Below are 57156 nucleotides of genomic sequence, written 5' to 3' on the forward strand. Positions count from 1 at the left end.
CCGCCTACTACCGCTCCGAGATCCTCATCGCCGCGATCATCCTCTGGCTCCGCCAAGATTCACAGGACACGGCCTAGTTGATCGGCTGCAGCGGGCTGTCCGCGTGGCCGGGCGTCGAGCGGTTCTTCAGGCTGCGCACGACCACCTTGGTCTCCTCGCGCGCGGTGGCGAGCCCGCGCACCATGCCCGTCCACTTCTCCGGGGGCAGGTCGTAGCCGCCCTGGGTCTTCGCGGTGATCGTGAACGGCCTGCGCAGCAGCCAGCGGAACGGGAAGAAGCCCAGTCCGACGATGACGACGAGCCAGTAGAACCAGGGGAAGACCACCCCGTCGGGCACCCAGACGATGAGCACCAGCCAGAAGAACGCCAGCGTGCCGAGGATCAGCACGACCGCGCCGTTGCCGGCGTCGACGTCGTGCTCGAACTCGTCACCGACCGCCGGCGTGGTCCACTCGATCCGCCGGCTCACCTGCCATTCACGGTAGTCCGCCGCGATGACCGTCTTCGTCGTCAAGGTGTCCGCTCCCCTGCCCCGGTACCACCGACGATGTTCCCACAGGGCACCGACAGATCCGAGCCCTCACGCGCCGCCACTCCGAGGTGGTGGGTGGGGGCGGGGTGGTGGGGTCAGCAGGCGGGCCGGACGGGCTCGCGTTCGGGGGCGCCGGGGGCGAGCAGGCCCGAGCGCAGGAGCTGGACGGTGACGCCACCGTCGTTGCGGACCTCCGACGGCTCGCCGTCCCCCAGGAAGAACGCCTCGCCGGTCCCGAAGTTCTGAGGCTCGCACCGGCCCGCCCGCACGACCGTGACCGTCCCGCCGCGGACCGCCGTCAACATCGTCCCGGGGTGGCGGATCCAGCCGGTGGACTCGCCGGGGAGCAGGCTCTCCTCGCGGACGAGCATGTCCGCGGGGCCCGGGGTCGAGATCTCCACGGGCCGTTCGATCCGCCCCTGGGGATCGGTCGCACCGGTGATCGGACGCGCCGGCCACTCGCCGTTCCCCGGTACGGCCACCGCGGTGGTCGGTGGCGGTCCCGGTTCGACGGGGACGATCTCCACCGTCGTCCCGTCGTCGGAGGGGGCGGCGTCGGACCCGTGGCCGAGCTGCCCCGGCTGGGCGCACCCCGCGAGCAGGGCGGCGGTCGCGACCAGCAGGGCCGGTCCGGCGAGGTGACGGGCGAGCGGCACGGGCGGTGTCCCTCCGGGCGCGATGCGTGAGTGCACCGCACGCTAGTGGCACGTCACCACGTCAGCGGCAGCCGGGTGGTCCCGTCCATGACGTTCGAGGGGGACGGCGCACCTCGAAAGAGGAGTGCACCACCCCTTCGTGTGGCCCAGCCGGATCCGCTGTGGAGTGATCGCGATCCGCTCCGTAGTCAGGTGGCGGACCAGGTGGCGCAGCTCACGTCCCATTACTTTGCATTGCGCAACGCATCGGCGCATGCTTGCGCGAGTCAACTAGTTGCGTGGTACACGCACTACCGAGAGGGGGTCCGCGATGAGCACCGCACAGGCTGCCGCCGCCGAACCCGCCGATGCCGACCTGGAACTCGCCGACTCGATCGTCCGGGAGCTGTTCCTGCTGGTCCGCCAGGTGAAGCGGTCCGCCGAGCGGCACCGGCCGGAGATGATCGTCGACATGGCCGGCTACCACGTGCTGACCCACCTGCACTTCGTCGGCCCGCAACGGGCCGGCGAGGTCGCCGCCACCTTCCACTCCGATCCCTCCACGATCAGCCGCCAGGTGTCGTCGTTGGTCAAGTCCGGGCTCGTCGAGCGCCGTGCCGACCCCGGCGACGGTCGCGCCTCGCTGCTCGCCGCGACCCCGGAGGGCGTCCGGGTGATCGAGACCGAGCGACGTCGTCGCGCCGAGGTCATCGCCACCGTCCTGGCCGCGTGGAGCCCCGACGACCGCCAGGCCCTCACCGTTCTGCTCGGCCGTTTCCTCGACGACTACCAGACCTTCGAAGCACAGGAGTCCTGAGAATGTCCACCGCTGCCGCCAGTGCGCAGCGCCCCGCCACCACCACCGGCGACGGCGAGCTGACGCACCGGCAGATCCTGACCGTCCTGGGTGGACTGATGCTGGGCATGTTCCTGGCCGCCCTGGACCAGACGGTCGTCTCGACCGCGATCCGCACCATCGCCGACGACCTGTCGGGTCTCAACCTGCAGGCGTGGGCGACGACGGCCTTCCTCATCACCAGCACCATCACCACCCCGCTGTACGGCAAGCTGTCCGACATCTTCGGCCGCAAGCCGCTGTTCATGACCGCGATCTCGATCTTCCTGATCGGCTCGATCGCCTGCACGTTCGCCTGGTCGATGTACTCCCTGGCCGCGTTCCGCGCGCTGCAGGGTCTCGGCGCGGGCGGCCTGATGTCGCTGGCGCTGACCATCCTGGGCGACATCGTCCCGCCGCGTGAGCGGGCCCGCTACCAGGGCTTCTTCCTCGCCGTGTTCGGCACGTCGAGCGTGATCGGCCCGGTCATCGGCGGCCTGCTGTCCGGTGTGGACTCGATCGCGGGGCTCGACGGGTGGCGCTGGATCTTCCTGGTCAACGTCCCCATCGGACTCGTCGCGCTGGTCGTCGTGCAGCGGGTGCTGAACATCCCGCACGTCCCGCGGCCGGCCCGGATCGACTGGCCCGGCGCCCTGGCGCTGACCCTGTGCCTGGTGCCGGTGCTGATCGTCGCCGAGCAGGGACGCGAGTGGGGCTGGGACTCCACCTCGTCGATCGTCTGCTACGTCATCGGTGTCGTCGGCCTGCTGCTGTTCCTGCTGGCCGAACGGGCCTACGGCGACGCCGCGCTGATCCCGCTGCGCCTGTTCCGCACCGGCATCTTCTCGCTGTCCGCGGTGCTGAACCTGCTCATCGGCATGGCGATGTTCGGCGGCATCGCACTGCTGCCGCAGTTCCTGCAGATCGTGCACGGCGCGACGCCGATCGAGGCCGGGTTCATGATGCTGCCGCTGGTCGGTGGGATCATGGTCGCGTCGATCCTCTCCGGTCAGCTGACCTCGCGAACCGGCCGCTACAAGATCTTCCCGGTGATCGGCACCGCGTTCATCACGATCGCGATGGTGCTGCTGTGGCAGACCGTCACGCCGTCGATCCCGATCTGGCAGCTCGACCTGACCATGGCGCTGCTGGGCCTCGGCCTCGGCCTGTGCATGCAGACCCTGGTGCTGGCCGTGCAGAACGCGATGCCCGCCCGCGACATGGGTGTCACGACCTCGTCGGTGACGTTCTTCCGGCAGATGGGCGGCACGCTCGGCACCGCGATCTTCCTGTCGGTGGTGTTCTCCACCGCCGGCGACAAGATCGCCGACGCCCTCCGGTCCGCGCTCGGCACGAGCTCGTTCCGGGCCGCGCTGACCGACCCCGCCGTCGCGGCCGACCCGGCCAACGCGCAGGTCGTCGGGGCGCTCCAGTCCGGCCAGGCCGGCGGCCTGTCCAGCTCGGTGCTCGCCGACTCCTCGTTCCTGCAGCGGATCGACCCGCGGCTGGCCGCGCCGTTCCAGGAAGGCTTCACCAGCGCGATGACGCTGGCGTTCCTCATCGCGGCCTGCGTGATCGCGGTGGCCTTCGTCCTGGTGCTGTTCATCAGGGAGCTGCCGCTGCGCACCATGTCCGGTGCCCAGGCCGCACTGGCCGAGGCCGCCGGTGAGGGTGGTGCCGCCGCGTCGGTCCCGACCGAGGCACTCGCGACGGTCGCCCCGGCACCCGCTCCCGCCACCCGGGGCGACGGCGGTGGGCGCGGAGCGGACATCGCGCCGCCCACCACGCCGATGCCCGTCGTCGCCCGGCAGGAGCCGCCGCACCCGGCACCCCAGGCCCGGCCGAGGCCGCACAACGGCACCGTCGGTGACGCCGCCGCGGCCGCGGGCCTGGACCACCTGCACTCCACGGGTGGCGACGGTCCGGCCGTCACCGGACGGGTCCAGGGCAGCACCGGCGCGCCGGTCCCCGGGGCGGTCGTCACCGTCACCCGGCTGTCCGGCGACCAGGTCGGTCGCACCACCACCGACGGCGACGGCCACTACCGCGTCGTCGTCGACGAGCCCGGGCGCTTCCTGGTCGTGGCGGCCTCCGCGGCGCTGCCGCCGCACGCCGCCACGGTCTCGGTCGGCACCGAGCCGGTCCGCCACGACGTGCGGCTGTCGGTCAGCAGCGGCATCCGCGGCACCGTGCTCGACGCCGCGGGCACCCCGCTGCCCGGGGTCACCGTCTCGCTGATCGACCACGGCGGCGACGTCGCCGCGGCCGGCCGGTCCGGTGAGGGCGGACGCTGGGCGCTCGACGGCGTCCCGGCCGGGCGCTACACGCTCACCGCCGCCGGCGAGGGCGTCGACCCGGTGGCGGTCGGCGTCGAGGTGCCGAGCTCCGGCACGGCGGTCCAGGACCTGCGGCTGCCGCAGCGCTCCCGGCTCACCGGCCGGGTCACCGCGGCGCCCGACGGGCACCCGGTGGCGCACGCGCTGGCCACGCTGATCGACGCCGAGGGCGCCGTCGTGGGGTCGCGGCTGTCCGGCCCGGACGGGACCTTCGCCTTCGAGGGCCTACCCGCGGGCAGCTACACCCTCGCGACCAGCGGCTACGCCCCGGTCGCGACGGTGGTCGCCCTCGAGCCGGGCCGGGTGACCCACTCCGACGTGGAGTTCCCGCTCCCGCTCGACGGGCACACGTCCACGAACGGCAACGGGTCTGCATCGGGCAACGGATCGCAGAACGGCCGGCACGTCCGTGAGGGCGAGCAGGGCGTGCGGGGCGAGGCGCACCGCTGACCCACCCGTCCGTGTTCCACGTGGAACGCCCCGTCCTTCCCGTCACGGGAGGGGCGGGGCGTTCTCCGTGTCCGGCGCGACTCCGGCGGCGAGACGGCTACAGCGCGATCGCCGCGCCCACCCCCGACCGCGGGTCGACCGCGGCGTGCAGCGTCCCGGGCCCGCCGCCCCCGGGGACGGCGGCTCCGGTCCCGACCGCGCACATCCGGCCCAGGGACCAGGCGCCCGCGTCGTCCACGGCGTGACCGCGGCGGGTCAGCCCGGCGAGGGTGTCGGGCCCCAGCCGGGACTCGACGACGAGCCCGTGCGGCTCCCAGCCGCGGGGTGCGAAGGACGCGGGGAACGCCGTCGAGTGCCAGGTCGGCGCGTCGATCGCGGCCTGCAGGTCCAGCCCGCCGTGCACGAGCGCGAGCAGGAACGCGAGCTGCCACTGGTCCTGCTGGTCCCCGCCGGGCGTCCCGAAGGCCAGCGCGGGCTCGCCGTCGCGCAGCGCCAGCGACGGTGACAGCGTCGTGCGCGGCATCCGCCCGGGCGCGAGCGTGCTGGCGAGCCCCTCCTCCAGCCAGAACATCTGGCCGCGGGTGCCGAGGCAGAACCCCAGCTCCGGGATCGTCGGCGACGACTGCAGCCAGCCCCCCGACGGCGTCACCGAGATCATGTTCCCGGCCGCGTCGACGACGTCGACGTGCACCGTGTCCCCGCGGGCGACGCCGTCCCGCGACACCGTCGGCTCCCCGGTGCCCGGACCCTCCGTCCCGGAACCACGCCCCGCGCCCGGGGTCGCCGCGTAGTCACCGATCCGGGGCGTGCGCCCACCCGGCGAGCCGGGCCGCAGCCCACCGTCCGATGCCGGTCCGATCAGGCCCCGCCGGGCGTCGGTGTAGTCGTCGGAGAGCAGGTCGGCGAGCAGGTCGGGGGGCACGCCGTCGCCGTACCAGGCCTCCCGGTCGGCGAAGGCGAGCTTCGCGGCCTCGGCGGCCGCGTGCACCGTGTCGAGGGTCGCGACACCACCGGGCAGTTCGAGGTCCAGCCCGGCGAGCAGCCGCAGCTGCTGCAGCAGGACCGGCCCCTGCGACCACGGGCCGCACTTCGCGACCGACCAGCCGGACCCGGCGTCGGCGACGAGCGCGTCCTCGTAGTGCGCCGACCAACCGGCCAGGTCGTCGGCGGTGAGCAGACCGGTGTGGTCGCGCCCGGTCTCGTCACGGACCGGGGTCGCGGCGAACCGGCCGATCTCCTCGGCGACGAACCCGCGGTACCACGCGTCACGGGCGGCGTCGATGCGTGCCTCCCGACTCGGGCCGACGGCCTCGTCGAGCAGCCGGCGCCAGGTCGCGGCCAGCACGGGCAGCCGCACCCGCTCGCCCGCGGCGGGGACCCGGCCGTCGGGCAGCCACGTCGCCGCCGACGACGGCCAGTGCCTCCTGAAGTGGTCGGCGACCGTGCCGATGGCCGCGGGCACCCGCGGGACCAGCGGGAACCCACCCGCGGCGTAGTCGAGCGCCGGGGCGAGGACGTCCGCGAGCTCCCAGGTGCCGTGGTCGCGGAGCAGGGTCAGCCAGCCGTCCCAGGCCCCGGGGACCGTCGCCGGGAGCAGGCCGGTGCCGGGGACGATCGCGCATCCCAGGTCGCGCACCCGCTGCGCGGTCGCGGCGGCCGGGGCGACGCCTTGGGCGCACAGCACCCGTGGGACCGGGTCGGTCGCGGTGACGAACACGGCGGGCAGCTCACCACCCGGCCCGCACAGGTGCGGCTCGACCACCTGCAGCACGAAACCGCAGGCGACGGCGGCGTCGAAGGCGTTCCCGCCCCGCGCCAGCACCGTGGCCGCGGCGGCCGTGCCGAGATGGTGGGTGCTGCTGACCGCGCCGTGCGGCCCGATCCGGTCGTATCCACGAGGCGCCACCCCCGCATCCTCACACGGACACGCTCACCCGGTGGCGTCGCGCAGCTCGCTCACCAGCGGGACCTCCAGCACCCGGTCCGAGGACATCCACTCCCGCAGCGCGTGGGTGGCCAGCACGTCGTCGGTGTTGTAGCCGAGCAGCCGCTCCCGCTGGACCGGGTCGGGCTCCCCGCCGTCGAGCGCGACGGCGGCGCGGTACCAGCGCATGGAGTTCTCCCCGCCCGCCTCCGGGTCCCGCCACGAGAACCCGGCGGCGGGGGCGATCTTCTTCAGCCCCTTGCCCTGCGCGCACAGGAACCAGGTGGAGACCACGCCGTAGAGGTCCACCCAGCACGGGTCCGCGACGAACGCGCGCACCTCGGCCTCGGTCGGCACCCCGGGCATCCCGGCGAACCGCTGCGCCGAGGCGAACATCCAGCGGTTCTCGGCCTGCTCGTTGTAGCAGTACGCGGCGAACGTGCGCCCGGACGCGAGCGCGGTCGCGCGCACGCCGGTGAACCAGGTCCAGAACTCGCCGAACGAGCGGCCCTCGTCGCGGGTGGGCAGCGGGTCCCAGGTCGCGAACGCCCGGTAGCCGGGCTCCGGGTCGCCGTCGCGGGCACCGCCGGGCAGCGTCAGCAGCGCACCCCACAGGTAGGCGCCGGACTCGCCGAAGCTCTCCATGTCGACGTCGACCTCGACGTCCGCGCGGGTGACCGGCACCCGCGGCACCCGGCGGGCGACGGCCAGACCCCGCCGGCGCGCGCGGGCCAGCGCGACGAGATCGGAGAACGGCGGCCCGGGCAGCGGACCGGTCAGCTCGGCAGGCGGGGCCGCCGGGTCCAGCGCGGCCAGCCCCGCGACGGTCGCGACGCCCGACTCCCGCAGCAGCCGCGCCGTCTCGCCGTGGGCGACCAGGCTGACGTCGTCGACCTGCTCCAGCTCGGCCTCGCACGTGGGCCACCAGGGGCAGCGGCGGCACTCGGTGATCCGCGACGGCGCCGCCAGCGCGGGACCGCCGGTCGCGGCGGACCGGGCGACGGCGGCGCGGTCGGCGAACCGGGCGTCGTACTCCTCCAGCGTGGACCGGCCGCCGGGCCAGTGCCCGGCCCGCAGGTCGTGCCAGACGACCACGTCAGCGTCGAGCCCGATCACACCGCCGAGCCGCGGGGCCGACTCCGGCGGCGCCCAGCCCGCGGCCTCCAGCAGCCGGGTCAGCTGGGCCAGGGCCAGGAGGTCGCGCGGCTGGGAGCGGACCTTGCGGTCCGGGTCGTGCCGGGCGCGCTGCGGCCACGGGTCGGTGACGGCGGTGGTGCGCGCCCCCTCCCCCGGATCGGTGATCCGGCGGCGCACGACGAGCAGCGGGACGTAGCCCCCGGTGGGGGTGCGCACGAGCAGCTCCGCGGTGCCGCGCCGGTCGCCGTCGACGGGCAGGACCGCGCCCCAGATCAGCGGCGCACCGGCCGCGACGAGTTCGGCCGTGCGCTCCGCGCGGGCCGCCCGCGGTCCGGCGCCTGCCCCGGCGGGCCCGGCCGCGCCGTCCGGCCAGGTGCTCGCCCAGTCCGCACCCCAGGTGCGCGCGAGCAGCTCGCCGATCCGCTCCCGGTGCGCCGCCGCGTCGGCCCGGCGCTGCTCGATCGCCGGATCCGGCAGCGCCCGGGGCCGCTCCGACGCCGACGGGTCGTGGTCCAGGTGCACCCGACGGCGGCACCCGCTCAGCGCCGCCGCGTCCAGCAGGACACGGGGCGCGGTACGGGGTCCGGTCGAAGTGCTCACGGCTCCCGAGGGTAGAGACCACCCCCGACAGGACCGGATCCGCGTGACGGCCCGTTCCCCCGGCCGGGTGGTGTCGGTCCTGCGCGGGCGGTGGGCGGGGCCCTAGGCTGCGTCGACACGGCGATCATCTGCCGAGCCGACCCGGGAGGACACGACATGGGACTGCTGCGCAGGAAGCCGAGCGCGGGCGAGCGCGCCGCGGCGGCGACCAGGGAGGCGGCGGTCGACGCGTCGGAACGGGTGCAGTCGGCCACGGTCCAGACCCTCGAGTACACCCGCGAGACCGCCGACAAGGCCGCCGAGAAGCTGCACCGGCGCGCGGTGAAGGCCCGCAAGAAGGCCGAGGCGGCGTCACGACGGGCGGAGAAGGCCGGCCGCAGGGCGGCGCGCAGCACGCGTCGCGCCGTCGGGGAGGGCACCGCCACCGCGAACAGCCTGCTGAGCTCGGCCGATCTCAAGGCCCGCTCGGCCGACCGGAAGGTCGCCAAGGCCGCCGCGAAGGCCGATGCGAGCGCCCGCAAGGCCGAGGCCAAGGCCGCGCACGCCGCTGAGAAGGGCAGGCTCAAGAGCGAGACGCTGGCCGCGAAGCAGGCCGAGCGCGAGCGCAGGGCCCGCGAGTGGAACGCCAAGAAGGTCCAGCGCTACCTGGGCATGGCCAAGATCCTCGCGCCGCTGCTGGCGCCGTACGCGATGGCCGCGGCCGGGTCGCTGCGTCACCGCCTCGACGACCACCGCTCCCGGCGCCTCGGCGTGTCCCCGGACGAGCTGGGCGGCTACTCCGGCCCCGGCGGCCGGCTGCACGCGCGGCTGTCCCGGATCGCGCGCACCATCACCGAGCTGCGCGAGGACGGGACCGTCGACCGCGACCAGGCCGCGAAGCAGTTCGCCGACGAGACCGAGCCGCGGCTGCACGACCTCGCCGCCGCCGTCCGGGCCGCGGAGAACATGCCCGCCGCCCGCCGCAAGGCCGCCTTCCGCACGGTGTCGGCCGACCTGGACCGCCTCGAGGTCCGACTGCTCGACCACCTGGGCGTCCGCTCCTGAGCCCGCTCCTGCGGGCCCGGTCGACACCGGGCCCGCAGGACGGTTCACCCACGCGGCACCACGCGCGAGGCCGCGCGTCCCCCGTGGGTCGAGCGCGCTACGCGCGGTAGTTCTCCAGCAGCCGCAGCCACACCTCGCTGATCGTGGGGAACGCGGGCACGGCGTGCCACAGCCGGGACAGCGGCACCTCGCCGACCACGGCGATCGTCGCCGCGTGCAGCAGCTCCGCGACCCCGGGCCCGACGAAGGTGACCCCGAGCAGCACCTCGCGCTGCGGGTCGACGACGGCGATCACCCGGCCGGACCAGTCGTCAGCGGTGAGCGAGGACCCGGCGACGGCGATGTCCATGTCGACCACCCGCACGTCGAGCCCCTCGGCGCGGGCGACCGCCGCCGTCCGGCCGACCCAGGCGACCTCGGGGTCGGTGAACACGACCTGGGGCACCGCGTGGTGGTCGGCGGTCGCCGAGTCCTCGCCCCAGGCCGCGTCGTCGAGCGGACGCCCCGCGGCGCGGGCGGCGATCGCGTGCGCGGCGATCCGGGCCTGGTACTTGCCCTGGTGGGTGAGCGGGGCCCGCCCGTTGACGTCGCCGACGGCGTAGAGCCAGTCCCCCGCGGCCAGCCCCGAGTCGTCGACGACGACCTCGCCGCGCCGCCCGAGGGCCACCCCGACCGAGTCCAGGTCCAGCCCGTCGGTCGCCGGACGGCGCCCGGTCGCGACGAGCAGCCGGTCCACCTCGACCTCGTCCTCGCCGCCGCGCAGCACCGTCGCGTCCCCGGCCCGGCGCACCTCGTCCAGGCCGGTGCCCAGCCGCAGGTCGACTCCTGCCTCCCGCAACCCGGCCGCGACCCGTTCGGAGGCCTGCGGCTCGGCGCTCGGCAGCACCCGGTCGCCGTGGTTGAACAACGTGACCCGTGCGCCCAGCCGGGCGTGGGCCAGCGCCATCTCGCAGCCGACGACACCGCCACCGAGCACCCCGAGCCGACGCGGGACCTCCTTCACCGAGGTCGCCTCGCGCGAGCCCCAGTACTCGACCGTGTCCAGCCCCGCGACGTCCGGGACGACCGGCACGCTGCCGGTCGCGACGACGACGGCGTGGCGCGCGGTCACCTCGGTCTCGGTGCCGTCGGCCGCGGTCACGACGACGCGCCTGGTCCCGGCCAGCCGCCCCCGGCCACGCAGCACGGTGACCCCGGCACCCTCGGCCCACTGCACCTGGCCGCTGTCGTCCCAGTCGGAGGTGAAACTCGTACGGCGTTCGAGGACCTTCGCCGGGTCGAACTCGGCCCGCACCCCGGGCAGCCGCCGGGCGTCGGCGACGGCCTGCGGGGTGCGCAGCAGCGCCTTCGACGGGATGCAGGCCCAGTAGGAGCACTCCCCGCCGACCAGCTCGGCCTCCACCAGCGCGGCGGACAGGCCGGCGTCCACCGCGTAGCCCGCGGCGTTCTCACCGACCGGGCCCGCTCCGATCACGACGACGTCGTAGCTGTGCTCGCTCATGCACCGACCTTCCCGCAGGAGGCAGGTCTCATGTCACCCCAGAGCGGTGACGGCGTCGACGAGTTCGGTGTCGCCGCCGCGCAGCTCCAGGGTGAGCCCCGCCGTCCACGGTGCGGCGAGCAGCGCGGCGACGGCCGCGGCGGAGTCGTCGCGGGTCACCTCGCCGTACTCCACCGGCGGCGGGGCGAGGGTGACCCGCCCGGTGCCCGGGTCGTTCGTGAGCCTCCCGGGGCGCAGGATCGTCGCGTCGAGGCGCCCGTCGGCGCGGATCGCGTCCTCGGCGGCCTTCTTCGCCCGGATGTAGGCGGCCCAGACCTCGCCGCGCTCGGGGTCGGGCTCGGTGTCCACCCCGGACGAGGAGATCAGCAGATAGCGGCGGACGCCCGCCCCGGCGGCCGCGTCGGCGAGCAGGGTGGCCCCGTCGCGGCCCACGGTCTCCTTGCGCTCGACACCGCTGTTCGGCCCGGCCCCCGCCGCGAAGACGACGGCGTCGGCACCGGTCAGGTGCCCCGCGAGGTCCGCGGCGGAGACCGTCTCCAGGTCCGCCACGACCGGGCTCGCCCCGGTGGCCGCCACCTCGTCGGTGTGGTCGGGGTTGCGCACGATCGAGCGCACCGTGTGCCCCTGCCCGGCGAGCAGGGTGGACAGTCGCAGCGCGATCTGTCCGTGTCCTCCGGCGATGACCACGTCCATGCGGGCCACGCTAGGCCGGACGGACGCTCACCGCCTGTTCGGCTTGAGCGTCCAGACGATCGTCATGGCACCGGTCTGCACACCCTGGGCGTCGGTGATGGTGACGTCGACGGCGAACTCCGGGCGGATCCCGGCGTCGAGCTCGGCGAGCACCTCACCGGCCGGGCGGGTCAGCACGGCCTCGGCCCGCAGATCGCCCTTGGCGAGCTTGAGGTAGCGGATCTCCGAACGCACGACCAGCGGTACCGCGCGGTCCCCGGCCGAGGCGAACGCGGCCAGGCCGACCGCGCCGGAGGCGGTCTCGCCCAGTCCGAACATCACCGCGGCGTGCGGCCCGCCGACGTGGTTGTGCTGGTCGGAGCGGTCGGGGAGGAACGCCTCGACCCGGTCGGTGGTGATCGCCCCGAAGGTGATCCCGGCGGTGGTCACCCACGGCACCGCCTGCGTCATCGCACCGGCGACCCAGCTCGCGTCATCAGCCATGAGCCGACCCTACTCGTCGGTAACCTCCAGGGAAAGCGACGTCCGTTTCCTCACGGTTCTCGCCGTGCGAGAACGAACCCCCTTGTCCGTCGTGCACAACGGGGTTGAGATCGATGTGACAGCAGGCACACCTAGTCCCACCACCACGATGCGCAACGCCGCGCGTCCGAGGCTCGGAGGTACCGCCAGTGAAGGCCGTGCGGGTGCACGCGTACAAGCAGGACCCCCAGATCGACGAGATCGAGGAACCGACGATCCAGGGTCCGCTCGACGTCATCGTCAAGATCGGCGGTGCCGGCGTGTGCCGCACCGACCTCCACATCATCGACGGGGACTGGGCCGACATCCAGAACCCCGACCTGCCCTACGTGATCGGCCACGAGAACGCGGGCTGGGTGCACGCGGTCGGCGACGGCGTCACCAACGTCAGGGTCGGCGACACCGTCATCCTGCACCCGCAGCCGTCGTGCGGACTGTGCACCATGTGCCGCTACGGGCGCGACATGCAGTGCACCGGGGACGCGTTCTTCCCCGGCCTGTCGAACAACGACGGCGGCATGGCCGAGTACCTGCGCACCACCGCGCGGTCCTGCGTGAAGCTGAACCCGGACACCAACCCGGCCGACGTCGCCGCGCTCGCCGACGCGGGCATCACCGCCTACCACGCGGTCCGCAAGGCGGTCCCGTTCCTGTACCCGGGCACCACCGCGGTCGTGCAGGGTGCGGGCGGGCTGGGCCACATCGGCATCCAGGCCCTCGCCGCGCTCACCGCCACCACGATCATCGTCGTGGACCGGAACCCGGACGCGCTGGAGCTGGCGAAGCAGATCGGCGCCGAGGAGACGGTCGTCGCCGACGGCAACCAGGTCGAGGCAGTCCAGGAGCTCACCGGTGGCGGCGCCACGGTGGTCTTCGACTTCGTCGCCGAGCAGGGTGCGGAGAACGACGCCTGGGCGATGACCGGCCCGGCCGGCTACAACTTCGTCCTCGGCTACGGCGGCACCCTGTCCGCCCCCACGCTGGACTTCGTCGCCGGCGAGAAGAACGTCATCGGCAACATCGTCGGCACCTACAACGACCTGGCCGAGCTCATGGTCCTGGCCCAGGCCGGGAAGGTCACGCTGCACACCGTCCAGTACAAGCTCGACCAGGCACTGGAGGCGCTGCACGACCTGGACGCGGGCAAGGTCCGCGGCCGGGCGATCCTCGTCCCCTGACCTGGCCAGTCATACGTACGTACAAGACGAACGTTCTTTCCCTGACCCACCACCGATCAGCAGAGCTGCTGACGCAGGAGGAACCACATGTACGAGAAGGACGGCGAGAAGTACTTCATCGTCGACTCCCACAGCCACTTCTGGGACGCCTCCCGGGAGAACTGGGTCGAGGGTCGCGAGCAGTACGCCAAGGGCTGGATCGACTGCTTCTACGGCTACCACCAGCTCGGCCCGCCCGAGACCCACTGGGACTGGGAGCACTACCTCAAGGTCTCGCAGGACGACTTCGAGCGCGACGTCTTCATCGAGGGCCACGTCGACCACTCGATCTTCCAGTCGACGTACCTCAAGGAGTGGTACAAGAACGGCTTCAACACCGCCGACCAGAACGCGGCGCTGCTGGAGAAGTGGGGCGACCGGATCATCGTCAACGGGCGCTTCGACCCGCGTGACGGCGACGAGGGCATGAAGGAGTTCGAGGCGGACTGCGCGAAGTACCAGCACAAGGGCGTGAAGCTCTACACCGCGGAGTGGAACGGCAGCTCCCGCGGCTACAAGCTCACCGACCCGGAGTGCTACCGCTTCCTGGAGCGGGCCCAGGAGCTGGGCATCAAGAACATCCACGTCCACAAGGGCCCGACGATCTGGCCGCTGGACAAGGACGCGTTCGACGTCGCCGACGTCGACCACGCGGCCACCGACTTCCAGGGTCTGAACTTCATCGTCGAGCACGTCGGCCTGCCGCGCATCGAGGACTTCTGCTTCATGGCGGTGCAGGAGCCCAACGTCTACGCCGGCCTGTCGGTCGTCGTCGGCGGCCTGATGCACGCCCGTCCGAAGTTCTTCGCCAAGGTGATGGGCGAGCTGCTGTTCTGGGTCGGCGAGGACAAGATGACCTTCGGCAGCGACTACAACATCTGGACGCCGAAGTGGCAGGTCGAGGGCCTGGTCGACTGGCAGATCCCCGACGACGACCAGTTCGCCGACTACCCGCGCCTCACCACCGCGTCGAAGAAGAAGATCCTCGGCCTCAACGCGGCGAAGCTCTACGACATCGAGGTGCCGGCCGACTGCCGGCTGCCCGACACCACCGCCGACGAGCCCATGGCACCGGGCGAGGAGCTCGTCGACAACACGGCGGGGGCGCAGGCGTGACCCCGCGGCCTGCTGAGAGCCCGCTCCGGCAGGCCGTGTGGTCCGCGCTGGGGACGGTGCTCGACCCGGAGCTGGACGAGCCGATCACCGAGCTCGACTTCGTCGAGTCGTGGACCGTCTCGCCCGCCGGTGAGGTCACCGTCGGGCTCCGGCTGCCGACGTTCTTCTGCGCTCCGAACTTCTCGTTCCTGATGGTCGCCGACGCCTACGACGCGGTGACCGCGGTACCGGGAGTGACGAGGGCGGAGGTGACGCTGGCCGACCACCACGCCTCCGACGAGATCAACGGTGGGGTCGCGGCGCACGCCGGGTTCGTCAAGTCCTTCGAGGGCTCGATCAACGGGGAGGCCGCGGCCGAGCTGGACGAGCTGCGGCACACGTTCCTGGCCAAGGCCGCGCTGGCCGGCCAGGACCGGGTGGCCCGCCCGCTCGTCGACGCCGGCCGGGGTCCCGACGAGCTGGCCGGGCTGACGCTCGGCGAGCTGGCAGGGACCGAGGCCGACACCGAGGAGCTGACCCGGATGCGGACCCGCCGGCGGACGATCGGCCTGCCCGCCGGCGACGACGCACCGCTGCTGATCCACTCCGACGGCACCGCGGTGACCGTCGAGCAGGTCCCGCTGCACCTGCGCCGCGCACGGTTGCAACGGGTCGGGATCGAGACCAACGGCGAGTACTGCAAGGGCCTGCTGAAGATCCGCTACGAGACCGGCCGGACGGCGGCGACCGCCGGCCGCTGACCACCGCACGACACCTCCGGGCCGCGCCCCTCACCGAGGGACGCGGCCCGGACGTGTGCATGCCCCGAGTCCGCGCGCTGATCCGGAGTCCGCGCGCGTTGCCCCAGTCCGCGCGCGTCACGGCACGCGCGAACCGCGGATCGGCGCGCGAGCCGTGGATCAGCGCGCGGGCGGGCCGGCGTCCAGGACGCGGACGGTGTCGGCGAGGCGGTAGCCCGCGCCGTACGTGAACGGGGCCAGGGCGTCGAGCAGGGCCGCGCGGACGGCGGCGGGGCCGGCGTGACGCGCCGCGTGCCGCCCCGGACCGGACGCGAGCACGCCTGCGACGAGGTCGTCGGCGTCGTCGTGCACCACCGGGACCCGCACGACGGCGATCTCCCGGACCGCCAGCCCGGCCAGGCCGGCCAGCCGTTCCAGCCGGGCGGGGTCGGTCAGCGGGGGCGCGCCGACGCCGATGCGGTCCGGTCCGGGGTTGTTCTGCGGCGGCGGGGGCGCGGCCCCGGTGAGCGGGGCGAGCGCAGCCCCGATGACCGCGGCGTCGCACTCGTCGGGGGTGCCCCAGACCGTGGCCCGCACCGCACCACCCGGCGCGCACACCCGGCCCGCCTCACGCAGCGCGAGCACCGGGTTCGTGAGGTGCTCCAGCACCTGCACCAGCGCGACCAGGTCGAACGCGTCCTCGGCGAAGGGCAGCTCGTGGGCGTCGGCGACCTGCAGGGTCGCCCCGGGAACGGTCCGCTCCGCGACGGCGAGCGCGCGGGGTTCGGTGTCGACGCCGGTGACGGCCAGCCCGGCCGCCGCCGCGTCGCCGAGCAGCCGTCCGGCCCCGCAGCCGACGTCGAGCAGCCGCGAGCCCGGCCCCGTTCCCGCCAGGACACGGTCGGACAGCGGGGACGCGGCAGCGGTGCTCACCCCACGGACGCTAGCCCTGCCGGCGCCCCGGTGGGGGTCTCCCCGCGGCTCTACGCTCCGGTCGGACGCGCTTCGGTCGGACGCGCTTCGGTCGGACGCGCTTCGGCGGCAGGGTCTCCACGACCGCGACCGCCTCGGCGACCCAGCCGGCGAGCTCCGGGCCGTCGAGGTCGTCGACGTCGGGCTCGCCGGTGACCCACAGCCAGCCGGCCATCTCGCGCCCGCCCATCACCATGCGTGCGGTCCGCGGGCGCTCCAGCAGCTCCGCGGAGCGGTCCGCGGCCACCCGCACGAGCAGGCCGCCCCGCCCGCTCGCGGCCACGGTCAGATGTCCGTCGAGCAGGAAGGCGTGCCCGCCGAACATCCTCTTCTCGGTCACCGACCGCCCCCCGAGCAGGGCGCGGAGGCGGGCGGCGAGACCCTCGTCGTAGGCCACCGGGCGAGTATGGCCCTCAGCGTCCCCAGACGTCCTCGGCGACCGAGACGATCAGCTCCAGCTTGCGCTTCTGGTCGTCGACGGTCAGCTCGTTGCCCTCGACGGTGGAGGAGAACCCGCACTGCGGCGACAGACACAGCTGGTCCAGCGGCACGTACCGCGCCGCCTCGTCGATCCGGCGCTTGACCGCGTCCGGGTCCTCCAACGCCCCGGACTTGGTCGTGACCAGCCCGAGCACCACCTGCTTGCCCTTCGGGACGAACCGCAGCGGGGCGAAACCACCGGAGCGCTCGTCGTCGAACTCGCAGAAGAAGCCGTCGACGCCGAGGGTGCCGAACAGCGCCTCGGCGACGTGGTCGTAGCCGCCCTCCGCGGCCCACGAGGACCGGTAGTTGCCGCGGCACATGTGGGTGGTGACGTACATGTCCGACGGCCGGTCGGCGATGGCGGCGTTGATCTGGCGGATGTAGCGCAGGTGCTGGGTGTCCGGGTCGTCGCCCTTCGCGGCGAGCTGCTCACGGTGCGCCGGGTCGTTCAGGTAGGCCAGCGCGGTGTCGTCGAGCTGCAGGTAGCGGCAGCCGCGGTCGTACATCGCCCGGAGCTGGTCGGCGTAGGCACCGGACAGGTCGGACCAGAACTCCTCGATGTCGGGGTAGACGTCGGTGGAGATGACAGCCCGGCCGCCGCGGGCGTAGACCATGCTCGGCGAGGGGATCGTCAGCTTCGGGGTCGCGGTGGTGACCTGCGTGGCGAGGTAGTCGAACGCCGAGGCGAAGACGGGTTCGTCGAGGTGCACCCGGCCGTCGACCGTCATCCCGGCGGAGGTGAAGTTGTTCTGGCCCGCCGCGTTGCGCATGGCGACCTCGACCCGGCCGGAGGTCTTCGTGACGCCGCCGAGGGCGTAGATGAAGTCCATGTGCCACGAGGTGCGGCGGAACTCGCCGTCGGTGGCCGACCGCAGGCCGACCGACTCCTGCAGCGCGACGACGTCGGTGATCGCCGCGTCCTCGGCCGCACGCAGGCCCGCGGCGTCGAGCTCACCCGCGGCGTGCCGCTCCCGGGCGGCGAGCAGGGCGGGCGGCCGCAGCAGTGAGCCGACGTGGTCGGCCCGGAAGGGCGGGACGGTGCGGACGAGCGACTCCACTGTCTTCTCCGGCATCCGGCGAACGTATCGCCGTGTCCGCATGTCCGCCGACATCACTTCCGGATGATGGAAGGTCCATCGCACCCCGCCGGCCATCGGGCCACCCTGGTCGACTCAGCCGGACGCGGCGACCCCCGGCGCGGCGGACAGGTGCCGGGTCAGCGGCACCGCGGCCTCGCGCACCGCGCGTTCGAGCTCCCAGCGGCGCCCGGTGAAGTCCGCCCGGCTGACGACGACCGACAGCGCGGCCCGGCCGCCCGGGTGCGGCACCGCCACCGCGAGCCCCGCCCGGCCGCGGGCGTGCTCCTCCACCTCCACCGCGACCCCCGCCGAACGGACCCTCAGCAGGTCGCGGTCGAGCAACCGCCGGTCGGTGAGCGTGTGCGGGGTCAGCGGCGCCAGCGGACCGTGCCCGACACCGAGGACGTCGGCCAGCCGGCCGCCGTCGAGCCCGGCGAGCAGGACCTTGCCCGGTGCCGTCGCGTGCGCGGGCAGCCGCTCCCCGGTCACCGCGCCCGGTCCGGGGTGCGCCGCGCAGGTCTCGGTGTGGGCGACGACGACGTCGTCGGACCGCAGCACGGCCAGCACCACCGCCGCGCGGGCCGTTGTGTGCAGCTCGGCGAGCACCTCACGGGCCGGGGCGGGCGGCACGATCGGGTCGGTCATCCCCCGGTAGAGCCCGACGACGCGATAGCCCAGCCCGTACCCGCGCTCGGCGTGCAGGCGGACCAGGTAGCCCTCCTCGACCAGCGTCCCGAGCAGCCGGTAGGTCGTCGGCAACGGCAGCTCCAGCCGGCGGGCGAGGGCCTTGGCGCTGACCCCGTCCCCCGCCTCGGCGACCGCCTCGAGGACCCGCAGCGCTCGGCGCAGCACCGCTCCCGCGCCGTCGCCGACCATCCGCCTAGTGTCGCTGCGGGACCGAGGGCACGCCAGGACCAGGAGGACGACATGGCAGGGGCGTTCCGGCCCGTCGACCGGGCGGGACTCGCGGCGCACCTGGCCGGGCGCGCCGCGGAGCTGCCCGGACGGGTGCGCGTGCTCGTCGACGGCGCCCCGCCCGCGGCCCCGCTGGAGCTGGCCGGGGCGGTGGCGGAGCGGTTGCGCGCCGGCGGCCGCCCCGCCCTGGCGGTGGACGCCGACGACTTCCTGCGCCCGGCCTCGGTCCGCCTGGAGCTCGGCCGCACCGACCCGGACATGTTCCTCGACGGCTGGCTCGACGAGCCCGCGCTGCGCCGCGAGGTCCTCGCCCCGATGGAACCCGAGGGCAGCGGCCTGGTGCTGCCCCGGCTGCGCGACACGGTGCGCGACCGTGCCTACCGCGACGAGCCGGTGCCGCTCGGGCCGGACGGGGTGGTGCTGCTCGCCGGCGGGCGGCTGCTGGGCCGGGGCCTGGCGGCCGAGCTGACCGTGCACCTGCGCGTCGGCGGGGCGGCGCTGCGGCGCCTGCTGGCCCCCGAGGACGCGTGGACGGCCGTCGCGTACACCCGCTACGAGAGCGAGGGCGACCCCGGTTCGTCCGCCGATGTCCTCGTGATGGCCGACCATCCCGACCGCCCGGCGCTGCGGGACGCCTGATCGGCGCACAGCGTCCGGGCACGGAGCGTGGCCGGAACCCGGAAAGGAGAAAAGCGAGACCGGAACGGGTGACACCCGGAACCGATCTCGCGATGGCGATGGTGACCGCCGGAGAGGGAGAATCCCCGATGAGGGGAGGTGGTGGGCGAGGAGGGAGTTGAACCCTCACGTCCTTTCGGACACACGGACCTGAACCGTGCGCGTCTGCCATTCCGCCACTCGCCCGAGCGACACGAGAAAGTTAGCACCCTGCTCGGCGGTCGTTCGCAGGGGGGTCCCCTGCACGTCGATCACCGGCCGCAGGGGGTCGCGACGGGCGGGACACGGGATGCGCGGCGGCGCCGGGCCGGGTACATCGGAGGAGAGCACGCCGGTGGCACGGCGGGGCCGATCACCCGCTCGTGCCGGGCCCCGCCGGGCCCGGCGGATAACACAGATACGATCGGTCGCACATCACCGACACGCCGATGCGGATGGAGGAGATCTTTTGGGCCGCGTGGACCGCTTCGAGCGCCGACTTCAGGGGTTCGTGGGCGACGCCTTCGCGCGGGTCTTCGGAGGCAGTGTCGTCCCACAGGAAGTCGCGCAGGCACTGCTGAGGGAAGCCGAGGACAACGTCGAGCAGCTCGCCGGAGGTCGCCAGCTGGCGCCCAACCGGTACACCGTTCTGCTCAGCCCCAGCGATCTCGACCGGATGGCGGGCGACGAGGACGGGGTCGTCCGATCCCTCTCGTCGCACGTGGCGAAAGAACTCACCGACCAGGGCTGGGACACCTACGGTGAGGTCGTAGTCTTTCTGGAGCGCTCCGAGGCGCTGCACACGGGACAATTCCGCACCCGCTCCGCTGTCGACCCCGACGCTTCCCGTCGGGCCGCCAACCGAGCACGCACCGCAGGAGAAGCACCCATGAGCCAGCAACCGGGCCACCCCGAGGAGAACGGGCAGTACGGATACGACCGGGGCGCACCCGGCGGGTACGGCCAGCAGACCTACGCTCCTCAGCGGTACGACCAGGAGCAGCAGGGCGGCTACGGCCAGCAGCAGCAGGGCGGGTACGACCAGTACGGGCAGCCCCAGCAGGGCTACGGCCAGCAGCCCGGGTACGACCAGCAGCAGCCCGGCTACGACCAGTACGGGCAGCAGCAGGGGGGCTACCCCCAGCAGGGCTACGGCCAGCCCCAGCAGGGCGGGTACGACCAGTACGGCCAGCAGGGCTACGGCCAGCCCCAGCAGGGCGGCTACCCCCAGCAGGGCTACGAGCAGGGTTACGACGGCTACGGCCAGCCCCAGCAGGGTGGCTACGGTCAGCCGCAGGGCTACGCGCAGCCCGGCTATCCGCAGCAGGGTGGCTACGACCAGGGCTACGACGGCGGCTACGGCCAGCAGCAGGGCTACGCCCAGCCCGGCTACCCGCAGCAGGGCTACGACCAGGGCTACGACGGCCAGGGTTACGGCGGCCAGGGCGGCTGGGGCGCTCCCGCGCAGCTGACCGCGATGCTGATCCTGGACGACGGCTCGAACCGCAACTACCAGCTGGCCGAGGGCACCCACGTCATCGGCCGCGGTCAGGACTCCCAGTTCCGGCTCCCGGACACCGGCGTGTCCCGCCGGCACCTGGAGGTCACCTGGGACGGCCAGGTCGCGACCCTGAACGACCTGGGCTCGACCAACGGCACCACGGTGAACAACTCTCCTGTGCAGTCCTGCCAGCTGACCGACGGCGACGTGATCCGCGTGGGTCACTCCAGCCTGGTGTTCCGCACCCAGGGCTGAGCCACCCGCGGAGCGGAACCCGCGCAGCGACAGCGGTGCGTTCCGCCCGCCCGGTGATCCACCGGGCGGGCGGAACGCGCAGAAACACGAGAAGGGCGAGTAGGACGACGTGCCGGAACTGGTACTGCAACTGACCCGGGGCGGCTTCCTGGCCCTCCTGTGGCTGTTCGTCCTACTCGCGCTCCAGGTCGTCCGCTCCGACCTCTACGCGGCGTCCGGTCTCCGGGCGGCCGCACCCGGCCGCGCCGGCGGGGGCCGGGCCACCCGGGTCCGCGGCGGTGGCCGCGGCAAGGTGGCCCGCCAGCTGCTCGTCACCCAGGGTCCGCTGGCCGGCAGCCGCATCACGCTCGACTCCCGGCCGATCCTGATCGGCCGCGCCGACGACTCGACCCTCAAGCTCGACGACGACTACGCCTCCACCCGGCACGCGCGCATCTCGCAGCAGGGTGACGACTGGTACGTCGAGGATCTCGGGTCGACGAACGGCACCTATCTGGAACGTAATAAGGTCACCGGGCCCACCCGGGTCCCGCTGGGGACACCGGTCCGCATCGGCAAGACGGTGATCGAGCTGCGATCGTGACGGACACGGACCGACCATGAGGTACCGACCGTGAGCCCGACGCGACCGACCGCTCCCCCGGTGCCGCGGCCGTCCGACCGGTCCCGCGGCGCGGGATCCGACCGACGTGCCCCGACCGAAGCCGGAGCCGCCCCGTGACACTGGTGCTGCGCTACTCGGCCCGCAGTGACCGCGGACTGGTCCGGCAGAACAACCAGGACGCCGTCTACGCGGGCCCCCGCCTGCTCGCCCTCGCCGACGGCATGGGCGGCCACGCTGCGGGCGAGGTCGCCTCGTCCCTGGTGATCTCCGCACTGGCCCCGCTCGACGACGACGTGCCCGGCGACGACCTGCTCGCCGAGCTGCGGGACGCGACCCACGACGGCAACGAGGCGATCTCCCGCCACGTCGCCGAGGCCCCCGACCTCGAGGGCATGGGCACCACGCTGACCGCGATCCTGTTCGCGGGCTCGCGCCTGGGCATGGTCCACGTCGGCGACTCACGCTGCTACCTCCTGCGTGACGGCGAGTTCTCCCAGATCACCAAGGACGACACGTTCGTCCAGTCGCTGATCGACGAGGGCCGGATCACCGAGGAGGAGGCGCACACGCACCCGCAGCGGTCGCTGCTGCTGCGCGCCATCACCGGGCAGGACGTCGATCCGTCGCTGTCCATCCGCGAGGCCCGCGCCGGTGACCGCTTCCTGCTGTGCTCCGACGGCCTGTCCGGCCCGGTCAGCGACGAGACGCTGCACGACACGCTGACCGACTACGCCGACCCGCGCGAGTGCGCCGACCGCCTGATCGAGCTGGCGCTGCGCGGCGGTGGACCGGACAACATCACCTGCATCGTCGCCGACGTGGTGGACGTCGACTACGCCGACGACGCCCCGATCATCGGGGGCTCCGCCGGCCGCAACCCGCGCGCAGGCGACGGCGACTACCGCCACGACGAGCGGACCCCGCACTCCTCGGCGCAACGCGCCGCCGCCACCACGCTGCCCCGCACCGAGCCGGTGCGCCTGGAGCCCGCCGCCGCGGAGCAGCCGCGACGCCGGCGCGGCCTGCGTCCGGCGCTCGCCCTGCTGGGCGTGCTCGTGGTACTGGTGGCGGGCGTGTTCGTCGCCCGGGCCCTGGTGCTGCAGCAGTACTACGTCGCCGTCGACCAGAACCAGGTCGCGATCTACCAGGGCGTGCGCGGCAACGTGCTCGGGGTCCCGTTGCAGCGGGTGGTCGAGTCCACCGACATCGGCCTCGACGACCTGCCGCAGGCGGTCCGCAGCCAGGTCACCGACGGCATCGTCTCCGACGACGGCGAGACCGGTGCCCGGCAGACCGTCGACCGGCTCCGGGATCGCATGCTCCCGCTCTGCTCGACGCTGAACCCGCCGCAGCCGCCCCCGGTCGTCCAGGTGCCCGGCGCCCCGCCGGTGACCACGACCCCGCTGCCGACCGCGACCCCGGAACCGGGCCGGAACTGCCGGCTCGACGGCTGATGGCCACGGGCAGCTCCGCCACGGAGCCGACCACGCCCACCGGCCGCGGCATCGAGCTGTTGATGCTGGGGCTGGCCGCCGTCCTCACCACCGGCGCACTGGTCCTGGTCGAGGCGAACCAGGAGCAGTCGCTCACGACCGACCTGCTGTGGGTGGGCCTGGCGTACCTCGTGCTGTTCGCGGGGGCGCACGTGGCGGTGCGTTTCCTGGCGCCCTACGCCGATCCGCTGATCCTGCCGTCGGTCGCGCTGCTCAACGGCATCGGCCTGGTGATGATCCACCGGCTCGACCTGGCGAAGGCCGCCCGCGCCGAGGCCACCGGGAGCCCGGTGCCGAGTGGGCTGATCAGCGCCCAGATCACCTGGACCGTCGCCGGCCTGGCGTTGTTCGCGCTGGTGCTGTTCTTCGTCCGGGACCACCGCACCCTGGCCCGCTACGGCTACACCGCGGGCTTCGTCGGACTGGTCTTCCTGGCGATCCCGGCACTCCTGCCGTCGTCGATCTCCGAGGTCAACGGCGCCAAGCTGTGGATCCGCATCCCGGGCGGCCCCGGCATCCAGCCCGGCGAGTTCTCCAAGATCCTGCTGATCATCTTCTTCGCGGCCTACCTGGTCCAGAAGCGCAACCTGCTCTCCACTGCGGGCCGTCGCTTCCTGGGCATGGAGCTGCCCCGTGCCCGTGACCTGGCGCCGCTGCTCGTCGCCTGGGGGCTGTCGGTCGGCGTGCTCGTGCTGCAGCGCGACCTCGGCAGCTCGCTGCTGATCTTCGGCCTGGTGCTGGTGCTGCTCTACACCGCGACCGAACGCGTGTCGTGGATGGTGATCGGACTGCTGGCGTTCTCCGGCGGTGCCGTCGTCGCCTACAACCTGTTCGGCCACGTCCAGACCCGCGTGCGGATCTGGCTGGACCCGTTCGCCGACTTCAGCGGCGGTGGCTACCAGCTCGCGCAGGCGCTGTTCGGGCTCGGCACCGGCGGCGTCGGCGGGACCGGGCTGGGTGCCGGCCGGCCGGACATCGTGCCCTTCGCCGAGTCCGACTTCATCTTCTCCTCGCTCGGCGAGGAGCTCGGGCTGATCGGGCTGGCCGCGATCATGCTGGTCTACCTGGTGCTCATCACCCGTGGGCTGCGCTCGGCACTGGCCGTGCGCGACTCCTACGGGAAGCTGCTCGCGACCGGGCTGTCGTTCTCGGTCGCGCTGCAGATCTTCGTCGTCATCGGCGGAGTGACGAAGCTGATCCCGCTGACCGGTCTGACGCTGCCGTTCCTGTCCTACGGTGGCTCGTCGCTGCTGGCGAACTACGTGCTGGTGGCGATCCTGCTGCGGATCTCGCACGTGGCCAGGGCACCGCTGCCCGTCCGGCCCGCGAAGCCGCGGGCGCCGATCGCCGAGGCCAGCACCGAGCTCGTCCAGCGTCCCGGTGCGGGCCGGTCCGACACCCGTGACGACAACCGCGCCGACGGTGCCGCCAACGCCGCCAACGCCGCCCAGAGGAGCGAGACGTGAACCGCCCGGTCCGCCGCGTGGCCCTCGCCGTGATGGTGATGATCGTGGTCCTGCTCGGCAACATCACCTACGTGCAGGTCGTCATGGCCGGCCAGTACCGGGACGACCCCCGCAACCAGCGCTCGCAGATCGACGAGTACTCGCGTCAGCGCGGGCAGATCGTCGCGGGCGGGCAGGTCCTCGCGCAGAGCGTCGAGGGGAACGGCCGGCTGCGCTTCGCGCGCCAGTACCCGCAGGGCGAGATGTTCGCGCCGGTCACCGGGTTCCTGTCGACCGTGTACGGCAAGACCGCGCTCGAGCGGTCCGCCGACGAGGTGCTCAACGGCACCGACGACCGGCTGTTCGTGCGCAGGCTGTCGGACCTCATCACCGGCCGGGACCCGGCGGGCGGCAACGTGGTGACCACCATCGACCCCGAGGTGCAGCGCGCCGCCTACGACGGGCTGGCCTCCCGCGGGTACACCGGCGCCGTCGTCGCGCTGGTGCCGCAGACCGGCGAGATCCTGGCGATGGCCTCGACGCCGTCGTTCGACCCGAACACGCTGGCCTCGCCCGACCCCGCCGAGCAGCAGCGGGCCTGGCAGCGCTACGGCGCCGAGGACCCGGACCCGAGAACCAACCGGGCGATCAACGAGATCGAGCCGCCCGGCTCGACGTTCAAGCTCGTCACCACCGCGGCCGCCCTGCAGAACGGCTACACCCCGGACAGCCAGCTCACGGCCGCCCGCAGCATCCAGCTGGCCGACTCCACGACGACCCTGGAGAACTACAACGGCTCGGCCTGCGGCAGCGGGGCGACGGCGTCGCTGCGCGAGGCGCTGGCGCGCTCCTGCAACACCGCGTTCGCCCAGCTCGGAGGCGAGCTCGGCGCGGACAAGCTCCGTGCCCAGGCCGAGGCGTTCGGCATCGGCCGCACCGACCTGCAGATCCCGATGCCCGTCACCGCGTCGCAGGTCGGCCCGATGTCCGACACCCCCTCCACCCAGCAGTCCGCGATCGGGCAGCGCGACGTCAGGCTGACCCCGATGCAGCTGGCGATGATCGGCGCCTCGATCGCCAACGGTGGCCAGACGATGGCCCCGCACCTGGTCAAGGAGATCCAGAGCCAGACCCTGGACGTCGTCGACACCACCGAGCCGGACCGGATGTCGCGGTCGATGCCGGCCGACGTGGCCCGCACCATGACCGACCTGATGATCGGCTCGGAGGACCGGACATCGGGCGGCGGCAAGATCACCGGCGTCCAGATCGCGTCGAAGACCGGTACCGCCGAGCACGGCACCGACCCGAAGAACACCCCGCCGCACGCCTGGTACGTGGCGTTCGCCCCGGCGGACAACCCCAAGGTCGCGGTGGCGGTGCTCGTCGAGAACGGCGGCGACCGGGCGCTGGAGGCGACCGGTGGCTCGGTCGCGGCCCCGATCGGGCGGGCCGTGATCGCCGAGGCGCTGCGGGACGCCCAGTGAGCCCGCGGGACCCGGCCCGGCGCAGGTCCCCGGCGGTCCCGTGAGCGCCCTGTCGGCCGGGCAGCTGATCTCCGAGCGCTACCAGCTGGACCGGCGGATCGCGGTCGGCGGGATGGGTGAGGTCTGGGAGGCCTCCGACACCCGACTCGGGCGCAGCGTCGCGGTGAAGGTCCTCAAGGCGGAGCTCTCCGACGACCCCGAGTTCCTGCACCGGTTCCGCATCGAGGCCCGTACCGTCGCCTCGCTGGACCACGCCGGGATCGCCGCCGTGCACGACTACGGCGAGGACGACAGCCCCACCGGCGGCGGGCGCACCGCCTACCTGGTGATGGAGCTCGTCCGGGGCGAACCGCTGTCGTCGCGGATCGGGCGCGGGCCCATCCCCGCCGACGAGGCGCTCGACATCCTCGAGCAGGCGGGCCGAGCACTGTTCGCCGCGCACGAGCGCGGGTTCGTCCACCGCGACGTCAAGCCCGGCAACATCCTGCTGCGCACCGACGGCGTCGTGAAGCTGACCGACTTCGGCATCGCCAAGGCCGCCGACGCCGTCCCGGTGACCCGCTCCGGGATGGTGATGGGCACCGCCCACTACATCGCACCGGAGCAGGCCTCCGGCGAGGAGGCCGGGCCGTCCGGCGACGTGTACTCCCTGGGCATCGTCGGCTACGAGTGCCTGGCCGGCGTCCGGCCGTTCCGCGCCGAGAGTGCCGTCGCGGTGGCGATGATGCAGGTCCGCGACGACCCGCCGCCGCTCCCGGACGAGATCCCCGAGCGGGTCCGCGAGCTGATCTCCTCGGTGCTGGTCAAGGATCCCGAACAGCGCTACACCGACGGCGCCGAGTTCGCCGACGCCGTCGCCGCGGTCCGGCGTGGGCACCGGCCGCCGCCGCCCGGCATCCCCGCCCCCGGCGGGTACGCGCCCGACTTCCGCGGCGACGACGGCAGCGGCGGCTCGCGCCACTCCCTGCAGGAGAGCGGACCGGGGACCGGCGACGGCCCGTCCGCCGGCGGTCCCGACACCGCCGACCGCGGCCCGCGCACCGGCGACCCCGGCGCCGACGGCGCCCGTCGCAGCGGGCCGGACCAGGGCGTGTCCCGCCCGGTCACCGGCCCCTACCCCGGCGCCGGGCCGGGCCGGCCGCAGGGACCGCGCACCCCGGGCGGCACACCGGCGGGGTCCGGGCCGGTCCCGGTACCCCCCGGCTCGCCGCCCTACGGCGCCCCGCTGCGTCCGCCGCACACCGGGCCGCACGCCGGCGGTCCGGCCGCCGGCCGTCGTCCGGGCGGGCCGCCCACCGGGCCCGGGTTCCCGGGGCAGCAGCGCTCGGCGCCGACGCGTCCGCCGGTGCGCCGCAGCGCCTCCGCCGATCGGATGCCCGAGCTGCACCCGTCCGGCCCGCTCGATCTGGGCCCGCAACGGTCCGGCCGGGCGAAGGCGTGGCTGGCCGTGCTGTTCGTGGTCCTGACGCTCGCCGCCGTGCTGCTGGCAGTGATGATCTTGAGGGGTGTCTCTCCCGACGACATGCGGCCCGGGTCACTGGGGGTCGCGCCCGGTACCGTGGCGACCGCGGCCGGCCCCCCGGCCGGGTCCACGGGACCGGCGGTCCCGGCAGAGCCGTTCGCCGTCCCCCGTGCCCAAGATCGACCGGAGGTGCCCGGTGATGTCCCGGTGATCCCACCGAACGGTCGCTCCGGCGCAGATGCCGCCCGTACGGGACCGGCAGTGGGCGCCGACCGGCATGATGAGCACGCCTCCGACGGACTCGATGAGTACGGGAATCTGAACCGATGACGACACCACGACTGCTCTCCGAGCGCTACGAGCTGGGCGACCCGCTCGGCTACGGCGGCATGTCCGAGGTCCACCGCGGCCTCGACACCCGGCTCGGCCGGGACGTGGCGGTCAAGGTACTGCGGGCCGACCTGGCCCGCGACCCCCAGTTCCAGCTCCGCTTCCGCCGCGAGGCGCAGAACTCGGCGTCGCTGAACCACCCGGCGATCGTCGCGGTGTACGACACCGGCGAGGTCGAGTCCGAGTTCGGGACGCTGCCCTACATCGTCATGGAGTTCGTCGACGGGCAGACGCTGCGCGAGATCGTCAAGACGACCGGCCCGATGACCCAGCAGCGGGTCGTCGAGGTGATGGCCGACGTCTGCGCCGCGCTCGACTTCTCGCACCGGCACAACATCATCCACCGCGACGTGAAGCCCGCGAACGTGATGATCAACGGCGTCGGCGCGGTCAAGGTCATGGACTTCGGCATCGCCCGTGCACTGGGCGAGGGCCAGAACGTCACCCAGACCGCGGCCGTCATCGGCACGGCGCAGTACCTGTCCCCCGAGCAGGCCCGCGGCGAGGCCGTGGACGCCCGGTCGGACGTCTACGCCGCCGGCTGTGTGCTGTTCGAGCTCCTGACCGGCGAGCCGCCGTTCACCGGGGACACCCCGGTCGCGGTGGCCTACCAGCACGTGCGGGAGGACCCCCGGGCCCCGTCCCAGCTGAACCCGTCGGTGCCCCCGGCACTCGACGCGGTGGTGCTCAAGGCGCTCAGCAAGAACCCGGCCAACCGCTACCAGTCGGCCGCCGAGATGCGGGCGGACCTGATCCGCGTGCGCAACGGCGAGCCGGTGCACGCGCCGCTGGTCATGAGCGAGCACGAGCGCACGCACATGATGGCCCACGACGGTGCGACCCAGGCCATGGCGACGCGTCGGCTCGACGCGGGCGGCCCGGCCACCGGCCGGCACACGATGCCGCCGCACCACCCCGACTACGGCGACGACGAGCGTCGCGGAGGGGGCCGCAAGGCCCTCCTGTGGGTCGCCGCACTCGCGGTGATCGGGCTGCTCGGCTTCGTCGGCTTCCAGTTGTTCTCCTCCTCGGGCCCGGACCAGGTCTCGGTGCCCGACGTCCTCGGCCAGTCCCCGGACCAGGCCCGGCAGACCATCACCCAGGCCGGACTGCTGTTCTCCCAGCAGGACCAGCCGTCGGACGTCGCGCAGGTCGGCAAGGTCGTCCGGACCGACCCCGGCGGCGGCAACCAGGTCCCCGAGAACAGCCGGGTGACGGTCTACGTCGGCAGCGGGCCCGCGCAGGTCACGGTGCCGAGCGTCGAGGGCCTGTCGCCGGACGAGGCCGAGGCCAAGCTCCGGGCGGCCGGTCTGCAGGTCGGCGGTCGCACCGAGCGCGACACCAGCGACTCCAGCCAGGTCGGCAAGGTGATCACCTCCGACCCGGGGCCGGGCCAGCAGGTCTCGGGCAACACCGCGGTGTCGCTGGTGGTGGGTCGCAGGCAGCAGACCGTCGCCGTGCCCGACGTGGCGGGCCAGTCGGCCGACGCCGCCCGGACGACACTGCAGAACGCCGGTTTCCAGTCGATCTCCACGACCGAGGTCGACAGCAGCAGTTCGGCCGGCCAGGCGGTCGGCACGAACCCGTCGGCCGGGACCCGGGTCGCACCCGACCAGACCATCACCATCCAGATCAGCCGTGGGAACCAGAACCAGGTGCCCAACGTCGTCGGCCAGCGTGTCGACAGCGCGATCAGCACGCTGCAGGAGGCGGGGCTGAGTCCGTCGATCCGTCAGGTCGACGTCTCGGACTCCTCCCAGAACGGCGTCGTGCTGCAGCAGAGCCCGTCCGGTGGGTCCGAGGCCTCCAGCGGCCAGACCGTTACCCTCACCGTGGGCCGCTACTCCGGTGGCAGCAGCAGCGACGGGGACAACAGCGGCAACAGCGGGTTCCCGTTCAACTGACCATCCTCCCGGGAGGAACCGTGCGCGTCCTCGTCGTCGACAACTACGACAGCTTCGTCTACAACCTGGTCCATTACCTGGCCCAGCTCGGCGCCGACCCGGTGGTCCGGCGCAACGACGAGGTCGAGCTCGACGAGCTCGACGACGTCGGCGCCGTCCTGCTCAGCCCCGGTCCGGGCACCCCGGAACGGGCCGGTCGCAGCGTCGAGGTCATCCACCGCGCCGCGGAGCTCGGCACCCCGCTGCTGGGGGTGTGCCTCGGCCACCAGGCGCTGGCCATCGCCTGGGGCGGGGTCGTGGAGCGGGCGCCCGAGCTGTTGCACGGCAAGACCTCGGAGGTCTTCCACGACGGCACCGGTGTGCTCGCCGGACTGCCCTCGCCGTTCACCGCCACCCGCTACCACTCGCTGACGATCCGGCCCGACGGTCTGCCGTCGGAGCTGGAGGCGACCGGGCACACCGAGACCGGCCTGATCATGGCCGTCCGGCACCGGGAGCTCCCGATCTCCGGCGTGCAGTTCCACCCGGAGTCCGTGCTGACCGAGGGTGGACACCGGATGTTGGCGAACTGGCTGCGCCAGGCCGGCCACGACGTACCGGAGGACCTGGTCGTTCGGCTGTCCGCCGAGATGGCCGGGCTGGTCGCCGGGGTCTGACGCCCGCTCCGCACCGCCCGACGTCCCCGTGACGTGTGACGCCTGTGTCCCCGGGATGCCCCGGACGGCGACGCGGTCGCGCTACCGTGGTGGCGGATCTGTCCGGGTCGCCCCGTCCCCGACCACGGCGCCCCGTCGCAGGTCCCGCCCCCGGCCGGCGCACCGGCCGGACCCGTGTCCGACTCCGACAGGCGATGAGGTCAGATGCCGAAGTCGAAGGTCCGCAAGAAGGCGGCCTACACCCCTCCCCCGGTCAGCCGCACCCCGCAGAAGGTCGCGGGGCCGACGCACCCCGCCTACATCGCCGTCATGGTCGCGATGTGGATCCTCGGTCTCGCCTGGCTGGTGATCAACTATCTGGCGGGTCCGTCCATCCCGTTCATGCTGGCGCTGGGGAACTGGAACTTCATCATCGGGTTCTCACTCATCGTGATCGGCCTTCTCATGACCATGCGGTGGCGTTGACCAGCGGAAATACACGGATGTGAGTTGTCCACCATGTGGATGGCGCCTGTGGACAACGTCGCATGACCACGCAGGGTGATCGACTTCGGTGGTCGACGCCGGTGGGCACGGTCGTCGCACTCTGGGTGCTGGCGGTCGCCGCGACCGGCTGGTCGGTCGCGGTGCTCGTCTCCGGGGCGGAGGCGGCCGGCGCGCTCGTCGCGGGTGTCGCGGCGCTCGGTCTCGCCCTGGCCGCGGCCTCGGGGACCCGTGCCCGGCCCCGGCTGGAAGCCGGTCCCGAAGGGCTGACGGTCCGCAGGCTGACCTGGACCCGGCACGTGCCCTGGAGCCGGGTGGACGACCTGCGCCTGCTGCGGACCCGCAGGCTGGGCCGCGAGTCGGTGCTGCTGGAGCTGGAGCTGCGCGACGTCGAGGACCACGAGCGGCTCGTCATCCTCGGCCGGGCCGAGCTGGGCGCGGACCCGGTCGACGTGTTCGACGACCTGTCCGCCCTGCGCCCGGGACACCGCCCCGGCGACGCCGGCCCGACCGGTCCCTGACCCGCGGCCCGTCGCCTCCACCGACACCGCGGCGCCGACAGCTCGGGAACCCACCCCGGGCGACGGCGGGCCGGGGTCAGACGCCCGCGGCCGCGAGCAGCCCCGCGGAGCGCACCACGATCAGCACCACCGCGAGTGCGGTCAGCCCGGAGACCGCCAGCACCTGGGTCCGCCTGCGCTGCGGGGATCCCGTCCCGAGGTGGACCAGCGCCGCGGTGACCGCGGCGCCGAAGACCAGCCCGCCGAGGTGCCCCTGCCACGAGATGCCCTGGATGCTGAGGCTGATCACGGCGTTGATCGCGATGAGGGCGACGACCTGTCCGGTCGGCAGCTTCAGCCGCCGCAGCAGGACGAACAGTGCCCCCATCAGCCCGAAGACCGCACCGGAGGCACCCGCGGTCGCCCCGTTCGGGGCGCTGAACAGCATGACCGCGGCCGCGCCGCCGAACATGGACACGCCGTAGACGGCGACGAACCGGGCCCGCCCCAGGACCGTCTCGACCTCACGGCCGATGATCCACAGGGCGTACATGTTGAACGCCAGGTGCAGCGGGCCGATGTGCAGGAAGCCCGAGGTGATGACCCGCCAGTACTCGCCGTCGGCGACCAGGAGCGGGACGAGCCCGCCGGCCTGGAACAGCGGCGACAGGAAGTTGGACATCACGCTGCCCGCCGTGACCGCGGTGATCACGTAGACCACCACGTTCGCGACGATCAGCCCGGGGACGACCACCGGCTTCCCGGTGCGGCTCGCCCCGGCGACGGTGCGTCGTCGCGGGGTCGTCCGTGCGGCCTCGGCGAGGCAGTCCACACAGTGCTGACCGACCGGGGCCGGCTGCAGGCAGGCGGGGCAGGCGGGCCGGTCGCAGCGCGAGCAGGCCAGCCCGGTGGGGCGGTCGGGGTGCCGGACGCACACCGTTGCGCCGCCGGTGCCGGGCGGGGCGCCGGGCCCACCGCCCGGGCCGGTCTCCCCGGATCCGTACGGCGAGGATCCGTAGGGCGTCTGCCCGTACGGCGTCGCCGGCCCGGGACCCCCCGACGGCGGACCGCCCGGCGCGCCCGGCGGCGGCCACTGGGGCTGCGGATAGCCGGGCGGCGTCGGGTAGTACGGCGTGCCCGCGGGGCCGGGGGAACCCGGCCCGCCCTCGGGCTCGCCGGATGCCCCGGATCCGCTGCTGTCGGGTCGTCCGTTCACCACGGCCGGTCCACTCGGTGGTCGGAGACCTGCGGGGTCAGGACCGCTCGATCTCGATCTTCTCGATGACCACGTCGGTCAGCGGCCGGTCGGCCTGGCCGGTGGTGGTCTGGGCGATGGCGTCCACGACGGCCCGCGACTCGGCGTCGGCGACCTCACCGAAGATGGTGTGGCGCCGGTTCAGGTGCGGGGTGTTGCCCACCGTGATGAAGAACTGCGAGCCGTTGGTGCCCGGCCCGGCGTTGGCCATGGCCAGCAGGTAGGGCCGGTCGAACTTGAGGTCCGGGTGGAACTCGTCGCCGAACTGGTAGCCCGGGCCACCGCGACCGGTACCGGTCGGGTCGCCGCCCTGGATCATGAAGCCGCTGATCACCCGGTGGAAGATCGAACCGTCGTAGAACGGCCCGGAGTCTCCGCCGCTGGCGTTCGGGCCCGTGTAGTCCTTGCTGCCCTCCGCGAGGCCGACGAAGTTCGCGACCGTCTTCGGCGCGTGGTCGCCGAACAGCACGACGCGGATGTCGCCCTCGGAGGTGTGCAGGACGGCCGTCGTCTTGGCGTTCTCTGGTTCCGTCACGACTACCATCGTGCCAGTAAGCAGCCGCATCCGTGGGAAGCAGGTCCGGAACATGAGTGCCGAGAGGAAGCGGGCCCGTGCCCGCAAGGACGCGACCGAGGCCGTACGCACCTTCGCCGACGCCGGCCGGATCGCCGGTGGCGCGGTCACCGACGCCGTGGCCGGAGGGGTCTCGACGCGTCTGTCCGACCTGTCCGACGTGGTGTCCGGCTCGGTGCACGACGCCCGCCACGCGCTGGCCGAGATCGTCGAGCCGACCCCGGTGCGGGTGCGCCGGGCTCCGTGGATCGTCGCCGTCCTGCTGCTGACCGCGGCCGCGGTGTGGGGCTGGGCGACGGTCCTGAAGCGCGAGCGCGAGGTGGACCCCGGGACCCCGGTCCCGACGACCCCGCCGTCCGAGGACCAGATCCACGGCAAGCCGATCGGTCAGGGCAGGTCGCAGACGAACGGCCACTGACCGCAGGGCCCGTCCGGAACGGGCGGGTCAGGACGGGCGCAGCGTCCGCAGGAAGCCGGTCACGGCGGCCTCGTAGCCGTCGGGATCGGCGTTCCAGCTGCCGGTGTGCTCGGTACCGGAGAACTCCCGGTAGGTGACCGGCCAGCCGTGCTCCGGGGCGGTCGCGGAGAGGTCCCGACTCAGCGAGACCGGGACGGCGGTGTCGGCGTCGCTGTGCAGGACGAGCGTCGGGGGGCGGATCGCGGGCGGACGCCGGACCAGGTCGAACCGGTCGAGGTCGATCCCGATCCGGCGTGCGGTGAACCGGGCCGCGACCCCGGCCAGGGTCGGGGGGAGACCGCGGTTGCGGGCCTGCCGGCGCAGCGTGCGACGCCAGTCGAGCAGCGGCGCGTCCCAGACCACGGCGTCGACGAGGTCTGCGTGCGGGGACCGGTCGAGGAACGCCCCGCCCACCGCGGCCCCCATCGACCAGCCGACCAGCACCAGCCGGCGCGCGCCGTGGACCAGGGCGTAGGCCGCGGCGGCGTCGACGTCGCGCCACTCGGTGTCGCCGAGGTGCGAGCGCCCGTCCGGTGACTCCGGAGCGGTCCCGTCCCCGCGGTAGCTGACGACGAGCTGGGTGAGCCCGGCCGCGTGCAGCGCGGGCAGGATCCGCAGTGCCTCGCGTCGGGTCCCGCCACGGCCGTGCACGCACAGCGCCCAGACGTCCGGGTCACCGCCGTCCGGAGCGGGGATCCGCCACGCCGGGGCGGGGCCGAGGTCGGTGGGCACCTCGACCTCGTCGAAGGGCAGCCCTCGTGCGGACGGGTCCGGGTCGAACGGGCCGGCGTCGAGCACGGCGGGGCCGATCGCAGGGACCGGGCCCGCGCGCAGCTCCCGGACGACCGTGCGCCGCCCGCGGTCCAGGACCGGACCGACGACGGCCAGCCCGGCCGGGCCGCGCAGTCCCCACACGCCCGGCTGCGCGGACAGCCGGGTGCGCGCCAGCTCGACGGTGCCGTCCCCGGCGGCGACGACCCGCTCGGGCAGCCCCGGGTGCGGCGACGGGTGCAGCAGGATCGTCGAGTAGTGCCAGCCGATCGCGGCCGCGGCGGCGCCTCCCGCCCCGCCCAGGACCCCGGCCAGCGCACCCGCGACGGGCACCGAAGGACGAACGGAGTGGCGGACGGAGGAGCTCGGCGCGCGCACGCGCTCATCCTGCCCCCCCGCGTGCGAGCACCGCGAGTGGACCACCGGAAGCATTCCGGAGCGACGAGCACTCGCCCTTACGTGCGAGACCCCTCTCAGGTTGCCACTCGTACGAGTGAAGATCACTTGTCGATCGACTGCGCACCGCAACCGCTTGATGTGGATCTCGTTGTCCCCCGGCGAGGGTCGTCCATCAACCCTCCGCTCCCCCGTTCCCCCTTGGAAGGACGTGCGCATGAACTCGCTCGCCCGTACCGCCCTGCGGCTGTCCCTCACCGGCGCCGGCATCGCCGCGCTCGGCGCCGGTCTCGTCGGCCAGGCCTCGGCCGCCGAACTCCCCGAGCTGCCCGAGCTCCCGGCCGCCCCGGACACCTCCGCCCTGACCGACACCGCGGACAGCGTCCCCTTCGGCGAGCTGCAGATCCCGGACACCGAGGCCCTCGGTCTGCCGGAGCTGCCCTCGACCGACTCGCTGCCGAGCGCGCCGTCACTGCCCGGCACCGACGGCCTCCCCACCGCCTCGCCGCAGGCCGCGGACGTCGCGTCGGAGCTGCCCTCGGCCGAGGACGCCCCCGAGCTGCCGTCCACGGACGACCTGCCCGAGCTCCCCTCGGTGGACGACGCCGGCCTCCCGTCGGTCGACGACGCGGGCGCGCTGCCCGTGTTCGAGGTCCCGGCCGTCATGCACATCGAGGCGCCGACCGGCTCCTGACGTCGGTCCGGCGGTGCCGGATCCCCGAACCGGCATCCGCGACCACGCCCGTCCGGTGTCCCCGACGACCGGGCACCGGGCGGGCGGTCGTGTGCGGGCTCAGGGACGGCCGTGCCGCGGGCGCGGCGGCGGCGCCGGGACCACCGGCGCGCGGACGAGGAGCTCGTAGCGGTCGAAGGACCCCTCGTCGTCGACGACGTGGCGCAGGAACCGGAACCCGGCCCGCCGCGCGACCCCGACCGATGCGGTGTTCTGCGGGTCGACGTCGATCGAGATCCACCGCACGTCACCACGTTCGCCCAGGTAGCGGGCCGCGAGCCGGACCGCGCGGGTCGCGAGGCCGCGACGGCGGTACGCCGCGTAGACGCCGTAGGACAGACCGGCCCGGCCCCCCGCGGGGTCGAGGTCGACGTCGATGGTCCCGGCGAGGACGGCACCGCCGTCCACCCGGATCCCGAAGCTCAGCTTCGGGCCGTCGTCGGCCCAGCGTTCGATCGCACGACGGATGTGGGCGCGGGCGGTCGCCGGGGTCGCGGGTGCACCACCGAGCCAGCGGACGATCTCGGCGTCCTCACCCGCGAGGTGGGCCGTCACGTCGTCCCAGCCGAGCGGGCTGAGGACGACGACGCCGTCCGCCAGCATGTTGGAGGGACGCGACACGGGACCATCCTGCCCCAGACGTCGCCGTGCGTGATCGGGTACTCCCCTCCGGGGTTCCCCGTCAGGACGACGGCGCCTCGCGCACCCGGTAGCGCATGAGGAGTGTGTCGTCCCCGGTGACGACGCTGACCAGCTCCAGCCGCGCCGGATCCATGCCGGCGCCGCGGGCGATCCGCCCGGCCTCCCCGGAGACGAGGAACGGAGCGAGGGTCAGCCGCAGCTCGTCGACCAGGCCCGCCTCGGCCAGGCTGCCGAACAGCGCGGGGCCGCCCATGCAGTTGATCCGGCGCAGCCCGCGCTCCCCCAGCGCGGAGACCGCGACGTCGAGGTCGACCGACTCGTCGCCGGTGAGCACGACCTCGGCGCCGGCGTCGGTCCACCGGCCGCGCAGGTCCGCGGGGACCGACTCGCAGGTGAGCACGATCGTGGGGACCACGGTGTCGGTCAGCACCGGCGCCGACGGATCGAGGGACTTCCCCGACGAGGTGACGACCGCCGTCGACGGCAGCTCCGACAGCCCGAAGCGGCGGCGCCGGTCGTCCATCCGGTCGTTGTGCTTGACGCCCGTGAACCCCTCGGCGGTGGCGGTCCCGGCCGCGACGAGTACGACGTCGGCCAGGTCGGTCCCCAGGTCGAGCACCGCGCGGTCGGGCGGGGTGGACAGCCCGGCCGAGCTGCCCTCGACCTCGACGGCCCCGTCCGCGCTGGACACGAAGTTGACCGACAGCCGGAGCCGGTCGTCCGGGTAGGCGTAGAGCCGTTCGAGCTGCTCGGTCGACAGCGGCCCGGCGTCGGCCACCGGGAAGATCTGGTGGATCGTGCTCACGCGAGCAGTCTCACCGCCCGCGAGGGATTCCGCTCGCCACGGACGGTCGCGACCATCTCGCACGTCTCCCGGGTGGCCCGGGCCTGGTGGGCGCGCACCATGGCGACGCCGCGGTCGGCGGCCAGCGCCGTCGCGGCGAGGGTACCGGTCAGCCGCTCCTCGAGCGGCACGGCCAGGGACTCGCCGACGACGGTCTTGTTCGACATCGCCAGCAGCACCGGCCAGCCGGTCGCGACCATCTCGTCGATGCCGCGCAGGACCTGCAGGCTGTGCAGGGTGTTCTTGGAGAAGTCGATCGCCGGGTCGATGAGGATCCCGCCGGCGGGCACGCCCGCGGCGACGGCCTTCTCCGCGAGCGCGACGGTCTGGTCGATGACCGTGCGCAGGACGTCGGTGTAGCGCGGCCGGTGCGGCTCGGTGCGCGGGTCGACGTGGTCGGTGTGCGCGCTGACGTAGCCCGCGCCGTACCGGGCGGCAACGTCGAGGATCCCGACGTCGGCGGCCGCCCAGTTGTCATTGACCAGGTCGGCGCCGGCCGCGCAGACCGCATCGGCGGGTCCGGCGCGGAAGGTGTCGACCGAGATCGCGACGTCGGGGAACGTGTGGCGTGCCCACTCCACGGTCGGCACGACCCGATCGATCTCCTCCTGCTCGGTCACCTCGGCACCCGGGCTGGCCGGCACGCCGCCGATGTCGATGACGTCGGCACCCTCCCGGACCACCGCCGTGATGCGGTCCCGGGCGGCCTGCTCGGCGAAGGTGACCCCGTGGTCGTAGAACGAGTCGGGGGTCCGGTTGACGATCGCCATGACCATCGCCCGGTCCCGGTTCCAGGTACGTCCACGGAACGTCACGCTCGGCACGTGGTCTCCTCACAGCACGGACGGGCCCGCTGCAGGACCCGGTTGGATCTCCATCCTGCCCCGGGGCCCGGCGTGCGTGCCCACCCCGACGGTCATCGGTCGCGCGTGTGCTCCCGCAGCGGCGGCTCGGCGGCCACCCGCGGCCCGGTCGCGACCTCTCCCAGCAACCGTGCCTCGCGCACGTCATCTTCTCGTCGATCCGCCGAAAAGTCCGATGCGCGCGACGGAGCCACGTACCGCACAGCCGTCCGGTCCGGTCCGCCGATCGTCGCGGCGGACCGGACCGCCGAGGTCACGACAGGTGCCGCCCGGAGATCGCCCGGGCGATGACGAGCTGCTGGATCTGCTCGGTGCCCTCGAAGATGTCGTAGATCTTGGCGTCGCGGTGCATCCGCTCCACCGGGTGCTCGCGCGAGTAGCCCGCGCCGCCGAGGATCTGGATGGCCCGCTCGGTGGCCCACACCGCGACCCGGCCGGCCTTGAGCTTGGACATCGACCCCTCGCCCGCCGTGAACGGGACGTTGTTGCGCCCCATCCAGGCGGCCCGGTGCACGAGCAGCCGGGCGGCGTCGATCTCGGTCTTCATGTCCGCGAGGGTGAAGGAGATCGCCTGGTTCTCGATGATCGGGCGGCCGAAGGCGACCCGGTCCTTGGCGTACTCCAGGGCGTACTCGTAGGCGGCGCGGGCGATGCCGATCGCCTGCGAGCCGACCGTCGGACGGGACAGCTCGAAGGTCTGCATCGCGGCGGAGCCCGTCGACTTCTCCCCCGACCTGGCACGGGCGAGCCGCTCGTCCAGCTTCTCCTTGCCGCCGAGCAGGCACGAGCCGGGGAGCTTCACGTCGTCGAGGAAGACGTCCGCGGTGTGCGACGCGCGCAGACCCATCTTCTTGATCTTGCGGGTGGACTCCAGGCCGGGGGTCTTCGGCGGGACGACGAACGCGGCCTGCCCCTTGCTCCCCAGCGCCGGGTCGACGACCGCCTGCACCACGTGGATGTTCGCGATGCCGCCGTTGGTGGCCCAGGCCTTCTGGCCGGTGAGGGTCCACTCGTCCTTCGCCTCGTCGTAGACGGCACGGGTGCGCATCGCCGAGACGTCGGAACCGGCTTCGGGCTCGGACGAGCAGAACGCTCCGACCTGCGGCTCGGAGGCGTCGCCGTAGCACTGCGGGATGAACTCGACCATCTGCTCGGGGGTGCCCGAGGCGAAGATGCCGGCCACCGCGAGAGTGGTGCCGAAGATCGCCATGCCGATGCCGCCGTCGCCCCAGAAGAGCTCCTCGTTGACCAGCGGCATGGACAGGCCGGTCTCGTCACCCCAGAAGGAGGCGAGGGTCTCGAAGTTGTAGAGTTCGATCTTCGCGGCCTCCTGCAGGATCGGCCACGGGGTCTCCTCGCGCTCGTCCCACTCGGCGGCGGCCGGGCGCACGACGTCGGCGGCGAAGCCGTGCACCCACTCCTGCAGCTCGCGGTGCTCCTCGGACAGTTCGAAGGAAGTCATCTCAGCTCTCCGCTGGTCGGTCGCGGTTCTCGTCAGGCAGACGGAATCTGGAACATCTTATGCAGAGCGGTCGCGAAGCCAACGTCGCCGGAGACCTTGAGCTTGCGCGTCATGAACAGGGTCACCGGGTTGGCGTTGTTCGTCGCGACTTTGAGGAACTCGGTGCCGGGCATGGTCAGCGCGGTGCGGGGGTCCTCGTCGGTGCCCTCGGTGACCGTGCAGGTGCCGTTCTGCATCACGGTCTGGAAGCTGTCGACCGTCGAGCCGTCCTTGATGTGCCAGTGCACGACCTGCCGGTTCCCGGTCGCGCCCTTGGACGAGTAGAACTCGCTCATCCGGCCGAAGATCGCCTCGAGCACCGGTCGGCGGACCTCGGACGACATCACGGTCGCCAGCTGCTGCTTCGACGCGGTCTTGACCAGGCGGGCGAACAGCGACGGGTCGACGTTCTTCGCGTTCCCGTCGCGCAGAGCCGTCCCGAGCGTGGCGATCAGCTGCTCGTCGGACAGGGACTTCGGGTCGACGCTGCGACCCAGCTCGTTGATGTCGACCGTGTCGGCCATCGCTCGTTCCACCTCGCCGTGGTTCACACAAGTGTCCGGTACTCGCCGTACCGGCTCGGGACGAGCCGTACTTTACGCAGCAGTAGCTAAGCTGTCGAGATGGCATCTGCACCCCGTCGCAGGCTCCCGCCCGCGCAGCGCGAGAAGCAGGTCCTCGACGCGGCGGTGCGCGTGTTCTCCCGGGACGGGTTCCACGACGCGTCGATGGACGGCGTCGCCGACGAGGCGGGGCTGTCGAAGCCGATGGTCTACACGCACGGCGGGGGCTCGAAGGAGGAGTTGCTGCGGCGGTGCATCCGCCGCGAGGCCGACCGACTGCTGGAGTCGGTCTCCGGCGCCGCGGCCGGGGCGCCGGTCGACGCCGAGGTGCGACTGCACCGCGGTCTCCGGGCGTTCTTCGCCAGTGTGACCACCCATCGCGACGGCTGGTCCGTGCTCTACCGCCAGGCCCGCACCGGTGCGCTCGCGGACGAGGTGCACGCGGCGCGCACCCGGATCGTCGACCGGGTGGCGCGGCTGCTGGCGGCCGAGCTGGCCGTCCCCGCGGGCGTGGACCCGGCGACGGTCACCGCCCCGCTCGCGGCGGCGCTGGCGGGAGCGGCCGAGGGACTGGCCGACTGGGCGGGCGACGGCGCGGACCCCGACGACCTCACCTCGACGGTGATGACACTGGTCTGGCCGGGCCTGGAGCGCCTGCGCGAGTGAGTCGCCGATGCCGCCCCCGCCGTGCGCTCAGCCCTCCGTCGCCGGCCGCGTCACGAGGCGCCGGGTGCGGTCCGGCAGCCGGTCGACGATCCGGCCGATCCGCTCGGTGGTGCCCTGCAGCGGCGCGAGCGCGTCGGCCAGCACGCCGATCTGCCGGTCGAGCGCGTCGATCCGGGCCGCGACCGACCGCAGGTCCGGGGCGACGGCGGTCAGCTGGCTCGCGGCCTGCGCGAGGTTGACGTCCAGGGCGGCCAGCCGCGGGGTCCCGTCGGCATCGGCGTCGGCGACGGCCGCCGCGATCCGCCGGACGGCGCCCTGGTCTCCGGTGGCCGCGGCCAGTGTCGCGAGGTCCTCGCGCACCGTCGCCAGCGCCCGCAGCGGCTCGACCGCCCCGGCGAGGGCCGCGAGGTCACCGGGGGTGCGGGCGAGCTCCTGCAACGGTCCGACCGCCTCGGCCAGACGTGCGAGGTCGGCCCGGGTCGCCGCCAGCTCGTGCACCGCGGGGACGGCGCCGGTGAGGCTCTCCAGGTGCTCGCGCGCCGCGGCCAGCTCCCGCAGCGGCTCCACCGCCCCGGCCAGCTGCGCCAGGTCGGCGCGGGTGGCGGCGAGCTCCTGGAGCGGGGCGACGGCGTCGGCGAGGCGCTGCAGCGACGTGACGGCCCCGGCGAGTGCGGCGAGGTCACCCGCGGCCGGTGCCAGCTCCCGCAGCGGTGCCGCGGCGCCGGCCAGCTCGTGCAGGTCCTCGCGCACCGCGGCCAGCTCGGCCAGCGGTCCGACCGCCGCGCTCAGCTCGCGCAGCGACTCCACCGCCGTGCCCAGCTCGGCCAGCGGCCCGACGGCGGTGGCGAGCTCACGCAGCGCGTCGACCGCGCCCGCCAGCTCCGACAGCGGCCCCACGGCACCCGCCAGCTCCCGCAGCGGGGCCACCGCCGTGCCGAGCTCGCGCAGCGGCCCGACCGCGGCGGCCAGCTCGTGCAGGTCGCTGCGGACGGCGGCGAGCTCCCGCAGGTCCTCCCGCATCCCCGCCAGCTCGTGCAGGTCCCCGCGCACCGCGGCCAGCTCGTGCAGGTCGTCGCGCACGCTCGCCAGGTGGTGCAGGTCCTCCCGCAGCCCGGCGAGCTGGTGCAGGTCGTCGCGGGCGCCGGCCAGCTCGCGCAGCGGTCCGGCGGCTCCGGCCAGCTCGACCACGGCCGCGGTCAGCCGATCGATCCGCTCGACGGTCACCGGGTCGTCCCACAGCGTCACGACCCGGCCGAGCACGTCGTCGAGCACCGGGGCGAGACCGGTCAGCGCGGCGTCGACACCGGCGATGCGCCGCGGGAGCGCGGCGACCTCGGCCGCCACCGACGGCATGGCCTCGACCGCCCGCGGGGCCTCGGCCAGCCAGCCGGGCAGCCGTCGACCGATCTCGACGGCGGCGCCGACCGTGCCGAGTGCGGCACCGATCAGCGTCCCGGTGACGCCCGCGGGCGACCAGGAGCTCGGGAGGGGCTGCTTCGCCATGGGACTCCTCCGGCTCACGGGAACGTGCTCGGACCAGCTTCGCAGATCCGGCGGGCCGGGGTGCCGCGCGGCAGCCCTCTCAGTAGGACGCGTCGTCCACCCGGGCCACCGCGTCGCCGCCGGCGTCGCGGGCCGCGGCGTCGTCGAGGATCGTGGCGGTGCCGCTGGTACCGAAGCGGGTGACGCCCGCGGCGTGGAAGGCCAGCACGGTGTCGAGGTCGCGGACCCCGCCGGAGGCCTTGACCTGCACCTGCGGTCCGACGGTGGCGCGCATGAGCGCGAGGTGCTCGGACGTGGCGCCGCCGCCGGCGAAACCGGTGGAGGTCTTCACGAAGGCGGCGCCCGCCGACTCGGCGGCCCGGCAGCCGGCGACCACCTCGTCGTCGGACAGGAGCGCGGTCTCCAGGATCACCTTCACGACGCGACCGTCGGCGGCCTCGACGACGGCCCGGATGTCGGCCTCGACGTCATCGGTCAGGCCGCTGCGCAGCCGGCCGATGTTCAGCACCATGTCGAGCTCGACGGCACCGTCGGCGATCGCCTGCCGCGCCTCGGCGACCTTGGCCGCGGTGCTGGTCGTGCCGTGCGGGAACCCGATCACGGTGCCGACGGCGACGCCGGTCCCCGCGAGCCGGGCGACGGCGTGCGCGACGTCGGACGGGCGCACGCAGACGCTGAAGATGCGGTAGCGGGCGGCGACGTCGAGCTGGGCGTCGACCTCGGTGCGGGTCAGCTCGGGCTTGAGGATCGCGTGGTCGATCATCCCGGCGATCGCGGCGGCGGAGAGGGTCGTAGCGCTCACGGTGGTCCTTCGGGTCCCGGCGGGAGGATCGCCCCCGCGGGTGGTCGGCGGTCGGATGCGAAGGCTACGCGCCCGGGCCGCCCCCGATCAGCACATGCGGCGGCGGCCACCCGCTGCGATGCTGGTCGGACGCCCCGGAGATCCCGGGGGCGGAAAGGGGCCGACCATGGCGGACGACGACCGCTCCGCTCCGGATGCCGCGCACGCCGCCGCTCCCGGGCCGACGTTGCGGTTCGAGCAGTCCAGCCACCCGGCGGGCGCCACGGTGCTGCACGCGATCGGCGCCATCGACGACGACACCTCGCCCGATCTCTGGGTCGAGATGGGCATCTGGTCCGAGGCGGGCCCCGAACTGATCCTCGACCTGTCCCGCGTGGACTTCCTGGGGACGGCGGGGCTGAACTCGCTGCTCCAGTCCCGCGACATGATGGGTGCCGAGGGCAAGCGGCTGCGGGTGCACTGCGGATCGAGCCGGCCCGCGCGGCGCGCGCTCCAGGTGACCGGCGCGATGGACCTGTTCGACGTCGTCGACCGGATCCCCGATGAGCCGGTCTCGTCCCGGAACATGCTGTTCGGCGTACCGGACCCGGACGTCCGGCTGAACGGTCAGCGCCGCTCGAACGAGGGGTAGCCCGCGACGGCTTCGTCGTCGCAGGCCCGCAGCACGCCCGCGACCCCGCCGGGCACCGCGTACGGCGCGACCGGCTCCGCCGGGCACGACAGCGCCTCGATCGTCGACAGGCCGCCGGCGTCGAGGTCGCCGATCGCCCGGTCCACCCACTCGACCTGTCCCTGCAGGCAGGCCGCGTCGTTGCCGTACCCGAAGGTCGGCGCCAGCGGCGCGAACAGGTTCGGGAAGCCGGGGTGCGCGAGACCGAGCAGGCCCGGCCCGGTGCCGAGCAGCCGCCCGTCGCGTCCGACGACGTCGATCCCGGCGCGGGTCGCGGTCGGGTCGAACCCGGTGGCCAGCACGATCGCGTCCAGCCCGACGACGGTCCCGTCGGCCAGCTCGACCCCCTCCGGCCGGATCCGGACGACCGGGTTCCGCCCGACGGGGACCACCTCGACGTCGTCGCGGTGGAAGGTCTCCAGCCAGCCCTGGTCGGTGGCGACGGGGCGCAGGCCGTAGTCGTCGCCGGCCGGGACCAGCGCCGCCGCGAGACGGTCGTCGCCCAGTCGCGCCCGCATCCGGTCGCGGACGACGGCGGCCGCCGCGGCCCGCAGCGCCGGGTCCGACGCGAACCCGGCGAGCCGCGTCGGGTGCAGCGACAGCGGGTCCTCGTCGTAGGCGGTCCCCAGGCTGTGGAGTCCTCTGTGGACAGACGGGTGCGCGGTGCCCGACGCCGTGGACCGGACCGCCTCGCGCATCGCGGGAAGGCGGTCGCGGTAGGCCGCACGCTCCGGCCAGCCGTACATCGGGTTGGCCGCGGGCAGCACGAAACGCGATGTCCGGGCCAGGACGGTGACCCGGCCGACCCGACCGGCCAACGCCGGGACCAGCTGGACCGCGCTCGGCCCACAGCCGACGACACCCACCCGCAGCCCGTCGAACCCGGGCCCTCGGGCGGGCCACGCTCCGGTGTGGACGACCGGCCCGGCGAAGTCCGACCGGCCGGGGACGGCGTCGGTGCGGGGCGCGGTGAACGCGCCCGTGCAGCGGACCAGGAACCGTGCCGACAGCTCGCCGTCGCCGGTGCGCACCCGCCAGCGCGCGCCGTCCCAGCGGGCAGCGGTGACCGGTGTGGACAGTCGCAGGTCGCGGTGCAGATCGAGCCGGTCGGCGACGAACCGCAGCCAGCGCAGCACCTCGTACCCGGCCGGGAAGCGCTCGCTCCAGCCCCAGTCGCGGTACAGGTCGTCGGAGAACAGGTACTGGTACGCCGCACCCTCGGTGTCGATGCGGGCACCCGGGAACCGCTGGTGGTGCCAGACGCCGCCGAGCTCGGGTGCGGCGTCGACACAGGTGACCCGCAGACCGCGCCGTCGCAGCAGGTGCAGCGCGTACAGCCCCGCGACCCCGGCGCCGACGACCACGACGTCGTGCTCGTCCTCCACCGGCCCAGCGTGGCCGATCCCCGACGCCGCCGGACCGACCTGTCTCAGATCGACACGCGATGCCCGAGGAGAGAACGCCTCCGGGGACGGGTCAGCGCGTGGGGAGCTCGGCCCACACCCGCTTGCCGCCGCCGCGGGTGTCACAACCCCACGACTGCGCGACGGCGTCCACGAGCTGCAGGCCGCGCCCGCGCGCCGCCCGCACGTCGAGCGGCTGGAGCAGCGGGCTGCCGGAGTCCTCGTCCTCGACCTCGATCCGCAGGGCATCCACGGTCCGGACCAGGGCCAGGCGGAACGGGGTGCGGGCGTGGTCGACGACGTTCGCGACGAGCTCCTCGATGACCAGCATCGCGTCGGCGAGGCTGCCCGGGTCGAGGTCCCAGCCGGTCAGGACGCGTTCCGCGGAACGCCGCGTCTCCCGGCCGACCCCGGCGTGCGGGACGTGCTCGGTGACGACCCGGTCGGCGTCGACAGCGCCGGGCTCCTCGACCTGCACGACGACCACCCCGGCGTCGTCGCTGAGGTGGCCGTCGCAGTGTGCAAGGGCGGCGCCGGTGAGGGCGCGCGCGATCGTGTCGGCGTCGGCGCCCGGGACGAGCGAGGCCAGGGTGCGCCGGGCACCCTCCTCCTCCAGCTGTTCCCAGTGCCCGCGCACGTGCGCCTCGGTGATGCCGTCGGTGTAGAGCACGAGACTGTCGCCCGGGGCGAGGGTGACCGCCTCGTGGGCCACCGTCGGGGTGGTGCCGATACCGAGCACCAGCCCGCCGCCGCCGTGGAACTCGACGGTGCCGTCGGCCCGTCGGACGAGGACGGGTGGGTGGCCGGCCGAGGCCAGATCGGCGTGCCAGGTGCCGGAGGGGCCGCGGCGCAGCGACGCGAGCGCGGCGGTGACGAAGCTGATGCGGCCGTCGAACCAGACGTGCAGGACGTCGTTGACGGTGCGGAGCACGGCGACCGGGTCGTCCTCGACGTGTGCGGCGGTGCGCGTGGCCGAGCGGGCCAGCGCGGTCGTCCGGGCGGCGGCGGAGCCCTTGCCCTGGACGTCGCCGATCACCACGGCGACGCCGTCCGGGGTGGGGACCGCGTCGTAGAAGTCGCCCATGACCTCCACACCGGAACCGGCCGGCAGGAAACGGGCCGCGATGTCGATCCCGGGCAGCCGCGGGGGCCGTGCGGGCAGCAGCGACTCCTGCAGCGTCCGGGCCAGCGTCTCGGCCTCGGCGGCGTGGCGGGCGGCGGCGAGCGCCTGCCGCTCGGTCTCGCGCAGGGCCAGGCGCAGCGCGATCTCGCCCTCGACGGCGTCGGCCAGGGTCCGGATGGTCTCGCGGTGCAGCGGGGTCCACTCCCGGGCGACCACGTCCATCGCACAGAGATTGCCCACGACCTGGCCCGCGGGGTCGCGCACCGGCACCCCGAGCCAGGCGGCCGCTCCGAACTCGGTGATCAGGCTCAGGTCGCGCAGCCGCGGCTCGGCCTGCACGTCACCGGCGCAGATCTCGCCGTCGGACTCGACGACGACCTTGCACCCACTGTCCTCGACGGGCGCCGACCAGACTCCCTCCGGGCCGACGATCTGTGCCGGTTCGGGCGTGCCCTTGAGGAAGGTCCGGACCTCGTCGACGACGGTCAGCATGACCGCCGGGGTCCCGAGGACCACCGAGACCAGCCTGGTCAGGCGGTTGAACGCCTCCTCCGGCCCGGTGTCGAGCAGCCGGGTGGCGCGGACCGCGGCCAGCCGCGCAGGCGATTCCAGCGGCGACGGTGCCGCGACCGTGACCGCGACGGGATCCGACACCAGGCTCATTCACGTGATCCTCGCACCGCATCGCGTCGGCGTCCCGTCGGTGTGCCGAGGAATCCAGGCGATCATCAATCGTGACGATGCGGTTCAGCTTTCCGATCCGGAGTGGAGCCGGGCTGCGCACCGGGTCAGGTGGTCCCGTTCGGCGGTGGAGGACGCCAGCGCCGCGGCCTCGGCGTAGAGACGCGCGGCCGTGGCCCGCTCCGCCCGTTCGTGGAGGTGGGCGCTGACCGCGGTCCAGCGGGGCAGTGTCGGGTCGAGGTCGGCGAGTGCCGCCAGGCCGGCCCGTGGACCGTCGGCCTCCCCGACCGCGACGGCGCGGTTCAGCCGGGCGACCGGGCTGCCGGTGAGCCGGACCAGCTCGTCGTACCACTCGACGATCTGGGGCCAGTCGGTCTCCTCGGCCGCAGGCGCGTCGGCGTGCAGGGCGGCGACGGCCGCCTGGGCCTGGAACTCCCCCAGCCGGTCACGGGCCAGCGCGGCCTGCAGCACCGCCACGCCCTCGGTGATCATCGCGGTGTCCCAGCGCCCGCGGTCCTGCTCGGCCAGCGGCACCAGCTCGCCGGCCGGACCGGTCCGGGCGGCGCGGCGGGCGTGGTGCAGCAGCATCAGCGCGAGCAGACCGGCGACCTCTGGATGGTCGACCGACGCCGCGAGGCGCCGGGTCAGCCGGATCGCCTCCGCGGCGAGGTCGACGTCGCCGGAGTAGCCCTCGTTGAACACCAGGTAGAGCGTCCTCAGGACGGTCGCGACGTCGCCGGGTCGGTCGAGCCGCTCCCCCGCGACGGTGCGCTTGGCGCGGCTGATCCGCTGCGCCATCGTCGCCTCGGGCACCAGGTAGGCCGCAGCGATCTGGCGGGTGGTGAGCCCGCCGACGGCGCGCAGGGTGAGTGCGACCGCCGACGACGGCGACAGCGACGGGTGCGCGCACAGGAAGTACAGCTCGAGCGCGTCGTCGTGGTCCGACGCCGGACCCGGCACCGGCTCGGCCTCGGCCCGTTCCTCCCGGACACGACGCGCGGTCTCCGACCGGGTGGCGTCGAGGAAGCGGCGCCAGGCCACCGCCACCAGCCAGCCCTTCGGGTCCCGCGGCGGGTCGGCCGGCCAGGTCCGCAAGGCCTCGACCAGCGCGTCCTGCACGGCGTCCTCGGCCGCCGCGAAGCCCACCCCGCGACGGCCGAGGATCCCGAGGACCTCCGGTACGAGACCACGCAGCAGCGCGGCGTCGGCACCGACCGCCTCGCTGCTCACTCCGTGACGGTCGGCGGGGCCTCGAGGAACGGGCGCAGCTCGATCCACTCGTGGATCGGCTCCCCGCCGGCACCAGGCGCCGCCGACAGCACACCGGTCACCTCGACGGCCCGCTCGTAGCTGTCGACGTCGATGATCATCCAGCCGGCGACGAGGTCCTTGGTCTCGGCGAACGGACCGTCGGTGACGGGCGGGCGGCCCTCGCCGTCGTAGCGGACGAAGGTGCCCTCGGGAGCGAGTGCCTGGGCGTCGACGAACTCCCCGGAGCGCTTCAGGTCCTCCGCGAGGTCCTGCATGAAGCGGATGTGCGCGGTGACCTCCTCGGGAGCCCAGCGGTCCATCGGCACGTCGTTCTTCGGGGCCGGGGCTCCGCGGTAGTGCTTGAGCAGCAGGTACTTGGCCATGGTGGATCTCCTCGGTGCTCGTCGCGGCCCATCCTGGCCGCGTTCACCCCGGGGACGGAACCGGACGCACGTTCTCGACACCGCCGCTCGATTTTTCTTCTACCCGTCAGTAGGTTCCGCACATGATCAGAGCGACGTCCGTCCGCACCGTGTCCGCGACGACCGAGGCGGTGTGGTCGGTGCTGTCCGACCACGAGGGCATGTCGACCTGGGCGCCGGGCCTGAAGGTGGAGATCACCCGCGCGGGCACGCCGGAGCCGAACGGGGTCGGGACGGTGCGCAAGGTCGGGATCGGGTCGCCGGGGCCGATCGTCGAGGAGGTCACCGCGTTCGAGCCGGGGCGACGGCTGGGCTGCCGCGCGATCGCCGGGGTGCCGCTGAAGAACTACCGGGGCGAGGTCACGCTGCGCCCGGTCGGCGCCGGCACGGAGATCACCTACGCCGTGGAGGCCGACAAGCGGCTGCCCGTCGGGGAGGCGTTGCTGGCCAAGGGGCTGTCGGCGGTGTTGCTGTCCGGGCTGGTGCGCGGGATCGGCGCCGGGCCGCGCTGACCGCCCCGATGACCGAGAGGAGCTGCAGCTTCTCGTGTGTCTCGCTGCCCGGGACGGCGGTGTAGACGAGCAGCAGGTGGGACTGCTCGGGGTCGAGCAACGTCTGACAGTGCAGTTCCAGCGCGCCGACCTCGGGGTGGACGAGCCGTTTGAGGTCGTCGGACCGGGCGCCGATCTCGTGGGCGTCCCACAGCGTGCGGAACTCCTCGTTGTGCGGGTGGAGGAGGGTGGCGAGCCGGGCCGCGCGGGAGTCCGGTCCACGCCGGGCCGCGACCGCGCGCAGGCCCGAGACGTAACGCCGCGACAGCAGCGCGTGGTCCTCCGGTGGGTAGCGCCTGCGGGCTGCGGGCTCGGTGAACCAGCGGTAGCCGACGCTCCGCCTCGGCCCGGTGAACCCGGTCGTGTCGCCGGTGAGCGCGACCCCCAGTGACGTCTGGCGCAGCGTCTCCCCGAGCTCGGTGACGATCTCGGCGGGGGTGTCGACGAGCCGGTCGAAGATGCGCAGCAGCCCGGGTCCGATGTGGTCGCTGCCCGCTCCGCGGGCGGGTGGGTGCTGGCCGGCGAGCCGGAACAGGTGGTCACGCTCGTCGAGCGACAGGTGCAGGCCCTGGGCGATCGCGGCGATCATCTGCTCCGACGGCCGCGGGCCGCGCTCCCGTTCGAGGCGCGCGTAGTAGTCGGTCGACATGTGGCACAGGGCCGCGGCTTCCTCCCGGCGCAGCCCGCTGGTGCGGCGGCGCTGCCCCCGCGGCAGTCCGACGTCCTCCGGTTGGAGCACCTCACGACGCCGGCGCAGGAACTGCGCCAGGCCAGTCCGGTCGATCATCCGCGCCGCCTCTCGGTCGCTCACCGATTCGTTCCTACCGCGACGCGCGGGGCGTAACCACGGACTGCCGATCCTCCCCACCAGCTCCGGGTCGGACCGCTCAGCCACGGATCGTCAGGCCGTGGCTACCGACCGGCACAGCGACGAACGTGGTCGGCACACCCCCACCGAGCCGAGGAGCCCACCGTGCCGAACGAACTCGTGTCGCTCGACCCGACCGCGACCGTCCCATCGGATCGCCCGGAGGACCGTCGCTCGGACGGGCAGGCCCCGGCCGCGACGCTCGGCGCCGCGATGCGCACCAGCCTGGAGCGATCCGGTGGCGGGCTCGGCATCCTCCTCGCCGCCGTACCGACCGTCGCCTTCGTGGTCGCCGACGCGGTGGGTGGTCTGACCTGGGCCTTCGTCGCGCTCGCCGTGGCGGCGCCAGTGACGTTCGGGGTGCGCCTGGCCCGCCGGGAGTCACTGCGGGCGGCCGTCGTCGGTCTGGCGGTCGCCGCGGTGTGCGCAGCGGTCGCCGGGTTCTCCGGGGAGGCGCGGGCGTTCTTCCTGCTGCCCACCCTGATCCCCGCCGCGCTCGGCGTGCTGTTCCTCGGCTCGGTCCTCGTCCGCCGCCCGGTGACCGGGACGTTGTTCAACCGCCTGGTCGGCGGCCCCGACGACTGGCGCGACCACTCCCGGCTGATGCGCATCTACACCGTCACCACGCTGGTCGGCGTCGTGCTCCACGCGCTCAACCTCACCCTGCGCGCCCTGGCCTACCTGGCGGACCAGCCCGCCGTCCTCGCCGCCCTCAGCGTCGGGGCCGCTCCGGTCTTCGCCGCGCTCGCCGCGGCCACGCTCGTCGCCGCACGCCGTGCGGTCAGCTCCAGCGGCGCCAGTGACGGGGGCATCGAACCCCTGGCCCCGGCCTTGCGAACGCGCACCTGACTCGCCGCCCGCCCGCGGCCGGCGCTCGGCGCCTGTGATCACCAGCCCACCCGCTGCCACATCGTGTCAGCGGGTACCGGGCTGCCCCGGCACTCATGTGCCCCGGATGTGCCCTGAGGAGTCGACCGTCGGTCAGGTCGACTCCACGGAGGCGGCGGACCGACGCCCCTGCTTCAGGACGAGCGCCACGACCGTCCCGACGGCGAGACCACCCACGATGGGAGCGAAAACGTCACCGTCCTCGACGCTGACCCACGCGATCACCCAGTGCACCACGATCGCAGCGCCCCCGACGCCGCCGGCTACCGCCGACAGTCCGATGGACGACCGGCGGTAGCGAACTACCAGGAAGACGGCTTCGACAGCTGTCGCATACAACACCGAGTAGACCAACGCAGGCCAGTACGGTGCGGGCCAGACGAACCCGACGACCGCACCGCCGACCAGGCCAGCCACCACACCTGCTCCGGGAAGGGGCACACGGTCGAGAGCCCACAGCGACGGCACCAACCACAACGCAAGCAAGCCGAACCACGGGCCGCCGGGAAGAATCCCCACGCTGACGCTCAAGACCCCTACAGCAGCGATCACGCCCCCGAGGAGCCCGATCCATAGCAACCTTCGCAGGATCCGAGCCTCAAAGATCCGCATGCTGGGAGGCTGACCGCTGGCTCAGGACTCAGTGGAGGTCCGTCGGACGCTCTCATGTGAAGGCCGTCGTCAAGTAGTTGGTCAGGCGAGCCGCCCCCCACCACGCCGGAGCCCGTCGGCGAGTACGTGCATGGCGAGCTGGTCAGGATGGCTCGTCATCCCACGATCGACGACGCCATGTGGGAGCTCAGAGAGATCCAGGCAGCAGATCCAAGCCTGGCGATCGACTTCGCCAACCGCACGGACTCTGCCGCATGTCCCCGGATGTGCCCCACGACGGGGACGAGAAGCGCTGGAACGGCGTGTTTCTGCTGGTGGAGACAAGGGGAATCGAACCCCTAACCCCCGCCTTGCAAAGGCGGTGCTCTGCCAATTGAGCTATGTCCCCTGGTGGGTCCCGACCACGGTACCCCGGGAGGCGGAGTCAGCGGGTGGTGGCCTCGTGCCACAGGTCGTCGGACCCGACACCGCGGAGGCGGGACCAGCCGAAGTACGCGGCACCGGCGGCGACGGCCAGCACGAACAGCTTCTTCATCGCAGGTCTCCTCGCGAGTGACTGTCGGAGGGGGAAGGTGTGGGCCTAGCTGGATTTGAACCAGCGACCTCATCGTTATCAGCGATGCGCTCTAACCAACTGAGCTATAGGCCCGTGCAACAGGAGAAACACTACCGCACGGGGTCGAGCGGGTTACGAGGGGGTCCCCCGACGCTCGGCCCCGTGCGGTGTGCGCGACGACGCTCCGGTCAGTCCCGTTCGGAGAGCGTGACCTCGATGCCGCCGACCAGGTCGGCGGCCACGTTGTAGACGAACGCGACCACGGTGATGGCCACCGCGAACAGCAGGCTGTTGACCGCACCGACGACGGCCGCGAGCCCGAAGACCCGGCCCACACTGATCAGCGAGCCCCCGGTCTCCTGCTGCGAGGTGACGAGGTCGGCGTAGGTGCCGTTGAGCCGGTCCCAGACGCCCATCCCGCCGAGCACGCCGTACAGGACGCCCGCGGCGACCATCCAGACCAGCCACAGCACGACGGCCAGCGCCAGGGCCATCTTGAGCACCGACCACGGGTCGAGCCGCTTGAGCTGCAGCAGCGCCTGGCGCGGGGGCCGGTTGCGGACCGACGCGCGCGGCGGGTCCGCCGGGCCCGTGCCGTTCTCGTGCAGCTCCGGATCGCGGACGGCGGTCGTCGCACCGGTGGCCGCACTCGGTCCGGGTGCGGTCATGAAGGCAGTCGGGGCCTCGCTGAGCAGCGAGTCCGCGACGGTGCCGCCGTCGTGGTCGTCATGGGTGTCGGGTACCCGGCGCCACGGGGGCGGCGAGGCCGCGGCCGGCTCGGCCGCGGCGTCGTCGCGCGGGCCGGGGACGTGGTCGGCCGCCGCCGTCGACGGGTCGTGGTCGGCGTCGGTGGCGACGGTGCGGGCCTCGTCCTGCGACGGGGTGCGGTCGTCGGTGCTCACGAGTGGGAGCTCTCCTCGCTGGTCGTCGCTCGGTACTACCCCGGCCCCACGGCGTGTGCCGGGTGGCCGGCCCTCACGGGCCGGCCACCCGACGTGGCACTACGCCTGCTGGCCCGGGTCCTCCTCGGTCTCCTCCGCGTTGCGGGCGACGGCCAGCAGCGTGGAGGTCTCGCCCAGGTTCATCAGGCGGACTCCCTTCGTCTGCCGGCCGGCCTTCCGCACCTCGCGGGCAGAGGTCCGGATGACCCCGCCGGTGGAGGTGATCGCGTACAGCTCGTCGTCGATGCCGACGATGAGCGCACCGACCAGCGTGCCACGCCGACGGTCGTACTGGAGGGTCAACACTCCCTTCCCGCCACGGCCCTGAACGGGGTAGTCCTCGATCGGGGTGCGCTTCGCGTAGCCACCGGTGGTGGCGACGAGCAGGTAGGTGTCGGGGCGGATCACACCGAGGGCCAGCAGCTTGTCGCCCTCGTTGAACCGCATCCCCAGCACGCCGGAGGTCGCGCGACCCATCGGGCGCAGCGCGTCGTCGGACGCGGTGAACCGGATGGACTGGCCTTCGGCGGACACGAGGAGCAGATCGTCATCACCCGAACAGAGGACGGCGCCGACCAGCTCGTCGTCGTCGCGCAGGTTGATGCCGATGAGGCCGCCGGCGCGGTTGGAGTCGAAGTCGGTCAGGCGCGACTTCTTCACCAGGCCGTTGCGGGTGGCCAGCACCAGGTACGGCCGCGCCGAGTAGTCCTTGATCTGCATGACCTGGGCGATCTCCTCCTCCGGCTGCAGGGCCAGGAGGTTCGCCAGGTGCTGGCCGCGCGCGGTGCGGTTCGCCTCGGGCAGCTCGTAGGCCTTGAGCCGGTAGACCCGCCCGCGGTTGGTGAAGAACAGCATCCAGTCGTGCGTGGAGCAGACGAAGAAGTGGTTGACGATGTCGTCCTGCTTCAGCTGCGCCCCCTGCACGCCCTTCCCGCCGCGCTTCTGGGCGCGGTACAGGTCGGTCTTCGTGCGCTTGGCGTAGCCGGTGCGGGTGATCGTGACGACGACGTCCTCGACCGCGATCAGGTCCTCGTCGGTGACGTCGCCGTCGAAGCCGACGATCCGGGTGCGGCGGTCGTCGCCGTGGGCCTCGACCAGCTCGGCGAGCTCGTCGCGGACGATCTGCCGCTGCCGCTCGGGCCGGGCCAGGATGTCCTGGTAGTCGGCGATCTCGCGCTCGATCTCGGCCAGCTCGTCGACGATCTTCTGGCGCTCCAGCGCGGCGAGCCGTCGCAGCTGCATGTCCAGGATCGCCTGGGCCTGGATGTCGTCGACGTCGAGCAGGTCGATCAGGCCGGCCTTGGCGACGTCGACCGTGGCCGACGCCCGGATCAGCGCGATGACCTCGTCGAGCGCATCGAGCGCCTTGACCAGACCACGCAGGATGTGGGCCCGCTCCTCGGCCTTGCGCAGCCGGTAGCGGGTCCGCCGGACGATGACCTCGATCTGGTGCCGGACGTAGTGCCGGATCATCTGGTCGAGGCGCAGGGTGCGCGGCACGCCGTCGACGATCGACAGCATGTTCACACCGAAGCTGTGCTGCAGCTGGGTGTGCTTGTACAGGTTGTTCAGCACGACCTTGGCCACGGCGTCGCGCTTGAGCGTGACGACGATCCGCATGCCGATGCGGTCGGAGGACTCGTCGACGATCTCGGAGATCCCGGCGATCTTGCCGTCGCGCACCATGGCCGCGATCGACTCGATGAGGTTGTCCGGGTTCACCAGGTAGGGCAGCTCGGTGACCACCAGGGTGGTGCGGCCCTTGGTGTCCTCCTCGACCTCGACGACGGCGCGCATCCGCACCGAGCCGCGCCCGGTCCGGTAGGCCGACTCGATGCCGTCGCGACCGACGATGAGGCCGTGGGTCGGGAAGTCCGGCCCCTTGATCCGCTCCATCGCCGCTTCGAGGAGCTCGTCGTCGGTGGCGTCCGGGTTCTCCAGGCACCAGGCGACGCCGGCGCCGACCTCGCGCAGGTTGTGCGGCGGGATGTTGGTCGCCATGCCGACCGCGATGCCGGAGCTGCCGTTGATGAGCAGGTTCGGCACCCGCGACGGCAGGACGACCGGCTCCTGGGTCTTGCCGTCGTAGTTGTCCAGGAAGTCGACGGTCTCCTCGTCGATGTCCTGGAGCATCGCCATCGCCAGCGGCGAGAGCCGGCACTCGGTGTACCGCATGGCCGCGGCCGGGTCGTTGCCGCGCGAGCCGAAGTTGCCCTGCCCCTGGATCAGCGGGTAGCGCATCGACCAGGGCTGGGCCAGCCGCACGAGGGCGTCGTAGATCGCCGAGTCGCCGTGCGGGTGGTAGTTGCCCATCACGTCCCCGACGACGCGGGCGCACTTGACCGGGGCACGGTCGGGCCGGAAGCCGTTCTCCCCCATCGAGTAGAGGACGCGGCGGTGGACCGGCTTGAGCCCGTCCTCCACCAGCGGCAGCGCCCGCCCGACGATCACGCTCATCGCGTAGTCGATGTACGAGCGCTGCATCTCCTGCTGGATGTCGACCGGTTCGACCCGGCCCCCACCCTCTCCGCCGCCGCCCGTGGGCGCGGCGGGGTCGATCGTGTCCGTCACGAAGTCTCCTCGTGCGTGTTCATACGTTCGTCTGGATCAGGTGTGTGGATCAGACGTCCAGGAAGCGCACGTCCTTGGCGTTGCGGGTGATGAAGGAGCGGCGGGACTCGACGTCCTCACCCATCAGCACCGAGAACAGCTCGTCGGCGGTGGCGGCGTCGTCCAGGCTCACCTGGAGCAGCAGCCGGTTCGTCGGGTCCATGGTGGTCTCCCACAGCTCCTTGGCGTCCATCTCGCCGAGACCCTTGTAGCGCTGCACGCCCTGGTCCTTGGGGAGCTTCTTGCCCGCGGCACGGCCGGCCTCGATCAGGCCGTCCCGCTCGCGGTCGGTGTAGGCGTACTCCGGCTCGGCCCCGCGACCGGCCCACTTGAGCTTGTACAGCGGCGGCTGCGCCAGGAACACGTGCCCGTTCTCGATCAGCGGGCGCATGAAGCGGAACAGCAGCGTGAGCAGCAGCGTGCGGATGTGCTGGCCGTCGACGTCGGCGTCGGCCATCAGCACGAGCTTGTGGTAGCGCAGCTTCGACAGGTCGAAATCGTCGTGGATGCCGGTGCCCATCGCGGTGATGATCGACTGGACCTCGGTGTTCTTGAGGACGCGGTCGATCCGGGCCTTCTCGACGTTGATGATCTTGCCGCGGATCGGCAGGATCGCCTGGTGCATCGAGTCGCGGCCGGCCTTCGCCGAGCCGCCGGCGGAGTCACCCTCCACGATGTAGAGCTCGCAGCTCTCCGGGTCGCGGGAGCGGCAGTCCGACAGCTTGCCGGGCAGGCCGCCGATGTCGCCGGCGCTCTTGCGGCGCACGAGCTCGCGGGCACGACGCGCGGCCAGGCGGGCCTGGGCCGAGGAGACCGCCTTGGTGACGATCGTCTTGGCCTCGGTGGGGTTGCGCTCGAACCAGTCGGCGAGCCACTCGTTCGACACGCGCTGGACGAACGACTTGACCTCGGTGTTGCCGAGCTTGGTCTTGGTCTGGCCCTCGAACTGCGGCTCGGAGACCTTGACCGAGACGATCGCGGCGAGGCCCTCGCGGATGTCGTCGCCGGACAGCGCCGGGTCCTTCTCCTTGATGAGCTTCTTGTCGCGCGCGTACTTGTTGACCGTGGCGGTCAGCGCGTGGCGGAAGCCCTCCTCGTGGGTGCCGCCCTCGTGCGTGTTGATCGTGTTCGCGAAGGTGTAGACCGACTCGGAGTAGCCCGAGTTCCACTGCATCGCGACCTCGACCTGGTGGCCGGGGCCCTCGCCGGTGTAGCTGACGATCTTGCGGTGGATCGGGTCCTTGGACTTGTTCAGGTGCGCGACGAAGTCCTCCAGCCCGTTCGGGTAGTGGAAGACGTACTCCTTGGGCTTGGCGACGTAGCCCTCGGCGTCGGGCTCGGAGTCCGTGTCGATCTCCGTGACCGGTGCCTCGACCGGGTTCCCGTCCTCGTCGACCGCGTCCGACGACGGCACGCCCGCCGGCTTCTCCGGCCTGCGCTCGTCGCGCAGGACCATGGTGAGG

The 57156-nt window shown here is 73.3% G+C and carries 54 protein-coding genes and 3 tRNA genes (1 of these 57 only partly in view); 23 read left to right on the plus strand and 34 right to left on the minus strand.

The features are described 5' to 3' along the window. Positions 1–73: 73 nt before the first annotated feature. Both FVA95_RS01760 and FVA95_RS01765 read right to left on the minus strand, forming a co-directional pair. A complete protein-coding gene (locus FVA95_RS01760; protein ID WP_020627063.1) occupies positions 74–514 on the minus strand; it encodes a hypothetical protein in 441 nt (146 codons plus the stop codon). A gap of 113 nt (positions 515–627) precedes the next feature. After that, positions 628–1188, minus strand: a complete 561-nt coding sequence (locus tag FVA95_RS01765; protein WP_149662646.1) for a cupin domain-containing protein — start codon at positions 1186–1188, stop codon at positions 628–630. 310 nt (positions 1189–1498) lie between these two features. Between FVA95_RS01765 and FVA95_RS01770 the strand changes: the two genes are divergently transcribed. After that, positions 1499–1984, plus strand: coding sequence for a MarR family winged helix-turn-helix transcriptional regulator (locus tag FVA95_RS01770; protein WP_149662647.1), 486 nt, complete (start codon positions 1499–1501; stop codon positions 1982–1984). A gap of 2 nt (positions 1985–1986) precedes the next feature. Continuing rightward, positions 1987–4788, plus strand: a complete 2802-nt coding sequence (locus tag FVA95_RS01775; protein WP_149662648.1) for a DHA2 family efflux MFS transporter permease subunit — start codon at positions 1987–1989, stop codon at positions 4786–4788. A gap of 97 nt (positions 4789–4885) precedes the next feature. Here FVA95_RS01775 and FVA95_RS01780 read toward each other — a convergent pair whose 3' ends face one another. Continuing rightward, positions 4886–6694 (minus strand): gamma-glutamyltransferase family protein, encoded by a 1809-nt coding sequence (locus FVA95_RS01780; RefSeq protein WP_149662649.1) that lies wholly within the window; start codon positions 6692–6694, stop codon positions 4886–4888. Positions 6695–6718: 24 nt separating this feature from the next. After that, on the minus strand, positions 6719–8449 hold the full coding sequence (locus FVA95_RS01785) for a TM0106 family RecB-like putative nuclease (protein ID WP_149662650.1): 1731 nt from the start codon (positions 8447–8449) through the stop codon (positions 6719–6721). 156 nt (positions 8450–8605) lie between these two features. Here FVA95_RS01785 and FVA95_RS32545 point away from each other — a divergent pair, with 156 nt between their 5' ends. Then, positions 8606–9493, plus strand: coding sequence for a DUF6474 family protein (locus FVA95_RS32545; protein WP_149662651.1), 888 nt, complete (start codon positions 8606–8608; stop codon positions 9491–9493). A 97-nt stretch (positions 9494–9590) separates the two neighbouring features. Here the strand turns inward: FVA95_RS32545 and FVA95_RS01795 are convergent, their stop codons facing one another. Genes FVA95_RS01795 through FVA95_RS01805 form a run of 3 tightly spaced genes read right to left on the minus strand, consistent with a single transcriptional unit; the run spans position 9591 to position 12170 of the window. Then, positions 9591–10994, minus strand: a complete 1404-nt coding sequence (locus FVA95_RS01795) for an NAD(P)/FAD-dependent oxidoreductase (RefSeq protein ID WP_149662652.1) — start codon at positions 10992–10994, stop codon at positions 9591–9593. 33 nt (positions 10995–11027) lie between these two features. After that, entirely contained in the window at positions 11028–11687 is a 660-nt protein-coding gene (locus FVA95_RS01800; protein WP_149662653.1) for an NAD(P)-binding oxidoreductase, read from the minus strand. Between the two features lie 27 nt (positions 11688–11714). After that, positions 11715–12170 (minus strand): DUF4442 domain-containing protein, encoded by a 456-nt coding sequence (locus FVA95_RS01805; protein WP_149662654.1) that lies wholly within the window; start codon positions 12168–12170, stop codon positions 11715–11717. 188 nt (positions 12171–12358) lie between these two features. Here FVA95_RS01805 and FVA95_RS01810 point away from each other — a divergent pair, with 188 nt between their 5' ends. The 3 genes from FVA95_RS01810 to FVA95_RS01820 all read left to right on the plus strand — a co-directional run bounded on the left by FVA95_RS01810 (position 12359) and on the right by FVA95_RS01820 (position 15282). Next, entirely contained in the window at positions 12359–13387 is a 1029-nt protein-coding gene (locus tag FVA95_RS01810) for an NAD(P)-dependent alcohol dehydrogenase (protein ID WP_149662655.1), read from the plus strand. 87 nt (positions 13388–13474) lie between these two features. Next, on the plus strand, positions 13475–14542 hold the full coding sequence (locus FVA95_RS01815) for an amidohydrolase family protein (protein WP_149662656.1): 1068 nt from the start codon (positions 13475–13477) through the stop codon (positions 14540–14542). Beyond that, on the plus strand, positions 14539–15282 hold the full coding sequence (locus FVA95_RS01820; protein ID WP_020625499.1) for an iron-sulfur cluster assembly protein: 744 nt from the start codon (positions 14539–14541) through the stop codon (positions 15280–15282). Before FVA95_RS01815 ends, FVA95_RS01820 begins: the two co-directional genes overlap by 4 nt. Positions 15283–15441: 159 nt before the next feature. On the opposite strand, the gene FVA95_RS01825 is transcribed toward FVA95_RS01820, so the two are convergent. The 4 genes from FVA95_RS01825 to FVA95_RS01840 form a co-directional block, all read right to left on the minus strand. After that, complete coding sequence (locus tag FVA95_RS01825) at positions 15442–16194, minus strand: class I SAM-dependent methyltransferase (RefSeq protein WP_149662657.1); 753 nt, start codon at positions 16192–16194, stop codon at positions 15442–15444. Between the two features lie 10 nt (positions 16195–16204). After that, positions 16205–16630 carry a TfoX/Sxy family protein gene (locus FVA95_RS01830; RefSeq protein ID WP_149662658.1) on the minus strand — a complete coding sequence of 142 codons (426 nt, stop codon included), beginning with the start codon at positions 16628–16630 and terminating at the stop codon, positions 16205–16207. 16 nt (positions 16631–16646) lie between these two features. Next, positions 16647–17789, minus strand: coding sequence for a 5-methyltetrahydropteroyltriglutamate--homocysteine S-methyltransferase (locus tag FVA95_RS01835; protein WP_149662659.1), 1143 nt, complete (start codon positions 17787–17789; stop codon positions 16647–16649). A gap of 99 nt (positions 17790–17888) precedes the next feature. After that, complete coding sequence (locus FVA95_RS01840) at positions 17889–18671, minus strand: IclR family transcriptional regulator (protein ID WP_149662660.1); 783 nt, start codon at positions 18669–18671, stop codon at positions 17889–17891. A 51-nt stretch (positions 18672–18722) separates the two neighbouring features. Here FVA95_RS01840 and FVA95_RS01845 point away from each other — a divergent pair, with 51 nt between their 5' ends. Next, on the plus strand, positions 18723–19349 hold the full coding sequence (locus FVA95_RS01845; protein ID WP_149662661.1) for a uridine kinase: 627 nt from the start codon (positions 18723–18725) through the stop codon (positions 19347–19349). Positions 19350–19488: 139 nt separating this feature from the next. On the opposite strand, the gene FVA95_RS01850 is transcribed toward FVA95_RS01845, so the two are convergent. Then, positions 19489–19574 (minus strand) — tRNA-Leu (locus tag FVA95_RS01850). Positions 19575–19836: 262 nt separating this feature from the next. Here FVA95_RS01850 and FVA95_RS01855 point away from each other — a divergent pair. From FVA95_RS01855 to FVA95_RS01900, 10 genes are all read left to right on the plus strand, one after another. Beyond that, positions 19837–21123 (plus strand): DUF3662 and FHA domain-containing protein, encoded by a 1287-nt coding sequence (locus FVA95_RS01855; RefSeq protein ID WP_149662662.1) that lies wholly within the window; start codon positions 19837–19839, stop codon positions 21121–21123. Positions 21124–21232: 109 nt separating this feature from the next. Continuing rightward, positions 21233–21706 (plus strand): FHA domain-containing protein, encoded by a 474-nt coding sequence (locus FVA95_RS01860; protein WP_075309237.1) that lies wholly within the window; start codon positions 21233–21235, stop codon positions 21704–21706. 134 nt (positions 21707–21840) lie between these two features. Further along, the gene (locus FVA95_RS01865; RefSeq protein ID WP_149662663.1) at positions 21841–23181 is read left to right on the plus strand and encodes a PP2C family serine/threonine-protein phosphatase; all 1341 of its coding nucleotides are present in this window, start codon (positions 21841–21843) and stop codon (positions 23179–23181) included. Then, positions 23181–24686 carry an FtsW/RodA/SpoVE family cell cycle protein gene (locus tag FVA95_RS01870; protein ID WP_084786225.1) on the plus strand — a complete coding sequence of 502 codons (1506 nt, stop codon included), beginning with the start codon at positions 23181–23183 and terminating at the stop codon, positions 24684–24686. The genes FVA95_RS01865 and FVA95_RS01870 overlap by 1 nt, the downstream gene beginning before the upstream one ends. Then, positions 24683–26152: a penicillin-binding protein 2 gene (locus tag FVA95_RS01875; RefSeq protein WP_149662664.1), complete on the plus strand. Its 1470-nt coding sequence runs from the start codon at positions 24683–24685 to the stop codon at positions 26150–26152. Before FVA95_RS01870 ends, FVA95_RS01875 begins: the two co-directional genes overlap by 4 nt. Positions 26153–26192: 40 nt before the next feature. Beyond that, positions 26193–27944, plus strand: coding sequence for a protein kinase (locus tag FVA95_RS34310; protein ID WP_370460815.1), 1752 nt, complete (start codon positions 26193–26195; stop codon positions 27942–27944). Beyond that, entirely contained in the window at positions 27941–29908 is a 1968-nt protein-coding gene (gene pknB, locus FVA95_RS01885) for a Stk1 family PASTA domain-containing Ser/Thr kinase (RefSeq protein ID WP_149662665.1), read from the plus strand. The genes FVA95_RS34310 and pknB overlap by 4 nt, the downstream gene beginning before the upstream one ends. A gap of 20 nt (positions 29909–29928) precedes the next feature. After that, positions 29929–30564: an aminodeoxychorismate/anthranilate synthase component II gene (locus FVA95_RS01890; RefSeq protein WP_149662666.1), complete on the plus strand. Its 636-nt coding sequence runs from the start codon at positions 29929–29931 to the stop codon at positions 30562–30564. Between the two features lie 204 nt (positions 30565–30768). Next, a complete protein-coding gene (gene crgA, locus FVA95_RS01895) occupies positions 30769–31029 on the plus strand; it encodes a cell division protein CrgA (RefSeq protein ID WP_020626195.1) in 261 nt (86 codons plus the stop codon). A gap of 101 nt (positions 31030–31130) precedes the next feature. After that, a complete protein-coding gene (locus tag FVA95_RS01900; protein WP_240051206.1) occupies positions 31131–31568 on the plus strand; it encodes a PH domain-containing protein in 438 nt (145 codons plus the stop codon). Positions 31569–31644: 76 nt separating this feature from the next. Here the strand turns inward: FVA95_RS01900 and FVA95_RS01905 are convergent, their stop codons facing one another. Further along, the gene (locus FVA95_RS01905) at positions 31645–32763 is read right to left on the minus strand and encodes a rhomboid family intramembrane serine protease (protein WP_240051207.1); all 1119 of its coding nucleotides are present in this window, start codon (positions 32761–32763) and stop codon (positions 31645–31647) included. Positions 32764–32800: 37 nt separating this feature from the next. Continuing rightward, complete coding sequence (locus FVA95_RS01910) at positions 32801–33346, minus strand: peptidylprolyl isomerase (protein WP_043280629.1); 546 nt, start codon at positions 33344–33346, stop codon at positions 32801–32803. A gap of 43 nt (positions 33347–33389) precedes the next feature. Between FVA95_RS01910 and FVA95_RS01915 the strand changes: the two genes are divergently transcribed. Then, positions 33390–33794 carry a hypothetical protein gene (locus FVA95_RS01915; RefSeq protein ID WP_149662668.1) on the plus strand — a complete coding sequence of 135 codons (405 nt, stop codon included), beginning with the start codon at positions 33390–33392 and terminating at the stop codon, positions 33792–33794. Between the two features lie 27 nt (positions 33795–33821). Here the strand turns inward: FVA95_RS01915 and FVA95_RS01920 are convergent, their stop codons facing one another. Further along, positions 33822–34982: a S9 family peptidase gene (locus FVA95_RS01920; protein WP_240051208.1), complete on the minus strand. Its 1161-nt coding sequence runs from the start codon at positions 34980–34982 to the stop codon at positions 33822–33824. Positions 34983–35217: 235 nt separating this feature from the next. On the opposite strand from FVA95_RS01920, the gene FVA95_RS01925 reads away from it, so the two are divergent. Further along, positions 35218–35694, plus strand: a complete 477-nt coding sequence (locus FVA95_RS01925; protein WP_149662670.1) for a hypothetical protein — start codon at positions 35218–35220, stop codon at positions 35692–35694. Between the two features lie 99 nt (positions 35695–35793). On the opposite strand, the gene FVA95_RS01930 is transcribed toward FVA95_RS01925, so the two are convergent. From FVA95_RS01930 to FVA95_RS01950, 5 genes are all read right to left on the minus strand, one after another. Beyond that, positions 35794–36354 carry a GNAT family N-acetyltransferase gene (locus FVA95_RS01930; RefSeq protein WP_149662671.1) on the minus strand — a complete coding sequence of 187 codons (561 nt, stop codon included), beginning with the start codon at positions 36352–36354 and terminating at the stop codon, positions 35794–35796. Between the two features lie 61 nt (positions 36355–36415). Then, complete coding sequence (locus FVA95_RS01935) at positions 36416–37180, minus strand: dihydrofolate reductase family protein (RefSeq protein ID WP_149662672.1); 765 nt, start codon at positions 37178–37180, stop codon at positions 36416–36418. Continuing rightward, on the minus strand, positions 37177–38043 hold the full coding sequence (folP, locus tag FVA95_RS01940) for a dihydropteroate synthase (protein ID WP_149662673.1): 867 nt from the start codon (positions 38041–38043) through the stop codon (positions 37177–37179). The genes FVA95_RS01935 and folP overlap by 4 nt, the downstream gene beginning before the upstream one ends. A 292-nt stretch (positions 38044–38335) precedes the next feature. After that, complete coding sequence (locus FVA95_RS01945; protein WP_149662674.1) at positions 38336–39544, minus strand: acyl-CoA dehydrogenase family protein; 1209 nt, start codon at positions 39542–39544, stop codon at positions 38336–38338. A gap of 32 nt (positions 39545–39576) precedes the next feature. After that, complete coding sequence (locus FVA95_RS01950) at positions 39577–40107, minus strand: SCP2 sterol-binding domain-containing protein (RefSeq protein WP_149662675.1); 531 nt, start codon at positions 40105–40107, stop codon at positions 39577–39579. Between the two features lie 99 nt (positions 40108–40206). On the opposite strand from FVA95_RS01950, the gene FVA95_RS01955 reads away from it, so the two are divergent. Beyond that, positions 40207–40812 carry a TetR/AcrR family transcriptional regulator gene (locus tag FVA95_RS01955; protein WP_149662676.1) on the plus strand — a complete coding sequence of 202 codons (606 nt, stop codon included), beginning with the start codon at positions 40207–40209 and terminating at the stop codon, positions 40810–40812. 27 nt (positions 40813–40839) lie between these two features. On the opposite strand, the gene FVA95_RS01960 is transcribed toward FVA95_RS01955, so the two are convergent. Both FVA95_RS01960 and deoC read right to left on the minus strand, forming a co-directional pair. Beyond that, positions 40840–42315, minus strand: coding sequence for a hypothetical protein (locus FVA95_RS01960; RefSeq protein ID WP_149662677.1), 1476 nt, complete (start codon positions 42313–42315; stop codon positions 40840–40842). A gap of 79 nt (positions 42316–42394) precedes the next feature. Further along, the gene (deoC, locus tag FVA95_RS01965; RefSeq protein WP_149662678.1) at positions 42395–43117 is read right to left on the minus strand and encodes a deoxyribose-phosphate aldolase; all 723 of its coding nucleotides are present in this window, start codon (positions 43115–43117) and stop codon (positions 42395–42397) included. A 166-nt stretch (positions 43118–43283) separates the two neighbouring features. Here deoC and FVA95_RS01970 point away from each other — a divergent pair, with 166 nt between their 5' ends. Continuing rightward, a complete protein-coding gene (locus tag FVA95_RS01970) occupies positions 43284–43748 on the plus strand; it encodes an STAS domain-containing protein (RefSeq protein WP_149662679.1) in 465 nt (154 codons plus the stop codon). Here FVA95_RS01970 and FVA95_RS01975 read toward each other — a convergent pair. From FVA95_RS01975 to FVA95_RS01990, 4 genes are all read right to left on the minus strand, one after another. Next, on the minus strand, positions 43724–45172 hold the full coding sequence (locus FVA95_RS01975; protein WP_161992162.1) for an NAD(P)/FAD-dependent oxidoreductase: 1449 nt from the start codon (positions 45170–45172) through the stop codon (positions 43724–43726). The genes FVA95_RS01970 and FVA95_RS01975 overlap by 25 nt on opposite strands. Positions 45173–45263: 91 nt before the next feature. Next, positions 45264–46976 carry a SpoIIE family protein phosphatase gene (locus tag FVA95_RS01980; protein ID WP_149662681.1) on the minus strand — a complete coding sequence of 571 codons (1713 nt, stop codon included), beginning with the start codon at positions 46974–46976 and terminating at the stop codon, positions 45264–45266. 84 nt (positions 46977–47060) lie between these two features. Beyond that, positions 47061–48224: an RNA polymerase sigma factor gene (locus FVA95_RS01985; RefSeq protein WP_149662682.1), complete on the minus strand. Its 1164-nt coding sequence runs from the start codon at positions 48222–48224 to the stop codon at positions 47061–47063. Further along, positions 48221–48628 carry a YciI family protein gene (locus FVA95_RS01990; RefSeq protein WP_075309265.1) on the minus strand — a complete coding sequence of 136 codons (408 nt, stop codon included), beginning with the start codon at positions 48626–48628 and terminating at the stop codon, positions 48221–48223. The genes FVA95_RS01985 and FVA95_RS01990 overlap by 4 nt, the downstream gene beginning before the upstream one ends. A gap of 122 nt (positions 48629–48750) precedes the next feature. Between FVA95_RS01990 and FVA95_RS01995 the strand changes: the two genes are divergently transcribed. After that, entirely contained in the window at positions 48751–49179 is a 429-nt protein-coding gene (locus FVA95_RS01995; protein ID WP_205015740.1) for an SRPBCC family protein, read from the plus strand. Here the strand turns inward: FVA95_RS01995 and FVA95_RS02000 are convergent. Continuing rightward, positions 49061–50005, minus strand: coding sequence for a helix-turn-helix transcriptional regulator (locus FVA95_RS02000; RefSeq protein WP_149662714.1), 945 nt, complete (start codon positions 50003–50005; stop codon positions 49061–49063). The genes FVA95_RS01995 and FVA95_RS02000 overlap by 119 nt on opposite strands. A gap of 186 nt (positions 50006–50191) precedes the next feature. Between FVA95_RS02000 and FVA95_RS02005 the strand changes: the two genes are divergently transcribed. Beyond that, a complete protein-coding gene (locus FVA95_RS02005; protein ID WP_149662683.1) occupies positions 50192–50935 on the plus strand; it encodes a DUF3159 domain-containing protein in 744 nt (247 codons plus the stop codon). Between the two features lie 132 nt (positions 50936–51067). On the opposite strand, the gene FVA95_RS02010 is transcribed toward FVA95_RS02005, so the two are convergent. From FVA95_RS02010 to gyrB, 7 genes are all read right to left on the minus strand, one after another. After that, positions 51068–51586, minus strand: coding sequence for a hypothetical protein (locus tag FVA95_RS02010; protein WP_149662684.1), 519 nt, complete (start codon positions 51584–51586; stop codon positions 51068–51070). A gap of 312 nt (positions 51587–51898) precedes the next feature. Beyond that, a tRNA-Ala gene (locus FVA95_RS02015) sits at positions 51899–51974 on the minus strand. A 36-nt stretch (positions 51975–52010) separates the two neighbouring features. Beyond that, positions 52011–52121 (minus strand): DLW-39 family protein, encoded by a 111-nt coding sequence (locus FVA95_RS32560; RefSeq protein WP_020628481.1) that lies wholly within the window; start codon positions 52119–52121, stop codon positions 52011–52013. Between the two features lie 40 nt (positions 52122–52161). Continuing rightward, positions 52162–52235: transfer RNA gene (locus FVA95_RS02020), tRNA-Ile, on the minus strand. Between the two features lie 95 nt (positions 52236–52330). Further along, the gene (locus FVA95_RS02025; protein WP_240051209.1) at positions 52331–53044 is read right to left on the minus strand and encodes a DUF3566 domain-containing protein; all 714 of its coding nucleotides are present in this window, start codon (positions 53042–53044) and stop codon (positions 52331–52333) included. 99 nt (positions 53045–53143) lie between these two features. Next, a complete protein-coding gene (gene gyrA / locus FVA95_RS02030) occupies positions 53144–55654 on the minus strand; it encodes a DNA gyrase subunit A (RefSeq protein ID WP_149662685.1) in 2511 nt (836 codons plus the stop codon). A gap of 49 nt (positions 55655–55703) precedes the next feature. Then, a protein-coding gene (gene gyrB / locus FVA95_RS02035) for a DNA topoisomerase (ATP-hydrolyzing) subunit B (RefSeq protein ID WP_149662686.1) crosses the window boundary here: on the minus strand, positions 55704–57156 show its 3' portion. Its footprint extends 614 nt past the window's final position; the window shows 1453 of its 2067 coding nt (coding positions 615–2067); its start codon lies off the right edge, out of view; it ends in the stop codon at positions 55704–55706.

Origin of the sequence: Pseudonocardia sp. EV170527-09 (assembly GCF_008369905.1) — a bacterium.
Taxonomy (GTDB): Bacteria; Actinomycetota; Actinomycetes; order Mycobacteriales; family Pseudonocardiaceae; genus Pseudonocardia.

Excerpts from the sequence above, each read along its gene's own strand:
- FVA95_RS02010 (WP_149662684.1), bottom strand. The coding sequence starts at position 51,586 with ATGCGGATCTTTGAGGCTCGGATCCTGCGAAGGTTGCTATGGATCGGG.
- FVA95_RS01870 (WP_084786225.1), top strand. The coding sequence starts at position 23,181 with ATGGCCACGGGCAGCTCCGCCACGGAGCCGACCACGCCCACCGGCCGC.
- FVA95_RS01960 (WP_149662677.1), bottom strand. The coding sequence starts at position 42,315 with ATGGCGAAGCAGCCCCTCCCGAGCTCCTGGTCGCCCGCGGGCGTCACC.
- FVA95_RS01845 (WP_149662661.1), top strand. The coding sequence starts at position 18,723 with ATGGCAGGGGCGTTCCGGCCCGTCGACCGGGCGGGACTCGCGGCGCAC.
- FVA95_RS01995 (WP_205015740.1), top strand. The coding sequence starts at position 48,751 with ATGATCAGAGCGACGTCCGTCCGCACCGTGTCCGCGACGACCGAGGCG.
- FVA95_RS01955 (WP_149662676.1), top strand. The coding sequence starts at position 40,207 with ATGGCATCTGCACCCCGTCGCAGGCTCCCGCCCGCGCAGCGCGAGAAG.
- FVA95_RS01980 (WP_149662681.1), bottom strand. The coding sequence starts at position 46,976 with ATGAGCCTGGTGTCGGATCCCGTCGCGGTCACGGTCGCGGCACCGTCG.
- FVA95_RS01805 (WP_149662654.1), bottom strand. The coding sequence starts at position 12,170 with ATGGCTGATGACGCGAGCTGGGTCGCCGGTGCGATGACGCAGGCGGTG.
- FVA95_RS01840 (WP_149662660.1), bottom strand. The coding sequence starts at position 18,671 with ATGGTCGGCGACGGCGCGGGAGCGGTGCTGCGCCGAGCGCTGCGGGTC.
- FVA95_RS32560 (WP_020628481.1), bottom strand. The coding sequence starts at position 52,121 with ATGAAGAAGCTGTTCGTGCTGGCCGTCGCCGCCGGTGCCGCGTACTTC.
- pknB (WP_149662665.1), top strand. The coding sequence starts at position 27,941 with ATGACGACACCACGACTGCTCTCCGAGCGCTACGAGCTGGGCGACCCG.
- FVA95_RS32545 (WP_149662651.1), top strand. The coding sequence starts at position 8,606 with ATGGGACTGCTGCGCAGGAAGCCGAGCGCGGGCGAGCGCGCCGCGGCG.
- FVA95_RS01775 (WP_149662648.1), top strand. The coding sequence starts at position 1,987 with ATGTCCACCGCTGCCGCCAGTGCGCAGCGCCCCGCCACCACCACCGGC.
- crgA (WP_020626195.1), top strand. The coding sequence starts at position 30,769 with ATGCCGAAGTCGAAGGTCCGCAAGAAGGCGGCCTACACCCCTCCCCCG.
- FVA95_RS01990 (WP_075309265.1), bottom strand. The coding sequence starts at position 48,628 with ATGGCCAAGTACCTGCTGCTCAAGCACTACCGCGGAGCCCCGGCCCCG.
- FVA95_RS01945 (WP_149662674.1), bottom strand. The coding sequence starts at position 39,544 with ATGACTTCCTTCGAACTGTCCGAGGAGCACCGCGAGCTGCAGGAGTGG.
- FVA95_RS01815 (WP_149662656.1), top strand. The coding sequence starts at position 13,475 with ATGTACGAGAAGGACGGCGAGAAGTACTTCATCGTCGACTCCCACAGC.
- FVA95_RS01950 (WP_149662675.1), bottom strand. The coding sequence starts at position 40,107 with ATGGCCGACACGGTCGACATCAACGAGCTGGGTCGCAGCGTCGACCCG.
- FVA95_RS01795 (WP_149662652.1), bottom strand. The coding sequence starts at position 10,994 with ATGAGCGAGCACAGCTACGACGTCGTCGTGATCGGAGCGGGCCCGGTC.
- FVA95_RS01915 (WP_149662668.1), top strand. The coding sequence starts at position 33,390 with ATGAGTGCCGAGAGGAAGCGGGCCCGTGCCCGCAAGGACGCGACCGAG.
- FVA95_RS01970 (WP_149662679.1), top strand. The coding sequence starts at position 43,284 with ATGGCGGACGACGACCGCTCCGCTCCGGATGCCGCGCACGCCGCCGCT.
- FVA95_RS01835 (WP_149662659.1), bottom strand. The coding sequence starts at position 17,789 with ATGCCGGAGAAGACAGTGGAGTCGCTCGTCCGCACCGTCCCGCCCTTC.
- FVA95_RS01910 (WP_043280629.1), bottom strand. The coding sequence starts at position 33,346 with ATGGTAGTCGTGACGGAACCAGAGAACGCCAAGACGACGGCCGTCCTG.
- FVA95_RS01770 (WP_149662647.1), top strand. The coding sequence starts at position 1,499 with ATGAGCACCGCACAGGCTGCCGCCGCCGAACCCGCCGATGCCGACCTG.
- FVA95_RS02000 (WP_149662714.1), bottom strand. The coding sequence starts at position 50,005 with ATGATCGACCGGACTGGCCTGGCGCAGTTCCTGCGCCGGCGTCGTGAG.
- FVA95_RS01925 (WP_149662670.1), top strand. The coding sequence starts at position 35,218 with ATGAACTCGCTCGCCCGTACCGCCCTGCGGCTGTCCCTCACCGGCGCC.
- FVA95_RS01800 (WP_149662653.1), bottom strand. The coding sequence starts at position 11,687 with ATGGACGTGGTCATCGCCGGAGGACACGGACAGATCGCGCTGCGACTG.